The sequence below is a fragment of the Streptomyces sp. NPDC050508 genome (assembly GCF_040655155.1).
In the GTDB taxonomy this organism is placed as follows: Bacteria; Actinomycetota; Actinomycetes; order Streptomycetales; family Streptomycetaceae; genus Streptomyces.
Genome location: NZ_JBFAJJ010000002.1, coordinates 115,344 through 173,014 on the forward strand (window position 1 = coordinate 115,344; position 57,671 = coordinate 173,014).

The window sequence follows — 57,671 nt, forward strand, 5'->3', positions numbered from 1 at the left end:
CATCACCCAGAAGGTGGGCAACGAACAGAAGTCGCTCGCCGTCCCCAAGTCGACCTGCTCGCGGGCGATGAGCAAGAAGACCGCCGACACCGTCAACACCGTGCTGCGCGGCGTGGTCGACTCCGGCACCGGCCAGGAGGCCGGCCTCACCGACCGCGAGAGCGCCGGCAAGACGGGTACGACTGACTCCCGCAAGAACGCCTGGTTCGTCGGCTACACCCCGAACCTCGCCGGCGCGGTCTGGGTCGGCAGCGCCAAGCAGAACGTCGAGATGACCAACATCACCATCGGCGGCGTCTACCACTCCGAGGTCTACGGCGCCGACACCCCGGGCCCGATCTGGAAGGACGCCATGTCCGGCGCCCTGGAGGGCAAGCAGGCCGAGTCGTTCCAGCTCGTCAACATCCCCGACCCCACTAAGGACAAGGGCAAGGGCAACGACGGCGGCAAGAACGGTGACAACGGCGGCACGACCACCACCGGCACCACCACCGGCACGACCGACGGCGGCACCACCCCCACCCCGACGTTCTCCTTCCCGGACGGCTTCATCCAGGGCACGACGAACGGCGGCAACAACGGCAACGGGAACGGCGGCACCAGGGGCTAACTCCCCCGCGGCCAGCCGCCTTTCCGCTCTTTCGGCTACGACGACGGGGGCGCCCCCTTCCACAAGGGGCGCCCCCGTCGTCGTGTCCTCGTGTCGTCGTAGAGAAATGGGTTTCTCCGGACGGCCGGTTCAGCCGGCGAGGAGCTTCTTCACCACGGCGGCGACGCGACCGCCCTCGGCCAGGCCGGCCACCTTCGGGTTCACGATCTTCATGACGGCACCCATGGCACGCGGCCCCTCGGCACCGGCCGCCTTCGCCTCCTCGACGGCCTGGGAGACGATCGCGGTCAGCTCCTCGTCACCGAGCTGCTTGGGCAGGTACTCGGCGAGGATCTCGCCCTCCGCCTTCTCCTGCGCGGCCTGCTCGGGGCGACCACCCTGCGCGAAGGCGTCCGCGGCCTCGCGGCGCTTCTTCGCCTCCTTGGTGATCACCTTGAGGACCTCGTCGTCGGAGAGCTCACGCTTCTCCTTGCCCGCGACCTCCTCCTTGGTGATCGCGGTGAGCGTCAGCCGGAGGGTCGAGGAGCGCAGCTTGTCGTGCGCCTTGATCGCGGTGTTGAGGTCTTCCTGCAGCTTCGACTTGAGCGTGGTGGTCATGGGTTTGATTCTCGCAGGTGCGCAACCGGCTCCGCCCGCCGATTTACCGGGCACCGGCCGACGGGGCGTCAGGCGTGTCAGGCGTGTCAGTGGGGTCTGACACGATGGAGGCATGCGCGCGCGATACGGAGTACCCCTGGGAATTGCGGCGGCGGGCGCCGCCGGTGTGGTCTACGCGGCGGCCTTCGAGGTCCGCTCCTTCCGCCTGCGCCGGGTGACGGTCCCGGTGCTGCCCGCCGGGATGCGCCCGCTCAGAGTCCTCCAGGTCTCCGACATCCACATGGTCGGCGGCCAGCGCAAGAAGCAGCGCTGGCTGCGCTCGCTGGCGGGCCTGCGCCCCGACTTCGTGCTCAACACCGGCGACAACCTCTCCGACCCGGAGGGCATCCCGGAGGTCCTGGACGCGCTCGGCCCGCTGATGGAGTTCCCGGGCGCGTATGTCTTCGGCTCCAACGACTACTACGGCCCCACGCCCCGCAACCCCGCCCGGTACCTGTTCGAAAAGACCGCGGGCCGCCACGGTCTGAACGGCAACCCGCCCGTCGTAGGAGCCGTCCACAACCCGTGGGAGGACCTGCGGGACGGCTTCGACGCGGCGGGCTGGCTCAACCTGACGAACACGCGGGGCACGTTGAAGCTCGACGGCGCGTCGGTGGAACTGACCGGCGTCGACGACCCGCACATCAAACGCGACCGGTACGCGCGCGTGGCCGGCGGCCCGTCGGACGACGCCGACTTCTCGATGGGCGTGGTGCACGCGCCGTATCTACGGGTGCTGGACGCGTTCGCGGCGGACGGCTACCCCCTGATCCTCGGCGGCCACACCCACGGCGGCCAGCTCTGCATCCCCTTCTACGGCGCCCTGGTGACGAACTGCGACCTGGACACGGACCGGGTGAAGGGTCTGTCCACGCACACGGCGGAGGGCCGGACGTCGTACCTGCACGTGTCCGCGGGGTGCGGCACGAACCGGTACACGCCGGTGCGGTTCGCTTGTCCGCCGGAGGCGACGTTGCTGACGTTGGTGGGGCGGGAGTAGGGAGTACGGGGTCGGGGTCGGCCGGCGTACCTCATCCAGCCCACCCGTATCGCCCCATTCGTCCCCGCTGCCTAGCGTGAGGGCATGACCGCCCCGATACCCAGGGACATCCCGGACCTCCCCGCGGTACCCGGCATGCCCGCGCTGCTCGCCTCACCCGTTCCCGCCACCGCGGTGGTGGCCCCGTACCGCCGCCCGCTGACGGCGGCGTACCGACTGCTGGTCGCGCTGGCGGCGACAGCGGCGGTGACCGTCGACCTGTTCCTCGGCAGCCCGATCCGGGTGCTGACCTACTTCACGATCCAGAGCAACATCCTGCTGGCCCTGGTCATGATCGCCACGGCTCGCCGGGCATGGACGGCCCGCCGCCCCCTCTCCCCCCTGGTCACGGGCGCGGCACTGCTCTACATCACGATCACCGGCCTGGTGTACCACCTGATCCTGGCGCACGCGTCGAGTCCGTTCGCGATGACGGGCGGGTCCCTCTCGGGCTGGCAGGCGGTGACGAACCAGGTCCTGCACACGGTGACACCGATCGCGGCGGTGATCGACTGGCTGTTCCTGACCGCCCCCGGCCGACTGCACCTGCGGATGGCCGCGACGTGGCTGCTGTACCCGCTGACGTACCTGGCGGTGTCACTGGGCCGAGGCGAACTGATCCTCCCCGGCACACCGGGCCGCTACCTCTACTCCTTCCTGGACGTCGAACACCACGGCTACAAGAGCGTCCTCGGCAACGCCCTCCTCCTCGGCCTCGCCTTCTACGCCCTCTCCGTCCTCCTCGTGGCCCTCGACCACGCCCGCCCCAACCCGATCCACCACCGCGCCAAAACCGGATTTCGTCTCTAGCCAGCGGTGGGCTAAAGTAAACGACGTCGCCGCGATGAGCAGTAACACCGGCAAGATGAGTGGCGACATCGGGGTGTAGCGCAGCTTGGCAGCGCGCTTCGTTCGGGACGAAGAGGTCGTGGGTTCAAATCCCGCCACCCCGACAGCTAGACACCAGGTCAGGCACGGTGCTGAGAGATCAGCACCGTGCCTGATTTGCGTTGCAGGCCCATTTTGGGAGCCATTTGGGAGCCGACTTCGGGGAGTAGCTCCCCGGTGGCTCCCAGCGAGTGGCATTCCGCCTTCGGGCGTGCCGTGCGCCGCATGTGCCCCGGGAGCGTCATCCCCACGGCTTGTGCCGAGGAGCCCACAGACGGTACGACGATCGCCATGCACCCTTGGTCTCCGTTAAACGACCGGCAGCTCGCGCTCCTCGCCCGCATCGAGGGTGGAAGCGATCCCGTCACGTCGGACAGCCCCGAGCTCGCTCTTACCGCCCGCGCGCTCAAGGAGCGGCGCCTGATCACCATGCCCAAGCAGAGTGGGAAGTGGCAGGCGGAGATCACTGACGCGGGACGTTTCTACCTGGAGCACGGCCATCATCCGGACCGGCCTGAACCAGCTCCGCGTGGGCGGCATCCAAGAGTTTCTGAGCCAGAGGTACGACCGGCCCCTCCAACGCAGGAGCAAGCCACGGCATCGCCCAAGACGAAGCAGGCGCCGCAGCGCGCAGTGACGCCCCCACGGTCGACGCCGGCGGAAATCGGCGCCGCTTTGATCGCGGAAGTGCAGCAGGCTGGGCGTTTCCTCCGGATCCCGAACCCTAGCGACGGGGAACGGGCCCGCTACCGCAGGGCATTCGACGCAGCCCGGCAGTGCGCCCCCGAGGGATACAGCCTGAAGTACAGCGGGCGGGCGAAGGGGGACTTCTTCCTCGGTCTGCTCAGAGTGACCGGCGAGGACGAGACCGAGTGGAACCGGATCCGGCTGGCGCGCAGCCGTGTGATCACCGACGTCGAGGACGTGATCGCCACGGTCAGTGCGGACCACAGCGCCTTCGAGATCTCGGAGGAGGTCCTCCCCCGGGTGCTCTCACTGCTCCGGCTCCTGGCTGAACAAGCTCTCGCCCGCCACGGCGAGATCGCGGTGTCCAAGAAGCGCAGGCAGCCGAGGCCGCTGCTCACCGTCCACGGCAGGACGTACGAGGTCGGCTTCCGCGAACGGCAGAAGCCGGTCCGGTACGTCCCCAAGCAGCCGGGCCGCCGTACGTACGACTGGCAACGTGTCACGCCGGCCCAGAAGTTCGAGCCGTCCGGCGAACTGGAACTGCTGGTCGACCAGCAGTCGGGCTACAGCTACGGCTGGAAGAAGGAATGGGCCGACACGGTCAAGAAGCCGTTGGAGGAGCAGATCGGTTCGGTCTTCCGGGCGTTGAAGGCTCGCGCGGAGGAGCAGGAGCGGGCTCGGCTGGAACGTGAGGCCGAGCAGCAGCGCCTGCGAGAGGAGCGGGAGCAGCAGGAGGCTGAGCGCAGGCGCCTGGAGACGGAGCGGGAGGAACGCGAGCGACATGAGTGGGAGGCCGCAGTAAGTTCGGCTTCGGTCAAGGCAGTTCACGCGGTACGGGCCGAGCACTTCAGCACGGCCCTTGATCAGTGGCGGGCCGCGGATGAGATCCGGGCGTTCTGTGCTGCGCTGGATGAAGTCGCCGCCGCGTCGGAAGACGTCCTCGAAGTCGAGAGGCTGCGTGAGTGGTCGGCTTGGGGGAACACGGAGGCCGATCAGCTCGACCCCACGACGAACGGCAAGGGCCTCGCCGCCCGTGACTTCAACGTGGAGCCGACGAAGAAGCAGCTGCGACCGTTCCTCGACGGCTGGCACCCGGACCGGCCGGAGAAGGAGAAGCCTCCGGCGCAGCCAGCGCCTCCCAAGCCGGAGACAGACCCGTGGCGCGGCGTCATCGACGCACATCAGGATCAAGGCTGGAGATATGGACGCCAAGGTCGCGCTCAATGGTGGAGGCGATGACGCCGTGGCCGCGATCGCGTAGAGCCTTGACCGCCTTCTCGACCAGCTCTCCGAGCCGGATGACCTCGGCGCGTAGGGCAACCAACTCATCGTAGCGGTCGGCCTTGTCCTGGCCGCACCACGCCCGGACGGTTCGCAGAACGGCCGCCTCCGCGTCCAACTTGCGCTCGTCCCGCCGACTGTAGGAGTACCAGGAGGGCTGGGCACGCTCCTGCTCGATGTCCCGCTGCTTGCGGTCCACCTCCGGAAGGATCTCGTCGGCGAGACGGCCGGCCACGTGGCGGGCGATGCGCTCGGTGACCGGCCACCCGGCCAGGCACATGCCGTGGCGGTTCTCAAACACCATGGTGTCGCCGCGGAGTTCAGAGGCGTCCATGCCGATGAGCAATGCCGTCTCGTCGAGGCGGCTGAGCTCCAGAACGCCTGCGTCCGCCACCGTTCGGCGCAGGCGCAGCCTGTTCTTCGGGCGGACGAAACCGAGGATCATGCGCGCGGCCTCGAACTCCGTGCTGCCCCGAACATGGCGGGATGCCTCGACCAGGGCCAACTCCGCCGCGTCGTCCGCGCGGAACGTATCGGCATCCGCCCACGGTGCTACGAGAGAGCCGGAACTGACCCACTCCTGCAAGCCGGCGGCATCGCCTTCGAGAAACCGCACGTGGATCCAGCCGGACCTGCCAGGGCCGCCCACTCGAACGACCTCCACCTGGCGGACCGCGCTCCCCAGATCCTTCGGCCTCGCGCGGTAGGCCCAGTGCTCGCCCATCTCCATGTGCCTATTGAGCCAGGTCTGTTGACCCCGTCACTGGGCATTCGCTCTAACTGCCGGAGCGAGCAGACCACCCTGGGTCGACGCTGTTTCACGAGGCAACGGCGCTCTACAGGCACGCGTGACTCCTGCGTGCGCACAGGAGTTCGCCGAGTACGCGCACTGGTGGAGTCGGGCTCATCGCCAGGCAGACGTCGATGGCCGTCTCCCACTGCAGCGCAGCCTTTGGCGTCGATGCTGATCTCGTCCATCAGGACGCGATCTTGGCCAAGCCCGGACCGGGAAGGGCCCTCGGCGGCTGGCTGACCTTGGTCTTGGCGATGGCCGACGAAGCCGAACTGGCTGGTCGTGCTGGTTGCGTGGCTTGTCTCCGGGCCTGTATGGCGCGCGAGGCACGAGAGCGTGGGTTGCACGGTCGAGGGCCGTAGTAGCGCGGTAGGGCTGATTCAAGCGGTCGCGGAAATCCGAGTTCGTAGCGGCATCGCGCGACGGATTCAAAAGCCGGTACCCGAAAAGTCGCAGGTCAGGTGGCGCAAATAGGGACGGCGAGCGGCAGATCCTTAGAGGGCACCACCGAGGCTGTCGGCAAATTCGCGAGAACTCGAATCGGCTCCCCGCACGGTGCACCCTCCTCTGTGTCCGGGGGCGCCACCGGACACAGCCAGCGGACTTGCGCGGCTAACTCCCCGCCGGTCCAAGGTCCCTTCACCCATTCACCGCGTGCTGTCGCACGCACAAGAAACGAAGGTTTTCCATGTCCACCACAGACGGCCACTCGGATGACCAGCAGCCGCACGGAACACCGCCGACCGAGGCGCACATGCCGGACGAGACCCCCGCGGAACACCCGCGCTCACGGAGCGCCCTCGCCTGGGCCACGGTCGGGCTGTCCGCAGCCTTCTGCACCACCGGTGTGGTCCTCTCTCTGACCGGCCACGAGGGAGCAGGCATCGCCCTCATCGCCGCCGGATCCTTGGAACGAGGCGTCAGCACCCGGAAGTAGGGCAGGGGCGCGGCGCGGACCTCCGCTGCCGGACTCACCCCGTCCGGCAGCGGGGCCCAACCGCGTCTAGGCAACGCCATGGAGAGCGAGCCTGCGCGATTGCAGAAGCTCGTTGAGCACGCGCACCGGCGACGCCGGGCACAGGGCCAGCCGGGCGTCGAGCGCCGTCTCCCATTGCTCGGTCAGTCCGAGCACGAGGCGCTTGCGCATGCCAACGGTGACATGGGCGTAGCGCGCCGACACCGAGCCGTCGATGTGGCCCATGCGCTCGTCCATGAGGACCTTCTCCGTGCCGAGGTCTTCCATCATGGTCCGGTGGGTGTGGCGCAGGCCGTGAGGTGTGAGGCCCTTGGCTATCGGCAGCCAGCAGGCGTCGGCCCGGTCGCTGGCGCCGCGTCCTCGGGTCGGGACGCCGGGCCACGGCTCGCCGAGCAGGGGTACGGGGCGGGCTTCCTGTAGTGCCTTCTTCGGGTACCAGCCGGACACCGCCGGCGTGAACAGCCACGTCGCGAAGCCGTTTCGGCGCCAGTGGGCTACGTGCTGCGGCACCGCGCCGCCCCGCACGAACCCCAGGTCCGCGATGGCCTGTTCCACCCTTACTCGCTTGGCTTCGGTGACACGGTCGGGGTGGTTGAGGACGTTGGACACCGTGCCCATTGAGACTTCGGCACGGCGTGCGACATCGACGAGTTTCGCGCCCTGGCCGCGGAAGACGTAGGTCTTGCCGTGACACGGGCAAGGTTTCGGCTTGGTGCGGGCGACGTGGTTGGCGACCAGGCCCGACAGCCAGTCCGTTGCGTCGATCTTGCGGTAGCTGTCGTCCTTGGGCGGACAGCGCACGAGCTCGCCGGTGTCGAGTTCGTACAGCTGCCACTCGACACGGACGGAGCCTGGGCGGGCGAACTCCGTCTCCAAGCCGACGATTTCGCCCCAGCGCATGCCGGTGTACCCCTTGCTTCGAGTTTGGACAGAGCATGGGAAGAGCCGCGCACACGGTGGCAATCGCCGTGCCCAGGCCCACCAGGCCACCATGTTTGTTGTTCTGGCGGTACTCGATGCGATGCAGGCCCGACGTTGCGATGGCTGCCACTTCGAGCGGCCGGCTGAGCTGCTTGGTGTCGTTGGTGATGACGACGTTGAAGCCCTCGGCTTTGGCCCTGGCGTACAGCTTGATGTCCTTCGTGCCCGTCCAGTCCTTGAGCTCGTGGACATGGATGACGTCATGAGCCTTCAGCAGGATCCGGACGATCTCGGCCATGGGGCGGGGCACGTTCTCGTCGAGCAGCAGTTTCAAGCGACGACCTGCCGGGGCTCGCTGCTGCCGTAGCTGTCGACGTACTCGCTGAAGTCGGCCGCGTCACGGGCGGCTTCAGCCGTCACGCCTGGGTAGAACTCGCCGATCTGGTCTGGAGGGACGCCGTCCTTCAGGAGAGCAGCGACATCCGCTGCAGGGATCCTGGTGCCTTGGATGACCGGTTCTCCGCCTCGGACCGACTCATCGACCGCGACGTGCTCACGGGGCGTGAGCAGAGCGGGAATGCTGCGGCCGTCCTTGTAGAAGGGAGCGAGAACATCCACCATCTGGGCGACGACCACGTTGCCGCCCTTGATCAGGTCCACGGCGTAGTCGGGCTCGGCCAGGTAGATCGTGTCCGGGCCCGCGACGAGTTTGTAAGAGGAGAGGTGCTTCCACTCGCCCAGGTCTTCCCGGAGAGTGTTCAACGCACGGCGGATCTTCTGCAACGAAGCCTCTTCACGCATCTGTACGCAGATGCGGAGCGCCACAACGTCACGGAACGAGTAGAGGATCGGCCGCTCGCTGGAGATCTCAGGCACGAGCACGGCACCCTTGGGTCCGGAGGCTCGGCGCCAGTGGGACAGCTGGCGCAACGTGGCGCCGGAAAGAGCCGCGGCGAGTTTGGGTTCGTACGACACCGCGTGCCTCCTTCCGCCCCCATGGATACGCGCCTGAACGTACCCCGTTCTCCTAGAAGCCACTCGGAACGGAAGTCGAAGGGCCCGTTCAGGGTGGGCAGGGGGAAGGCCGACAGAGAAGCACACCGCCGAGCGCCGCTGTTCATCGCTCCGGTCGGTACTCGGCCCATGTCTTGAGCGTCTCGGAGACCCTGACCGCCCTCAACTCCGGAAATCGCTCGATCCAGAGGTCGAAGATCCATGTGGCCAGATTCTCGGCCGACGGAGAGATACCCCCCCCCATCGCCTCATTGAGGTGACGGTGGTCGAGGGTGTCGTCCATCCATTTCTTGAAGGCGTCGAGCTCGCGGTAGTCGCGGACGAAGCCTGCCTCGGTGAGGTCCTCGCGGCGGGCGGACAGTTCCAGCACGACGATGTAGTTGTGGCCGTGCATGCGGGCGCAGGGGTGCCAGCTCGGCAGCCGGTCGAGGACATGGCTGGCCGAGAAGTGGAACTCCTTGGTGATCGTCAGCATGGCGGCTCCAGTCTGCCACCTGCTGTCAGAACCCCTCCATGGCCGTCCAGGCTGGTCACTCGTCGATCCCTTCGCCTCGGAGGATCGCGCGGTTGAGGGGCACCTGCATGCGGAACCGGTCGCGCAGCGAGTCGTCAGTAACCAACTCCGCCTTGCGCGCGACCTCGCGCCGGGCCCGCTCCAGGAGTGCCTGTGTTTCCTCCCGTACGCCGGCGGCTGCCAGTACCACAGCGGAGTGGTACAGGACCTCCTCCGTACGGAGGGCGGGCATGTCCCCGACCTCGTCCAGGATGCGAACGGCCTGGCGGGCCTGCTCCTGGGCGCCAGCGGTGTCGCCTTGCCTGCACAGGATGCGGCTGCGCAGAGAGTGCGCGGCGATCTCGCTGCGGATCATGCCGCTGCGCCGGGTCTCGACGCAGGTGGCCACGGCCAGACGGCCGGCCTGCTCCAGGAACTCCCCGGACTCGTCAGCGGCGAGAAGCAAGGTCTCGGCGTACAGGTTGCGGACGATGGGGACTAGGTTGGCCAGCCAGGTCCGCTCTGTCTCCGCCCACGCGTCGGCGATCAGTTCCAGGGCCTGGTCACGTGTCGCCGGCTGTTCGACGAAGAGACGGGCGAGGAGTGCCTTGTTGTACGCGTGCCAGCCGCTGTCGCCTCCGCGGTCGGCCTCGAAGGCGAGAGCTTCGCCCAGGATCTGCTCGGCATCGTCGTAGGCACCGAGGCCCGTGTACACCTGCGCGAGGTAGTTGAGCGCTATGGGCAGCTCGGCCTTCAGTGGCTCGTCGCGCAGCCGCTGGACGCACCGGCCCAGCCGGGTCACCGCCTCGCTGAGGTGTCCACTGTCGAAAAGAGTGACGCCGAGCTGCATCTCTCCCAGATTGCGCGCGTGCTGGAGCACGGGATCACCGGTGCCGCCGAGGCGCGGATCGGAAGCGTACATGCGCTCCGCCTCCCGCAGCTGGGCCAGACCGTCGGCCAGCCGCCGCTTCGACACCTGCCGCCCGTACTCAACCCGGGCCACAAAGAGGGGCACCGGATCCCCGTTCTGCTCGGCCAGTTCCACGGCCGCGCGCAGTTTGTCCAGGGACGGCACCAAGCCCCGGGTCGCGAGGAGGGTCTTGCCGCGCAGCAGGGTCGTACGGATCACCAGTTCAGGTGTTCCACCGCGTCTGGCCGCGGCTTCGGCCTCGGCAGCCAGGGCGTCGATGTCCGGTCCGCCGGCCGGCTGGTGCTGGCCCCGCCAGCGCACCTCTGTCAGCGACAACAGCAGCTCCACGGCTTGGATGAGCCACCGGTCGCGGTTCTCCTCCTGCTCCGGCAGGTCCCGGACCGCCTTGATCACTTCTTCGCAGTGCCGCTCCGCCTCGGCGAAGGACAACCCTTCCATCGCGGCGTCCCGGGCGAGCCCGTAGTGCACCTCGGCCGACGCGAGCAGGCATTCGGTTCCGCCACCGCGCAGATGGCGGGCAATCTCCAGCCGTCGTTCCAGCGGCATACCGTCCAGTGGCGCAGAGGTGAGCGCCGCCGCGATACGGGCGTGCCGAGACCGCGTCTGCTGAGGGGTCTGCTGGTCGTACACCACGCCCCACAAGGCGCTGTGCTCGAAGCGATAACAGTCGGACGCATCCAGGCGTGCCCACTCAGGAGGTTGCGTACGCAGGATCAGCCGATGCTGAGCGGCCACGAGCCGCAGCCGCTCCATCACCTCTTCGTGCGGTACCCCCTTGACCGCGGCAACCGTACGCGACAGGAACATCTCACCCTGGGTCGCTCCGATCATGAGCAGTTCACGATCCAGTTCGGTGAGCAGTCGGAGCCGGTCCTCGACCACGCGCGACAAACTGCGCGGCAGTTCGACGGTGGGCCCTGTGTCCGGGCGCCACTCCTCCAGGCAGAGGGCGACGAAGACTGCGTGACCGGCGGTAAGTCGGCTCAGCTGTTCCGACAGAGCCGGCGGGGCATCCGGGTGCCGGGAACGCACCAACTCGGCGACCGCGTCCTGCGGTAGACCGTCCAGAACCCGCCGTCGCAGTAGTCCGTCCTTCGCCCAGTCGTGCAGTAGATCCTCGACCATGGATCCCGGCCCATCGGCGTATGCCCCGTCCGTGGTGTGGCTGAGCACCAGGCCGAGCGGCTCGCCGGGCAGTCGTCGCAGCAGCCGGTCGAGGACCAGCAGGCTGCTGGGATCGGCGTATTGGATGTCGTCGACGAGTACGACCGTGGGCGGACCCTGTCGAAGGAGATCCAGCAGAGCATCCACGATCTGTGTGGCCGCCCCCTGCTGGAAAGGCAACAGGCTGTCGAACGGCATTGATCCCGAGGCGAGGGATGCTTCCGCGACTTCCTTGCCCAGGGTGAACAGCGCGCCCAGCCCAGGCACCATCGCGGACAGCACCTCGGGCGCGGAGCGAACGACGCCCTGACCGGTGAAGTTCAGCAGCCGACGGAAGACGCCGGGCTGCTTGACCTCCTGGTCCCGGGCCAGTTGCAGGAGCAGGTCGACGATCGCTCCATAGTGCAGACCCGACCCGATCAACGGCTGGCACCGCACGGAGACGACTCGACGGGGAGCCGGCCCGCGAGAGACAGTGACCTCTGCTTCGAACGCCCGCAGCAGCGCCGACTTACCCATGCCCGAGACGCTGTCGACCACGATCGCCCGGCCACCGCGCCCTGCGGCCACGTCCTCCATCAGCGAGCGCAGTTCATCCATGTGCTCCACGCGGTCGACAAACCCGGTCCGCACCACAGTCTCCACCTCAGTCATCCGCCACAGAACTTCCGTACCCACAGCGCCACTTGCCGCCCACGGTAGATCATGTGAAGCGCGTCTCCCATGCGGCTCAATCATGGTGGCCGCCGAGATGTTCGGGCACAGAAGAGTGTTTTCGGCCAGCGGTTCGGGGTGTGACCGCGATGGGCGCGGAGGTACCCGTGCGCAACAGCCGTGTGTCGGATGCGATCTGCAGACCCACCTGAATCAGGCCAGGGGCCTGATCCTGTGAGTGGATCAGGCCCCTGCTGCCGCTGTTGCACGGTAGGGGGCGCATCGGCGTCTCGCGGTTGCGCGTTCGCGAATCCGGGGTCTCCGGTGCCGCCGTGTGTCACCTGCAGGCTGCTCGTCCTGTCTCGGCGCCGGGACTGGTCGAGAAGGCTGGGCCGGTCTTCCGTTACTTGGGCCGGTGTTCCGTTACTGAGGTGAGCTGACGCCCGGGGAAGGGGCTACGGCGTCGTCGAGCGCGACCTGGGGGACTCCTGCCCCTGGCCCTGGTGTGGGGCTGATCGTGTCGACCACGGGACTGATCGCGGTGTACATGCGCGTCGCCTCGGGTGTGTTCGGTCCCTTGAACCAGGGGTTGTACGCGTCTCGTTCAAGTTCCCTGAGATACTGGACGAGTTCCGTTCCGGTGAGTTCGAAGGTGTACACCTTGCCCTTGTGCCGCACCACGGTGACGTTGTCCAGACCGTCGTACGGCTTGGTGGCCTCCCAGATGTCCTTGGCACAGATGATCCGGAACCGAGTGACGCCTGCCGCCTTCAGGAGCCGCTTCTCGTGCCCCGACGGTGTCTTCCCGCTTCCGCACCCGACCAGGACCCCGAGTCCGGTGGCCATGACGAGGGCGGTCACGCAGGCCCGGCGTCGTCTCATACGGTCAGGGCCAGTTCGGCTCGCACGCGGTACGTGGCGACGCCGGTGGCGAGGGTCTCGGCGGTGAATCCGGTGCGGAAGGGCCTGCCGGGGGCGGGGCTGACCGACCCGTTCTTGGGGCGGTTCACGCCCACCGCACGGAGCATCTTCGTCAGCTCGGTGCCGAGCTGCTGCGTCCCCATGCCCAGGGCGGCGGCGAGGTCGGAGGTGTACATCGTGCCGCCGGCGCGGACGACCGTCTGGTGTGCCCTGGCCAGCAGAGGCGGGACCGCTGTGTTGGGTTCGGCTTCGCCGGAGGCCGTCGGCGTCGGGATGGCCGCTTCCGGCGCAGGTGTCGGCTCGGTGCTCGGGGCGTCGAGTTCCGGTGTGGGCCCGTCCGCGATCGGCTCCGGCCGACGCTCGGAGGGGACCGCCTCGCGCCGCTGCGACGGAAGCGTCGCCTCGGCGATCAAGGCATAGGTGTGGGCCACGGACGCGAGGGCTGCCGCGCCCTCGTCGTTTCCGCGGGCGAGCGCGGCTCGCGCCCTGCCGGACAGGTCATGGGCAACTTCTGCTGCGCTGAGGCAGGTTGTGTCGTTCACGCCGGAGGAAACGCGGCACCGAGGCGTCGGGAAACTGCCAAGTTGCCGAGCCATGTCGGGAGATGACCACATAGAAAGCCGTTCACATGATCCCACCAGCGAAGATGCGGCACTCTGGACAGAGAGCAGCCAGCACGGCTCGCGCTCGTGTTCACTCCCGTGCGCCTCCTCTGACATCCCCTCGGGTGACAGGTCGCGAGTATCCAATCAGGGTCTGTACCAACACCCCTTCGAATGAGGGTGACTTGGCGGACAGCTGGGTGACGCCGATTCGACGGTAGAAAGTTTCGTATCAAGGGCCTCACGAGCCTGCCCACGCCGTTTCGTATGCGCGGATCATTGTTCGACGAGGTGCCACTACGATCGCCGGTCATGGACTGGTTGGAGCGCACCGCGAAGCTGAGGCAGTGGACCAGAAGCGGGACCCGCGCTCCGCACAAGCCGCTGCTGTTCCTGTACGCGCTCGGCCGGTTCCAGCAGGATGCCGACGGCGAACTGCGGTACAGCACGGTGGAGAACGACCTCAGGCAGCTACTGGCCGAGTACGGCCCGGCCAACAGAACAACACCCGCCTACCCCTTTCACCATCTGGTGAGCGATGGCGTCTGGGAGGTGCGTACCGACCGCGGTCCGGGCAGTCCCGGCAGCGGCGTGCAGGAGCTGCGGGCCGTCGGAGCCGCAGGGCAATTGGCGCCAGAGCTGCAGGCGGCGCTGCGGCGCGAGCCGTCGCTGCTCGGCCGGATGGCACGAGTCCTGCTCGATCTGAACTTCCCGCCCTCACTCCACGGCGAACTGTGCGAAGCCGTCGGCCTGGAACTGGAGGCGGCTGAGACCGAACAGCTCCCGGCCGCGCGGAAACGGCGGGATCCACGGATGCGCGAGCAGGTCCTGACGGCCTACGAGTACCGGTGCGCCTTCTGCGGCTACGACGGCAGGATCGGCGCGGTACCGGTCGGGCTGGAGGCCGCGCACGTGCGCTGGTGGGCGTTCGACGGCCCCGACGACGTCGACAACGGACTGTGCCTGTGCTCGCTGCACCACAAGCTCTTCGACAAGGGAGTCCTCGGCATCGGCGACGAGCACCACATCCTGGTCTCACAGCGCTTCGTCGGCCACAGTCCCGCCGCCCGCGAGCACGTCACAGCGCTCGCCGGCCGCCCACTCATCGGTCCCCAACCGGGTGCCCGCCCCGTCGCGGCGGCCTACCGTTCCTGGCACACGAGCCAGGTCTTCCACGGCAGCCCACGCCCCGCCACAGCCGCCTGATCACCGAATTGCCGGGCACGGGTCGCTGGTAAGCAGCACGACACCAGGAGTATGGTGTCTTATATGGCGACGAAGAAGGTAACCGTGACGATTCCCGAGGATCTCCTTGACGAGATCCGCGCGGACGCGGCAGAGCGGGGCCTTTCGGCGTACGTCGCCGAGGCCCTGCGCTCCAAGCGCGACCGGGACCGGCTCCTGGAACTGGTCGACTGGCTGCAGGAAGAACACGGCCCCGTCACTGAGGACGAGCATGCGGCAGCCCTCAACGAGCTGGAGGAACTCGACACCGAACACCAGCGGCGCCGTGCCACCGGACAGCACAACGCCGGAGAAGCTGCGTGAAGAAACGCGCCGCTGAGCACCAACAGCGGCCTCTCCGTGTCTTCGTACTGGACTGTGAAGCCCTGTCCCTGGCAGTACGCGGCGACCGGAAGATGATCGCCTGGCTCGACCTCGCGGCGCGCGGGGAAGCCGAGGTGGTGACGTCCCCGATGACGCTCGTCGAGGCATACGACGGGAGGACGACCGAACAGCGCTGGGACTGGGTACTCTCCCGGCTCCAGGTCGTCGACATCGGGAAGGACGAGGCCCGCAAGGCACGCCGGCTCCTGGCCGACGCCAAGCTGCACGGCCACAAGTACGCGATCGACGCCGTACTCGCCGTCATCGCGCGACAGCAGAAGGGGCAGGTCACCGTCTTCACCTCGGACGTCGACGACCTGGAGAAGCTGGTGCCGGACACGATCGTCGTCAAGAAAGTGTGACCCGACCCGCCTCAGTAGGCGTGATCGGAACGACGTACCAGCGGGCACGGGCCCCCTCCGTCTGCTCTGCGGCTCCAGGGCCAGTACACGTCTCCGCAACGCTCTTGACGGCCGAGGACGCACCTGCGCCGGTACACGGAGGTTCCGGTTGGCCGACGGACACCAAGCCGCTGTCTGGCACACGTCCGCGGCATTTTCGGCCACTCACCGGCGGCGCCCGTACGCGCCGCGTAACCTCACGGACATGGGGGCATCCGCATCCGGCGCAGCTCACGGCGCCGACGAGGAGGCGCGTCGACGGCTGGACGCGTACACGTACCTCAGCGCGCCCGAGCGGCTGGAGCACGTCGCGATCATGCGGGTCTTCTGCGGAACGCTGCTGGCGGATCTTGCCGTCCCGGACATCATGGCGAAGCTGCGTCAGGGCGGTGGTTCCGCCGCAGGGCTCGACGCCGACACCCTCACGGTCCGGCTGGAACAGCTGGTGACCTGGGGAAACCTGCTTCGCAGCAGCCACACTGTGAAGGCATCCAGCATCAGCGAGTATCAGCGTTCCCGCTCGCGCTACCAGCTGTCGAAACTGGGCGAACGCATCCAGCGGGACGCCGACGGGGTCCTGGCCGAGGCCGACGCCGCCCGCGAGGTGAGCAACGAACTGCTGGCCCTGGTCGAGCGCGGGCTGCGGGAGCTGGCCGGCCTCGTGACCGCGCCGGGCGGCATCGAGCCGCAGGACGGACTGGAGCGGATCAGCACGCTGTTCGTGCAATTCAGCGAGTTCGCGGACTCCATACGCGACTTCTACGCCTACCTCGGCCAGGTGTTGTCCCGCTACGACCTGGACAGCGCCGAGTACCAGGGCTTCAAGGAACTGCTCCTGGACTACGTCGAGGCGATCACGGAGGATGTGGCGTTCCGTGCGCCCCGCATCTCGGCCGCGCTGGACACCCTGTGGCCGCACATCCCGGCTCTGCTGGATCGGCTGGACGCTCACGCCCAGGGACTCACCGGGCTCTCAGCGCAGGGCGAAAGCCGCCTGGAGGTCCGGGTCCAGCGCAGCCGGGGCCGCGAGCTCGCGGACTGGGAGGGACTGCGCGGCTGGTTCAGCGACACCGACGGCCAGGGCAGCCAGGTCGACCAGCTGCGGGATGCCACGCTGCGCGCATTGCAGTCGCTGCTCGCCAACGCCAAGCGGATGCTGCGGTCGGCGACCGGGGAGATGTCCCGGCGCAAGGATCTGCTGCGGCTGGCCCGCTGGTTCGAGGAAGCAGCGCCGCAGGACGCCCACGACATCGCCGTCGCCGCTTTCGGTCTGTACGGCGCCCGCCATCTGGGCATACCTCCAGCCACCGACGAGGTGGTGCCCGCCTACACGAGCTGGTGGGCCGGTCCGGTGGTCGAGGTGCCGGTGGCCCTGCGCGAGAGGGGCAGCCGTGCCCAGCGGGGCCGGGCCTCCGCAGTGGAGGATCACTCCGCTCAGAAGGAGCGGCTGCGGGAGGCCGCCCGGCAGCGGGCGGCGGCCAGGGCAGCGGCGGCGGACGAACTGCGCAGCGCGTCGGGCCGGTTCGCCGACGTACGACTCACCTCGGCGGCGCTCGGGCTGCTCCTGGAGCTGCTGGCCACGGCGCTCGGGAACGCACAGCTCAGGAGGCGCACCGGCACGGACATGGAGGGGCCGGCGGGCTTCGAACTGGACTCGGCGAGCAGCGAGGACGCCGAACTGGGCATCCGGCTCACCGTGCACCGAACCCCGGGCACCCGGACGGTTCTGTACTCAGCCGACGGCGATCTGCTGCTGGACGACTTGGGGCTGGACATCGGTCGTATCTCGGTGGCGGCCGATGGTGAAGCGGAGGCGGAGGTGAGCGTTTCATGACCCTTCCCTCGACTCACGACGTGGCCCTGGCCGCCGAGCGCCGTACCGCCGCCCGGCTGCTGCTCGCCCATCCCCTGGTCGCGTCCGACGGCCCTCACGCTGACGTCTTCCCTCTGATCCGCAGGCACGCCGACTGGCTGGGCAAACGGTTCCAACAGGTACTCGGCTACCGCCTGCTGGTCGACAGTTCCTTCGCCCGGCTGTTCAAGGCGGGGCTGGGGGCCGGATCAGGACACCGGCTGGAGCGCTCCACCGGCACACCCTTCACCCCGCACACGTACGCCTGCCTCGCGCTGGCCCTGTCCGTGCTGGTGACCGCGCCCGAGCAGATGCTCCTATCGCACCTGGTCGCCGACATCAGGGCCGCTGCCGCCGACGCGGGGATCGAGCTGGAGGAGACGGGCCGGGCGGCCGGGAAGCGGACCCTGGTAGCGGCTCTGCGCCAGCTCGTCGAGTGGGGCGTCCTCATCGAGACCGAGGGCCAGGTGGCCGCGATCGCACAGGAGGCGGGCGGAGAAGCCTTGATCACGGTGGACCGGGAGCTGGCACGCGTGGTCGTCGCCGGCCCGCTCGCACAGGCCCGGGACGGCGCCGACCTGGTCCGACGGGCAGCGGACCCGAGATTCAGCGGGCCGCGCACCTACGTGCGCCGGATGCTCGTCGAAACGCCTGTCGTTCACCTCGACGAGCTGACCGACGCCGAGCGCGACTGGCTGCGCACCCGGCAACGCCGGGAAGCCCAGGCTTTCTCCGAACTCCTGGGTCTGGAGATGGAGATCCGCGCCGAGGGCGTGGCGCTGATGGACCCCGAGGAGGAACTGACGGATCTGCACCTGCCGGGCACCGGGACCGTCGCACAGGCCGCGTTGCTGCTGGTGGAACGGCTTGTGGAGCAGCTTCGGCCGCAGGAACCTGGGCATCCGGCGACCGGCGGGACGCTCGTCATCGGGGTGGCTGTCCCGGAGGGCGTGGTGGACGAGGTGCTCGCCGAACTCATCGCCGAGTACGGGCAGCGCAGCAACTGGCAGCGCGGCTACCTGGATGACCTCGCCACCATGAGGGAGGCCGTGCTGGACCTGCTGGTCCGCATGCGGCTGATGGCCCGCGCCGGGCCCCTGCGGGCTGAGGGCGAAGGGCTGCCGGAGGGGTACGTCGAAGAGGCGCCGGAAGGACGCACGGTGACCGATGTCCATGGCACACGGCCCGGCGGCGACGGTGGCTGGGTGCTGCTGGCCGCGGCGGCGCGCTACGCCACCCTGGTGACGGTGCGCGCGGCTGCCAAGGCTCGCCAAGGAACCGATGTGCAAGAGGAGTTGCCGCTATGACCACCGACGCGCGTGGCCTCGTTCCGCTGCCGCGTTCAGGCCCCGCGACAATCGCTGCCCCTGCGACAACGACCGGCACTCGTTTCCGACTGCACCGGGCGGGCATCCAGAACGTCTGGCAGTACGACGACCAGGAGTTCTTCTTCGGCGACGGACGGCTGCTGCTGCGCGGCAAGAACGGCGCGGGCAAGTCCAAGGCCCTGGAGATGCTGCTCCCGTATCTCCTGGACGGCGACTCCCGGGCGCTGGACGCGACCGGCACCGGCCGTACCTCTCTCCCCTGGCTGATGCTGGACGGGTTCGAGCAGACCAACCGTCTCGGCTACCTGTGGGTGGAGTTCCAGGGCACGACCGACGACGGCGGCCACCGTCACCTGACGCTCGGTGCCGCCATCCGTGCCTCGAAGTCGACGCAGAAGGCGGTGCCGACGTTCTTCGTCACCCCGCTGCGGATCGGCGAGGACCTGCACCTGGTCGAAGGCGGGAAACCGCTGCCAGTGGACCGGCTCAAGGAGAGCGTCGGCTCCGACAACACGACCGAGCGTGCGGTCATGCACCGCTCCCGGGTGGCCCGGGAACTCTTCGGCATCACCGACGCGACGCGCTACCGCAACCTCACCCAGCTCCTCCACCGACTGCGGCGCCCCACGGTCGGGGACCGCATCGAACACGGGGGCCTGGCCTCCCTGCTCAGCGAGACCCTGCCGGGGCTCGACGAGGACGTGGTCGAGAAGGTGGCGCGCAACCTCCACGACCTCGACGCCGTACGGGACGAACTCGGCCGCCTGGAACGCACCGACACGGCACTGCGCACGTTCCTCGCCAGTTACCGCGGCTACCTGGCCGGAGTCCTGCACGCCTCCGCACAGCGAGTCAGTCACGAGCTGGGCGTCCTCACGCAGCGGCGCCGGGCGGCCGGAGACGCCGCACAGCGGACGAGCGACCTGTGGACGCAGGAGGAGGAGTCGGAGGGCCGGCTGGAGACCCTGCGCGAGGAGGAACAGGCAGCCAGGACCGATCTCGCCGCCCTGCACGCCAGTCACGCCTACCGCAGTCTGCGTGAACTGTCGGAACGCCGCGGGACGGTGGAGGCACTGCACACCGCAGCCGTGGCCGCCTTCACCACCCTGCGCAACGCACAGAACGCGGGGGAGAGCACGGCGGAGCGGCTTGCCGAAGGGGTCGAACACCTCGGCAGCCGACTGGCCGAACTGGGAACCGAACACCGGGAGCTGCTGACGCAGGCGGAGAAAGCCGGACTCCCCACCGGCCATCTCGGCGAGGCGGTGGCCCTGTCACGCACCGTCCTGTCCCAGGCCGCCGAGACAGAACTGACAACTCCGGACGGTGAGACGCGTATCGTACGGCACCGGTCGGTGGCCCGTGTGGACACGTCGACGATGCAGGAAGGACTACGGTCCTGGCAAGGCCAGTTGGAGGACGCCGAGACGGTCGCGAGAAACCGGGCCCGGATGGTTCAGGAGGTTACCCGCCTCATCTCACGGGCGGACGAGGCCCGCGCCGGGGCGGCTCAGGCCGATGCCGAGCGGGAACGGCTGGAGGGCGAGGCGGAAGAGGCCGCGGGCCATCTCGACATCAGCCGTCAGAAGGTCGCCGAGGAGAGCGGCGTCTATGCGGGTCGTGTCGCCGAGTGGGCGGCGCACACACGGACAGCGTTGGGCTCCGAATGCCCGCCCCTGAACGCCGTGCACGCCACTGTCGGTCACGAGGCCTCCGCAGACGCACCGTTCGCGGACCGCACGCTGCCGCCCGACATCGACAGCCAGGCGTGGCGAACCGCTCAGGCCGCGCTGGAACCGTACGGCGATGAACTCACCGAACGCCGGGACGCGCTGGCGCTCAGCGTCGGGCGACTCGACGAGGAACTAGACCGTCTGACGGAGCAGAAGCGGGGCTGGGAGCAACGTACCGATCCTGAGCCGCTGGCCCCGCGCCACCGCGTCGCCGCGAGGACGACAGGCAGCGGAGCGCCTTTCTACCGGCTTGTGGACTTCGCGGACGGCCTGGCGTCGGCCGACCGGGCCGGTCTGGAAGGGGCCCTGGAAGCGAGCGGAATCCTGGACTCGTGGCTAGGCGCGGACGGCGTCCTTCTCGACCCCCACACCCGGGACACCCTCCTCCAGCCCGGTGCCGCGCTGTCCGCCGGACCGACTCTCGCCTCGGCCCTGCGCCCTGCCCCGGAACCGGGTTGCGGGGTAACGTCCGAGCAGGTAGCACATCTGCTCTCCGCCATCGCACTCGCACCCGCGCAGGACACATCCGCTCACAGTGCGGTTTTCTACGACGGCAGTTGGCGTCTGGGCGTGCTCAACGGCCGTCACGACAAGGGCGACACCGAGTACGTGGGGGCCGCCGTACGCGCCGAGACCCGTCGGCGGATCCTCGCAGAGCTGGAGGAGCGGATCGCGCAGACGGAACAGGGGCTTGCCGGCGTCCGCGGGGAACTCGCCGTAGCCGATGCCATGCGTCGGGCTCTCACGCTCGCGGAACGGGACTTCCCCAGGGCACGGGGTCTCGCGGACGCATGGAGCAGGACCGAATCGGCGGAGAGGGCTCTGCGTGACCTGACCGCCAAGGCCACCCGGGCGACACGCCTGGCCGAGGAGGCCCGCGCTCTTGCGGTATCGGCGCGTGCCGAGGCGGATGCCACCGCGACCGCCCACGATCTGCCCGGCGACCCCGATGCCCTGGACCGCATACGCACCGCACTGGCTGCCCTGCTCAGCGGTGTCGGGCATCTCCGCAGGGCCGTCGGGGGCACGGGCGAGCGGCTCGGCGCGCATCAGACGGATGCCGAACGGTACGAACGTGCCCGAGAGGATCGCCTGGCCGCCGAAGAGAGCTACCGGGTCCACCTCGCCGGACTGCGCACCGCTGAGCAGGATCTGCGGACCCGCGAGGAGGCCATCGGGTCCTCCGAGGAGGAAATCCTCACCCGCGAGCAGGAGACCAAGCAGCGCATCGCGAACGCCGTTCATGCCCTCCCGGCGGCACAGCGCGCCCGCGACGACCTCCACGACCTGCGCGTGCGCGCGGAAGAGGACGAGAAGCGCCTGCGTGGGACTCTGACGGACCAGGAGACGGCGGTCATCGACACCGGCGGAGCTCTTCGCGGTGCTCTCGGCCGACCGGAGGTGGTGCTCGGTGCCGGCCTCAACCGGTCCTCGCTGCCCGAGTACGTGTCGGACGATCCCGGCGCGGACGTCCGCAGCAGACTGCGAGCGCTGCGGGCCCTCGCCGATGCCGTGGAGCAGGCCCTCGGCCGCCCGAAGGACGAGGTGTCGGACAGCACCCTGCTCAACCGGCACACCGACCTGCGCGACCAACTGGCCGGCGGGTTCGACGCGCAGCTGGAGGAACGCGACGGGATCAAGGTGTGCCGTCTGGTCGACGACCACGGCTCCCATGACGTCGCGGCCGTGGGCGAGCGGATCGCGGTGCAGGCCACGGAGGCGAGGGGACGGCTCACCGAGCGCGAGCGTGAAGTGTTCCAGCGATTCCTGACCGGCGAGCTCGGTGACCACCTCTCGGCACAGGTCATCACCGCGGCGAATCTGGTCGCGGCTCTCAACGACACCCTGCGGACCGTGCGCACCTCCCACGGTCTCGGCGTCGAGCTGCTGTGGAAGCTGGACGAGGACGTGGACGCGGACGTGCGCGCGGCCGTCGAGTTGCTGCGCAGTCCATCGAGCCTCAGGACGCGCGAGCAGACCGAGCACCTGCGCGAGGTACTGCAACGTCGGATCGAGGACGCCAGACGCGCCGACCCATCAGCCGGTTACACCGCCCACCTGCGGACCGCGCTGGACTACCGCGACTGGTTCCGTTTCCACACCTTCGTGGTCGAGGACGCGGCTCCAGGCCGCCGGCGGAGGCTGACCGGCCGGACCGGGCTCAGCCAGGGCGAGCAGCGGGTGCTCTCCTACCTCGTGCTCTTTGCCGCAGCTGCCGCCCACTTCACCAGCCTCGCCGAGTCGGCACCGCACGCGCCGCGGCTGATCCTCCTGGACGACGCCTTCGCGAAGGTCGACGAACCCACCCATGGCCGGTTGGGCCGTATCCTCGTCGACCTCGATCTCGACTTCGTACTCACCAGCGAGCGGCTCATGGGCAACTGGCCCGAGGTTCCGTCCCTGCACATCTACGAGTGCCTCCGTGATCCCCATGTCCGCGGGGTGGCCACCCTGCACTACACCTGGAACGGCCGCCATCGGCGTCTGGTGTCCGTGTGAACGCACTGCCCTCCGCGACGCGCGAATGGCTGACGGGCCCCGGGCTCACCCGGCTCTGGGAGAGCGTACGCAAACGACTGGAGAGCAACGGCGTACAGGCCACCGGCTCCCTCCGGCTCACCACGATGAACCCTCAGGAACGCAACGACCTGTCCCTCCTGCTGGGCAAACCCCTCACCGGTGCCGCCGTGACCGTACGGCTCGACGTACTCGACGCACGACTTCGTGCCTCGGCCGCCGGACTCGGGCTGAGGCAGACCCTGGAGGAAATCGGTCCGCCCCTCACCAACCGCCGTGCCGCCCGCGCGGACGCGACGGCGCGGCGGGAGCAGGTGTGGTCGTCTCTCGCTTCATCGCTGGACGCCTCCCCACTCGCCGGCCAGGAATGGCCCCGGCAGTGGTACGACCTGTTGCGCCGGGCCGGCGTTCCGCGAGGAGTGACGTCCGAAGCGGCGGTGTGGACACTCCAGCAGGCGGTCCAGGTCCTCACCACCCTCCTCGGACCCGAGCGGGGCAGTGCACGCGGCCGAGGTGAACTCGCCGCCATGGCGACCGGCTCCGCGCACGGCCTGGACGACGGCACTTGGCTCGCGCGCCTCGTCCAACGGGGTGTCGCCCTCGCCCATGGCACCGAGTTCCCCGACAACGCGGCCGGTCGACGCGCTCTGTGGCGGCTGGTGTCCGTCACGCCTGACGAGGTCTCCAGCACAGTGCTGACCTACGGGCTGCGCCCCGATGGCGAGGGCTGGCAGGAGCGTGCCCTACGGGAGCGGGCCGAGCATCACGCCGAAGCCCACCTCACACCACGCGACCTGCACACCCTGCGGCTGCAACTCCCCGCCGGAACACTCATCCACATCTGCGAGAACCCACGTGTGGTCGAAGCAGCGGCCGACGCAGCCTGCGTCAGGCCTCTCGTGTGCACGTCCGGCAGCGCCGCCACAGTGGTTTTCACGCTTCTCGACGCCCTCGCCGCCACGGGCTGCCGCTTCGCGTACCACGGCGACTTCGACTGGCCAGGGATCGCATTGGCCAACCGGGTCATCCGCCGCTACGGAGCACGCCCCTGGCGCATGAACACCGCGGACTACGAGCGCTTGGCCGCTCGCAGCCAGGCTGAGGGCATCCCTCAACTGGCGCTCGATGGCCAGCCGGTCAGCACGGACTGGGACCCAGATCTCGCCCCTGCCATGATTGCCCTCGGCGTCGCGCTCCACGAGGAAGCAACCCTCGACCTCTTGGTGACCGATCTGTCACGCCAGACGTAGAGACATTGGCGCCGTGCTGAACTCCGGGAGCCAATCTGCTCCGCAAGCCCCCTCCAGACCCGTATGTCCTTAACCGCTCGCACTGTCAGTCCCTTTCGGCATGATTGACGCCCACACCCGGTACATCACCGCACCCGGGTGGGTCCGATCGGCAGCCAGGGATGCGGTGTCGCAGATTGGAGTCCGATGGCCGCGGCGGAATCACGTACGTCTCTCCCTCTCGATTTCCTGCGTACGGTCGTCGCACAGGCGTCCGACAACTCCCCGCCCACGCGCATGGCTGTCGAGGCGATACGCACGGCATCCCAGGGCACGGACCGGGACGGCCTGCTCATGGCTCTGCTCACGGGACCGCTCGCGCAGTCGGCGCCCGAGTGGCTGTTGGCCACGGCGGTGGAGAGCGATCTGAATCGCGAACCACAGCCATACATGACGACCGACGGCATGGAGTTGACCCGCGTCGCCCTGTCGCACCCCGCCTGCCCGGACGCACACAGGGTGCGGTTCCTGCGGGAGTGCGCTGAGGCGCGACTCGGTGTGCTTGGCCGGAGAGAGGGTGGGGCAGCACTCATCCGCGCCGTCGTTGCTGAGCTCCATCGCCGGTCGGCAACGGGCCTGACCATCGCCCCCGAGCTGCTGACGGCTCCGACGCTCGCCCAGCTCGTACTCGGTGAACACGGCCTGCATGAGGACGTGTTCCTCGCAGCCCTCGACTGCCTCCCGTTCGGGCCGGACAAGCACGACGGCGAAGAAGACGTCGAGGCGTGGATGGAGCGCCACCGTGCCGCATCCGACGCATGGGAAAGCATGTGGTCCGGTATCGTCCGGGCGCAGACCGGGCATCACCGCCGCCTGCTGGCCTGGTCCGCGCGGCACCCCGCCGCCGATCGCGTGGTGCGCGAGCACCTGCTGGGCTCCTTGCCGTGGCACGTCGAACCGGCCTTGTTGGAGGAAGTCGCCGCACACGACCTGGAGTACTTCGGTCGAGCGGTCCTCCTCACCCGGATCTCCCGGTCCTGCCGGGACGGGCTGACGCCCGCGCAGGCACGGGAGCGCTACGCCGAGGAGCTGGCGGCTGCGTCCCAGGAGGAGCGGGACTACGTGGAGCGATTCCTCGACGAGGAGATGCAGTCCGGGTACCTCCAGACCATGGCCTGCCGCTCCGCTGTCGCCTGGGTGGAGCGCGCAAGCAGGCAAACCTGGCGGTTCCTCCTCAACTCCAGCGAGGCCCGGCGTCTTGGACGGCCCCGGGAATGGCTGGCGTCCGAAGAACTCGTCGCCGCCCTCGGCACCCGGTTCGCGACCATCTCCCTTACTGCCTTGAGCCTCTGGGAGCCGGACCCCGATTCGCGCTATCCGGTCGTGCGTGATCTCGGCTGGTTGCACGCACTCCTCGTACATCTCCCCGAAGTCCCGGACGAGGCGCGGCAGAAAGCACGTCTCGTGGTGCAGGAAACCCGGCGGGCCCTGTCCGCCCGGTCCAGTGCGCACGGCTACTCCTCCTCCGGCCAATCCGCGTGGGAGGAGAACCGACGGGCCAATGAACTGATCACCACCATCATGCCGCTCATCACCGATCCCGTCCCCGCCTTGCCGGGCCGACGCACGGCCTCCCTCGGCGACCCGCAGGGCATCGGTTTCAAGAAGCTGGCGGACGCCGACGAGAACGTTCTCGTCGCCTACCTCGACCGGCACACGGGCAACGACACGCTCGTCGAGGAGGCCCTGCTCTCCTTCGCCGCCCGCTCCTACCGGAAGTCCCTCACCTTCAACGACGTACTGGCCCGCCACTCCGACCCACAGCAGACACTGCTCGATCTCACGCTGCACCTGCGCAGGCGCCTGGGCGGCGGACCAGACCTTCGCAGGAGCTGGACCGAGATCATGCTGGCCCGGCCCGAGTGCCCAGCGGAGTTGCTCCGGCTGCTGCCTGCCTGGTCAGCGCTGAAGGCCCGCGGCCCGCGCTACGACACCACTCATCCCGCAGTCGCCGCCTACGTCACCGAGGCCCTCGGAGACAGTGACGCGGCGTGGCAGCGGTTCGCGGCGAGTCCCATGTCGCACGCCGGCCCGGGCGCCTGGCATCGGCTAGGCGACCTCCTCGACGCGGCAGTCAACGGGACCGCGTGGCCGACGCCTCCGCCGGGACGGTGACAGCAGCCATGTCGATCGGTCTCAGTCTCGTGGGCGTGATCCCCGAACTGCCTCGCCAAGTACATGGAGAGGCGAAACGCCAGCCGCACTGGCAAGATCACTATCCGACCCTCATGCGGGGCGACGAGGTCGAAGGTTCAAATCCCGCCACCCCGACAGCCAATGCGTGACTATCGCTTCCTGAGTGACTACGGCTTCCGCGGATCGGCCCCGAAGATGCCGTCCATGACGACAGCACCGGTCTGGATCACCGGCCGGATCTGCTTCCGGTAGACCTCTGAAACGCCTCGTCAAACTCGATGTCCTCACCGAAGTCGACGCGGGCAGCTTCGCCAGGAAGTAGTGACTAGCCGCTTCAGTTGAAGGGATTCGCCTGCTCCGCGATCTCCAGGACCACAGCAGGTAGCGCGGCCTCCAGGACTTTCCTGCGTGGCAGGGAAAGGCCGAAGCATCGTTCGATGATCTCCAGTGCGGTGCGGTGCACTTCCCGGCGAGGCATGTTGGCGTCTGGCAGGCCGGCAGCAGCCAGCATCTCCTCGACGCGTACCGCCACCTCGCGGTCACCGTTCACGCCGTCGTATCCCCATGAACGGTCCAGGTGGAGATTGAAGGCGCACATGAGACGATCGTCATGGAGATAGGAAAACTGAGGCGGTACCGGCTTGCCGTTCTCCTCTTCGAATTCCAGCTGGAAGACGTGTGCACCACCCCGAGAAACAGGTGGCTGCGGGCCGAACTCCGCCTGCCAGCCACCGTACTTGACCACAAAGACCCATTCGCCGATCTCTCCATAACGCAGACCTATCGCAGGGTAGGGATCCCAAGGGCCGTCCTCCACGACATCGATCAGGTCCTTGCTGGTGAGATGGGCCAGACTACGCGCCGTGCGCGTCGGCCCGAACACTGTCGCGGTCAGCCGGGACACCAGCTCTTCGGCATCCAACCCTCGAGCGAGCACCACGCTGTAGCCACCGAAGGCGATCGACTGGGGAGCAGCAAGCCATGCAATTCCGTCGGTCATAGCGATCATCGTGACGCACCTTCGCCAGGTCCAGCCAAGCAACGCCCCGCCGGGCCCCACCTCGTCCGCTTCTTCCGGATGATGCCCGGCCGGAGATTCCTTCTCCTTGGGCTGGTACTCCTGGGACGCCCAGGGCTCGTCATCCCGCCCGTGGTCCGGACGTGACGTCTGGTGGTTGTTGACGTCTCCGTACACATTGCCCGCGATGAACACGCCAGGCCCGAGGTTGTACTGCCCGCTCTGGCTCCGAGGGTCAGTTGTGTCTGCCATGCCCCGTGCCGTGGTTGATGGTCAGGCCGCCTTCAACGTTCCCGTTGATGAAGGTGACGCAAGCACGGGTGCCCACGTGACCGCAGCGGCCCGTAGGACAGCCTCACGCTCACCCACCTGGGCTTGGACGACAGCACTCCGATCTCGGTCCAGACGCTCAAGCTGAACCGCTGTCTCGTCCTCTCGACCGCTGCGTCGGAACAGACGGCCGATGGCCCCACGGCCCCTCAGGCAGCCCTCCTCGCTCGCCTGAGTAAGGAAGGCCGCGGCCACCTCGGTATCGGCGACGAGCACCACATCCTGGAACTGGAACTGGGTACGGGCGCCCAGCGGGCACCCCAGAGGGCCGGCACCGATCCCGGCACCGGCCCTCTGAAACCCCCGCGCCCCGCCCTCAGTAAGTCAGCGCGTCCTGCGCGTCCGACAGCCAGTAGGTCACCCGGAGTGAGTCGTCGATGTAGACGCCTTCCGTGGGCAGGGCGGGTGTGGCCGCCGGGCTGATGCTGTTGTTGTTGCGGTCGAAGAAGTAGACGGAGAGGGACTTGGCGGTGCGGCCGTTGGTGCCGGTGCCGTTGTCTCCGCCGGAGAGGGCTACGCCGGCGTAGCCGGACTGGCCCGGGGTGAGGGTGGTCACCGCCTGGGGCTGCGAGTCCTTCATCACCGGCGGCACGGACTGGGCGTCCTCGAAGCTGACGGCCGGGTAGTAGTAGAGGTCGCAGGTCTTCGAGCCGGTGTTGGTGACCGTAAGCAGCATGTGGTTGATGGGGCGCTTGACCGTCTGTGCGGTCACCTTGGTGTTGGCTCCGCTGCACGGGACGCTGCTCGCGGAGGTGTCCGAGCCGGAGCCGGAGCTCGAACCAGAACCCGAACCGGAGCCGCCGCTCGTCTTGTTGCCGCCCGACCCCTTGGTGCCGGACCCGGTCGAGGAGCCGCCGGTCCGGCCTCCCGTCTTGTCCGTCTGTGTCGCGGTCGGCGCCGGAGCCTGTGTCGTGGAGGAGGTCTTGGTGGCGGCGCCCTCGTCCTGTACTCCCAGCTTGTCGTTGCAGGCGGTGAGTGAGAGCGCGGCCAGTGCGACGGTGGCGGCGGCGAAGAGGCGGGTACGAGGACGGGCGGTGAACGCGGACATGGTGAATCCCTTTCGGAAAGGTGGGAAGTTGCGGGCCGCTCAACCGGTCGGCAGGCGGCGTGCTTTGATGACCGCAGCTTGTGTCGCTTTCCGTCCCACCCGCTACGACAGCCGGGATCTACGGGAACCTGGAACGTTCGCACCGGCTCTTACCTGGGGGAACAGTGACTCCCTGGAACGCTGGACTGGGATGGGGGCAGGGTGGCAGGGGCTGATGAGACGGCCGATTTCGCGGCGCTGATACGGGAGCTCAAGGACCGTTCAGGGCTGAGCTACGGCGTGCTCGCGAAGCGGCTGCACATGAGTACGTCGACGTTGCACCGCTACTGCAACGGCGACGCGGTGCCCACCGAGTACGCCCCCGTGGAGCGGTTCGCCCGGCTCTGCAAGGCGACCCCGGAAGAACTCGTCGAGGCCCACCGCCGGTGGATCCTGGCCGACGGCGCACGCCAGCGGGACCGGAAGGCCGCCGGGACGGCCGCCGCCCCGGCCAATGTGACGGTCCAGGCCCCGAGCGTCACATTCCCGGAACCCGACACGGAGACCGAGACGGGGAACGGGACCGGGACCGGGATCGGGACGGGGATCGACGCGACCACCGTCCCTACCCCCGACGTGAGCCGTCCCGGCGCGCCGACGACCGCCCTACGCAACCGCCGCCGTACCGCACTCTTCGCGGCCGCCGCCGTGGCCGTGGTCCTGGCCGCCACCGTGCTCGTGCCCCGGCTGGTGTCGGACGACGGCCGCGGTGACCGGAAGCAGGAGGCCGGCTCCGTGACCTCCAGTGGGCGCGGCACTCCCTCCTCGTCCGTGTCGGCGAAGTCGAGCTCCTCGCCTTCCTCCTCGTCCTCGCCCTCCGGCGGCGCGAGTCCTTCCGAGTCCGCTACGGCGAAGGACGGGGCGTCCGCCTCCGCGAGTGCGAAAGCCGGCGGGGGCGCGGACGTGGCGGCGGCCGTTCCGCTGACCGTGACTTCCCGGCCGTATGCCTGGGAGAGTCCGTGCAGTCAGACGTACCTGGTCGACGAGGACTCGGCCAAGGTGCCGCCGCCGCCCACCGAGCAGGATGCCCCGAGCTGGGTGAGTGCGCTGGGTGCCGTCTCCGCCGACAGTCAGTACCTCGAACTCACCGTCCAGGGCACCGGCAAGGACACCGTGGTGCTCCAGTCCCTGAACGTGCGGGTGGTCGAGAGCGGTGCGCCGCTCGCCTGGAAGGCGTACACGATGGGGTATGTGGGGGTCGGCTGCGGTGGCGGGGTCCCTACGCACTCCTTCGACGTCGGGCTGGACGCGAGCCGTCCGGTGGCCACGCCGAAGAGCGGGCAGACGGGGCTGCCGTACAAGGTGAGTGAGAGCGATCCCGAGGTGCTGTACGTGACGGCCGCCGCGGCGTCGCACGAGGTGCGCTGGTATCTGGAGCTGGCGTGGACCAGCGGGACCCGGCACGGGGTGCTGCGCATCGACGACCAGGGGAAGCCGTTCCGCACCAGCGGCATGAGCGGACGCCCGAAGTACGGCTACTCGCTGGACGACAGCGAGTGGGTACCGCACCAGTCCGACTGACGCAAGCACAAGGGCGAAATCGGCACCGAACAGCTGGAAACAGCTCCCGGCATATCCCTGCCCGGCAGTACGCTGACCGTGCGGCAGCCCGAGCCCCCGGCCCTCTCCGTGCAGTCTTTTTCCGCGCAACAGAGGCCCTGCGCAAGGCGAAAGCCACTCTCTTACAGGGAGATGGGGCACATGCGCCCGCATCCTGATCTGGTCGACGAACTGCGAGTGGTCCGGGCGAGGGGCGAGCTGGATCTGACGACCGTGCCGGCCTTCGCGCACGAGCTGAAGGAGGCCCGGCACGGCGCCGGGCGGCTCTTGCTCGTCGTCGATCTGCTCGACGTGACCTTCATGGACGGCAGTGTTCTGGACCCGCTGGACGCGGCGTGGGAGGAGTGTCGTGAGCGGCTCGGGTGGCTGCGTGTCGTCCACTCCCGCCCCGGTCCGGCGCTGGTGTTCCGGGCCGCCGGTCTGGTGGAGCGGTTCCCGCGGTACGCGAGTGTGCAGGACGCCTGGAAGGGTGTGCTCGCCGACCGCGCTCTGGAGCGCCGGGCCACGTAGGGTACGGCAGACGCCGGTCGGCGCCTCGTCTCGAAGTGTCCCGGCGGCCGCGGAACGGAGCACGGTGATCAGCGACGGCATGGCCGAAGTCCTGCGGTCGCTGCGCCTCGGTGAGGGCGGCGATCCCGCGCAGGCCTGCGCCCGGGCGCTGGATGCCGCGGGCGTCGCCCTGTCGCTGCTGGTCGGTGCCGACCGTACGGCCGAGCCGTTGTGGTGCCATCCCGAGCTGAGCGCCCGCTTCGAGGAGCTCCAGTTCACGCTGGGCGAGGGCCCGGGCCCGGAGGCCGTCCGCACCGGTTCGCCCGTGCTGGAGCCGGACCTGGACCGGGTGCGACCCGAGCGGTGGCCCGTGCTGCTGCCGGCCGCGCGGGACATGGGTGTCCGGGGTGTGTGCGGGTTCCCGCTGGGCATCGGGGCGATCCGGGTCGGCGTACTGACCGTGCTGTGCGGCGAGGACCGGCGGATCAGTGAGCAGCAGTTCGCGGACGCCACCGCCCTGGCCGCCGCGCTGACCGGCGTGTTCCTGAACGGAAACGGGCACGTCAACGGAACCGTGCCGGGGCCGGACAGGATGCCGGGGTGGCCGACCGGTCTGAACCGGCCCGTGGTGCACCAGGCCACCGGCATGATCAGTGTCCAACTGGGTGTGTCCATACAGGAGGCGCTGCTGCGCCTGCGGGCCCACGCCTACGGAAGTGAACGTCCCCTCGGGGAGATCGCCGAGGATGTGGTCGCCCGGAGACTCCGCTTCGGGAACGAATTGGACGACGATATAAGCGGGCCGTATTCGCCCGAAGGTGGAAAGGGATGAGCGCCATGGCCCGCGAACGACGTCTGGCCGAGATCTTCGTGGAGGTCGCGGACTCCCTGGTCGAGGACTTCGACGTCATCGACCTGCTGCACCGGCTGTCCGCGCGCTGCGTCGAACTGCTCGACGTGTCGGCGGCCGGGATCCTGCTGGCGGACGCGCACGGTGAACTGCAGATCATCGCCGCCTCGGACGAGCACACCCGGCTGCTGGAGCTCCTCGCGCTCCAGCACGACCAGGGCCCGTGCGTCGAGTGCTATCGCACCGGTGCCGCCCGCACCAACATCGATCTGACGCGGGGGGAGGTGACCGCGGCCTGGCCGCGCTTCGCGGCGCAGGCCCGCGAGACCGGGTACGTGATCACGCACGCGATCCCGCTGCGGCTGCGCAACCGGGTCGTCGGCGCCCTCAACCTCTTCCAGACCGCTCCGCACCGGCTCGGCGACGACGACATAGCGCTTGCCCAGGCCCTCGCCGACGTGGCCACCATCGCCGTGCTCCAGCAGCGCACGCTGGAGCAGTCGCACGTCGAGAACAGCCAGCTGCAGAATGCGCTGACCAGCCGCATCCTCATCGAGCAGGTCAAGGGTGTGCTGGCGGAGCGCTGGAACACGTCCGTCGACGAGGCGTTCGCCGCGTTCCGGTCGTACGCCCGCGCCCGTCATCTGCGGCTGTCGGATCTCGCGGCGCAGATCATCGAGGGCGACTTCGACACCCGGACGATCCCGGCGCCGCACGTGTCGTAGCGGAGGTCGGGTCAGGCGCGGCGGGCCGCGACCCGGTCCGCCGTCGGCCAGTGCACGTCGTGGACCCAACCGGCGCGCTCCAGAAGGCGGATGACGGCGGCCGACGGGTCGATCTGGCCGCGGTCGACGCCGTGCCGGGCGCTGGTGGGGTCGGCGTGGTGGAGGTTGTGCCAGCTCTCGCCGAAGGAGAGCAGGGCCAGCGGCCACAGGTTGGTGGCGCGGTCGTGGCGCCGGGTGCGGAAGGGGCGCTCACCGATCATGTGGCAGAGGGAGTTGACGCTCCACGTGACGTGGTGGAGCAGCGCGATGCGGACAAGTCCCGCCCACAGCAGGCCTGTTACGCCGTAGAGCCAGCTGCCGCCGATCGCCCAGCCGAGCCCGAACGGCAGCGCGAGGGTGAGGAGGCACAGCCACGGGAAGGCGCGGGAGACGGCCCGGATGTCGGGGTCGGCGAGGAGGTCGGGGGCGTAACGCTCCGGCGGTGTCTGCTCGTTGCGGAACAGCCAGCCGACGTGGGCGTCGAGCAGTCCGTGCAACTGGCCGCGCAGATGGGTGCCGTAGCGGTACGGCGAGTGCGGGTCGCCGGGCCGGTCGGTGAAGGCGTGGTGGCGGCGGTGGGTGGCGACCCAGCCGATGACGTCGCCCTGGAAGCTCATCGACCCGGCGACCGCGAGCGCGATGCGCACGGGGCGGACGGCGCGGTACGAGCCGTGGGTGAGCCCGCGGTGGAAGCCGACGGTGACGCCGAGGCCGGTGATCGTGTAGAGGACGGCCGCGAGCACGATGTCGACGGGGTGGATGAGCCGCCCCCACAGCAGCCAGCCGGCCAGGCCGAGCCCGACGAACGGCAGGACGACGATCGCCGCGGTGACGCTGACGTATATCCGCGCCGCGCCGTCGCGCACGGGCGGCGGGCCGTCGTCGGGCGGGAACGGGGAGGCGCCGTCGTAGGACGGGGGTGGGGGGTAAGTGTCCGGGAAAAGTGTGTCACTTTCCTCTAAAGTGTCACACTTTTTCGGGGCAGGGGGTGGGGTGGAAAGGGTCGTCATGGCGGACTCCTCGGCCTCGCTGCGGATGGCGCGGCCGGGGTCAGGGGCTGCCCCTGTGAAGGGAAACGCGAGGGCGCGACGCCGGACCGGACAGCGGTGCGTCAAGAGCCCTCGGTTGCTCCACCGTACTCCCGCCCGCCCCGGAACGGGCCGGGCCGGAGCGGGCGACCGCCGCGTTGACACGGAACGTCGCCGGACGTTGACTGGCAGCACGGCGCAGGGCAGTGGCCGGTGCACGGACGATCCCAGAAACGCCTTCGGGCGGAACGGAAGCGGCTCCCGATGATGTACGACCAGACACGCGCCCAACAACCCGCAGGCCAGAACCGCACCCCCTCCGAACGCCGCACTCCGGGCCCGGAGCCCCTGCTCCCGTCGAGCGAGCGGGAGAAGGTCCTCCAGCGCCTGCGGCACGCCCTCAACACCTTCGCCGACACCCCGCGCGATGCCCTGGAAGAGGCGGAGAGCGCCTACGACGAGGCCACCGCCCAGCTCGTGACCGCCCTCGCGGCACGGCGGGACCTCCTCCGCGCGGCCTGGGCCGACCAGGACCCCGACTCCCAGTCGGACGAACCCCGGAACGCGCTGCGGCAGTACCGCGAGCTCACGCAGCGGCTGCTCCAGCTCTAGAGCCTGTGCTCCCGGACGTACGCGGCCTTCAACTCGCCCCAGCGCAGCGCCTGTTCGTCGCTCAGCGTGCCCCGCAGCTCCCCCAGTTTCAGCAGGTTCGCCTCGGCGTCCGTGGCCAGGGTCTGTGCCTCGGCCGTGTAGTGGTCGTCCAACACCGCTGCCAGCTCAAGGGAGTTCATGACCGGCTCGACGCGTTGGGCGATCCGGTTCATGGTGCGGTACGACCCCTGGAGCAGGAACGGCGGTTCGGTGCGGGCCGTGTCCGTGGTCGCCGCCGACGCCATGTACGCGGCGTTGACCGCCAGTACGGTGTCCCGGGCGGCGGTCAGATGCCTCAACACGGCCACGATCCGGTCCAGTTCGGCCGGTTCGTAGGTGGAGGACAGGCCGTCCGCGCGGGCCGTCGCGTCGCCCTGCGCCAGCCGGATCAGGAGGTCCAGGTCGCCCCGGGCGCGGCCGGCGAGCGGGGCGAGTACCGGGTTCGAGGTCAGCGCGTTCTCGATGAAACTCAGGGCGAACACCGCCTCCTTGCCGGTCGTGACGTCGCCGAGGTTCCAGACGTCGGCGCGGTTCGCCAGCATGTCGGGGACCCGGAAACGGCCGCCCGAGCCGGTGTACGGGTTGCCGGTCATGCAGACGGCGAACCGCTTGCCCCGTAGGTCGTATGTGCGTGGCTCGCCCTCCCACACGCCCTCCACCCGCCGCGTCGCATCGCACAACGGGATGAATTTCTGCAGGAGTTCGGGTGACGTGTGCTGGATGTCGTCGAGGTGGAGCAGCACGTTGTTGCCCGCCGCGAGTGCGAAGTTGACCTTCTCCACCTCCTGGCGGGCCGTCGCGTTCGGCGCCTCGGCCGGGTCGAGGGAGGTGACGCCGTGACCCAGGGCCGGGCCGCTGACCTTGACCAGGACCAGCCCGAGGCGGTCGGCGACGTACTCCATGAGGGTCGTCTTGCCGTAGCCCGGCGGGGAGATCAGCAGGAGCAGGCCGCCCGTGTCGGTGCGCCCGCCCTCCCCCGCCGTGCCGATCTGCCGGGCCAGACTGTCGCCGATCAGGGGGAGGTACACCTCGTCGACCAGTCGGCCCCGGACGAAGGACGACAGCACGCGCGGCCGGTACTCGTCGAGGCGCAGCCGGGTGCGTTCCGCCGCCACGAGGGTGGTGCGGCGCCGCTGGTAGGCGCGGTGGCCCGGGACGTCCTGGGTGCGGAACTCGTGGGTGCGGGCGAGGAGTTCGTCGATTCTGAGGCGCAGGCTGCCCGCGGTGATGCGGGGATGGTGGCCCAGCAGTCCCCCGACCGTCTCCGTCAGCGGGGCATCCGAGTCGTAACGCGGTGCGTCCGGGCAGAGTTCGGCCGCCACCGCCTCCACCAGGTCGCCCGGGTCGGCCTCGGTGCCGGACGCCGTCGTGTACGCCGTCAGCCAGGCCTCCACCAGCTGTCGGCGTGCGGGCAGTTCGTCGAGTGCCGTCACATCGTCGTCGTAGGCCGAACTGCCCACGGTGTGGCGGAACTTGTCGAGCAGGGTGCGGGCGCCGGCGCTGAACACGAAGCCTTCGGGGGCGGTGGTGAGTTCGTCGAGGAGGTAGGACGCGGCGGGCTCGCTGTCCAACTCCCGCGCCAGTTCGGCCCGGAGGTCGGCGACGGCCGGGGTCGGTCCGAACAGGTCGCGGGCCCGCGCGAGCGACCTCGCCCGCAGCGTCCAGCTCGCGCGCGCCTCCGGGCTCGTGCGGTGCGTCCAGAACAGCAACGCGCCTGCCCGGGCGGCCGGTTCGTGGCGCAGCGGGCCCGCGCCGTCGTACCGGCGGAGCAGGGCCGTGAGGATGGCGGTCGCGTCGTGGTCGTGCACGCCGCGTTCGTAGCCTTCGTCGTACGACTCCTGCGCGGCCCGGCGGACCAGGGCGGCGAGGTCCGGCTCCTGGGCGAGGGCCTGCGCGCCGTGTTCGTCGAGGAGGCGGGCGGCGAGGTGTTCCGCGCGGTAGACCCGCGGCGACTCGGAGGGCAGCGGGCGGTCCCAGAACCGGCGGGTGGCCGCGAACTCCGGGTCGGTGACCGGGGTTCGGTAGTCGGTGCCGGTGAGGGCGAAGGCCAGGCCGTCGCCGGAGGGGACCAGGGTGAGGTCGAGGGGCTCGGTGTTCACGGCGAAGCGGTGGCGGCCCAGGCGCAGGGTCCGGCCGCCGTCCGTGTAGAGGTCGGTGCGGTCGCGCAGGGCGCGGGCCGCCTCCTCGCGGGCCGCCGTGAGCCGGCCCGTCAGCTCCTCCGCCCTTACCTGGTCGCCCAGTTCGCGCAGTCGGTCGGCGGTGCGCCGGATCTTCGTCACCATGGGGTCGGAGGCGAAGTACGTGCTCACCGCGTCGGCGTCGGTGAGCATGGCCGCCCGCCGTCCCACGGTCTCCAGAACCCGGACCGCCGACTCCGTCAACTGCTCGGCTCTGCGGGCGCGTTCGTCGGCCAGGGTCTGCTTGCGGGCCGAGAAGGTCTCGTAGATCTCGGTGCGTTTGCCGGTCAGGTCGGCCAGGAAGTCGTCGAAATCCGTGAAGCGGGCTTCCAGGTTCTCCAACTGGACGAGCAGACGGGCGAGTTGGGTGTCGCAGGCCTCCGGGGTCGCCGCGTCCGCGAGCGCGCCCGACACCGACTGGGCCAGCAGCGCGAACTCGGCCGCGAACTCCGCCCGACCCTCCCGGTCCTGGAGTTCCCTGCGGCGGGCGTCCAGGGTGGCGCGGGCCCGGTTGACGCCGCCCAGCACCTCGGCGACCCGTTCCAGGATCGACGTACGGACCGTGGCGTCGCCGATGTCGAGACCGGCGATCACCTCGGTCACCGTGCGCAGCCCGTCGGTGAGTTCGTCCAGGCGGTCCGCCACCGGTGCCGTCCCGGCGACCGTGGTCAGCGCCCCCGCCTCCGTGACCAGCGCGTCGATCAGCTCGTGGTGCCCGGCGAACGCGTCCTCGCGCGCCAGGAACGACACCGCCCGCTGCCCGAACGTCCCGAGGTCCGCCTCCGCCCCGGCCGCCAGCTCGACGATCCGCGCGGTGTCCGCGTACCGCATCTCCTTCAACGTCAGCAAGTGCCCCTGCGCACGCCGGAGTTCGGTGAGCCCGGCGACCCAGCCCGCCGCGTCCCGGGGCGCCTCGCCCCGCAACCGTCGCACAAGTGAGGCGAGCTGAGCCGTGGCGTCGGCGAGGGCATCGGCGGCCCGGCGGGTGAGTGTCCGGACCGTCTCGAACTCGGTCAGGACCTGTTCCGCCGTGCCCCGGACCTCCTCCAACGGGCCGCGCAGATCGCCGAGTTCGGCCTCTCCGAGCCAGTGGTACGAGTCCGCCGCCCGGACGCACGCGGCGACCAGTGCCTCGTACACCTCCGCCGTGGGCTCCCTCCCCGCGACCGCGCCCGTGAGGGAGAGACAGTCGGAGATCCCGCGTACGAGATCGGCGTTCCCGACCCTGAACAGCGGCCCGGAGCCCGCGAGTTGGGCGGCGGCGTGCGTGTCGGAGACATACGGGGTGCGCCAGATCCGCAACGGGTGGACGCGGGCCGCCTCCCCGTCGTCGCCACCCGCACGCAGCAGCATCAGCGTGCCGTCGTCGAAGAGCGCCCGCCCCTGACCGGACAGCGGGGTCTCGACCTCCTTGCGGATCATGTTGTACGGCAGCAGGAGGCTCCGCCCCGGCACCCGCGCCCGGTAGGCGAACAGCACGTCCTCACCGTTGGGCGAGCGCACCACGCGCTCCAACTCCAGCCCGGCGGTGTCGAGTTCGAAGGTCTTCCACACCCCCGTGGCCAGGCAGTACCCGCCCGGGAACACGATCCCCTGCTCCTCCGGCAGCCGATGACACGACAGCCCTATCCCGTCGAGCCGCACGACACCCTTGGTCAGCGTGTTGAAGACCAGGTACCGGTGGGCCTCCTCCTTGTACGGCCGGACCCGCAGCAGCACCAGCACACCCACCCGCGCGTACGCGATCTCCGCGTCGGCCGGCGACTGCAACGGCTCGTCCACCGGCTCGGAGTAGATCCCCTCCCCCGTCTCGGTGTCGTCCTCCACCTTGACGGTGAGAGTGCCGCCGACCGTGTCGACGTACAGCCCGTCCTGGATCCGGACGTGCGGATGCCGGCCGGGGACATGCTCCTCGCGGCTCGTCTCCGTCCACTCGAAGTCGCACGGCGGCGGGAAGACATGGTCACGTTCGCCGTGCGCGTCCAGGAAGGTCGCCGCCCGGCCGTCGTCGGTGAGCGCCCAGCGCAGCACCCGGATGTCCTCGGCCTTCTCACCGGTCCGGAAGACGGCCAGCAACTTGTCTTCCACACACCGGAGTTGAAGCAGGCGGGCCTGACGGTAGTAGCGATGGAGGGTGGTGAACTCCCGCACGAAGTCCGGGTCGTCGAGGAGTCCCGGTACCGCGTCCTCGGGCAGCCGGCGCAGGTCGTGGCGGTCGTGCAGGGCGAGGACGTCGGCCACCGCAGTCTCCCGGGCGACACCGAGGGAAACCTGACGGCCGAACAACAGGATGTCTCCTACGGCGACGATGTCCCTCGGCGCCGCCGGGTGCTCGGTGTTCAGGAGCTCGGTGCCGGTGAGCTCCAGGCGCGTCGAGCCGAACTCCTCGGTGCGGCGGGCGTTGAGCGCCTCCGCGCGGCGGGCGAGTTCGGCGGCCTGTGCGGCGAGGCGGTCGCGCAGGACCTCGTAGGTGCCGGTGTCCAGGCCGGTGGTCATGGTCCCTCTCAAGATCTCGCAGGAGGTGAGTCCGGAACTGCCGTCCCCTGTGCGGCAGTTCCGGACCGTCTGTGGGGTCAGGCCCGTCAGGCCTTCGCCGGGTGACCGTTGAGCGCGGCCAGCGGAGTGTCCGCCAGGCCCAACTCACCGGCCTTGTCCAGCAGTTGCCGTACCTGACCGGCGTTCGCCGTGTCCGAGGTCATCAGCTTCATCAGCAGCGCGGACACGGTGAGGTTCTGCACGTCGGCCGTGGAGACCGGGCCGAGGATGCGCCCGAGGTCGTCGGCGATGTTCGACGTGCCGTCCAGCCACGGCCGCGCCAACGCCTGTGCCGTCTCGGAGTTCTGGACGAAGCCGTCGACGCTGCGGCCGAAGGAGATCGACGAGATCAGCCGGTCGAAGAAGACCGAGTCGCCGCCGACGATGTCGATGTCGGCGTGCTCAAGCCCGGTCGCGAGGACCGTGGCCTGCGCTTCCGCGACCTGGCGCTGCACATCGAGCCCGGCCAGCCGGATCTCTTTCTCCGCCTGGAGCCGCAACCGGTACTCCTCGTGGCCGCGCGAGGCGTCGTCGAGGGCGGCCATTGCGGCGGCCTTCTCGGTGAGCCCTTCCGCCTCGGCCTTGAGCTTCTCGCCGATACCGGTGGCTTCCGCGAGCGCGTTCGCCCGTACGCCCTCGGCCTGCGCGAGCACCTTCGCCTGCGCACCCTCGGCCTCCGCGAGCGCCAGGGCCCGGGTGCCCTCGGCCTCCGCCCGCAGCCGGGCCTCGGTGCCTTCCGCCTCCGCGCGCAGCCGCGCCCCCGTGGCCTCGGCCTCGGCGCGGCCGGCCTTCACGGTGACCTCGGCCTCCTTGTCGCGGACCTGGACCTCGGCGAGTCCGGCCGCGGCGGCCTCCGCCTGGATGCCCTCGGCGAGCCGGAGCTTGGCGCGGGCGTCGAGGTCGGCGGACTTCAACCGGGCCTCGGCGAGGGTGAGTTGCTCACCGGCGCGGTGCTTGGCGGCGGCCTCCGCGGCCTCGGCCCCCTTGATGTCCTTGACCAGCTTCTCCTGCGCCTCCGCCTCGGCGGCGATGATCACGGCCTGCCGGGTGCGCTCGGCCTCCTCGACGACCCGCAGCTTCTTGATGGCCTCCTCCTGCTCGGCCACCGTACGGTCCACGGCGATCCGCTCCCGGACCACGTCCGCGACCTCGCGGCGTTCGGCCTCGACCTCCTTGTCCTTGGCGATCCCGGACAGCGAGGTCTCCCGCTCCCTGGCGATGACTTCGAGGAGACGGTCCTTCTCGATGCGCTCGTTCTCCACGGCGATGACCCGCTCGCGGTTCTTCTGCGCGACGGCGATCTCACGGGCCTGGTTCTCGCGCTGGACGCCGAGTTGCTCCTCGGTACGGAGGAACGCGGCCTGCGCGCCCAGCCGTTCCTCCTCCTGCACCTTCGCGGTGGCGGCCTCCTCGCGCGCCCGCAGGACCTCCACCTCACGGCGCTGCTTGATCTCCGCCTCGGCCTGCCGGCGTTCCAGCTCCAGGATGGTCTCCCGGGCGTCCACGTTCTGCCGGGTGATCTCCTTCTGCTCGGTGCGCTGGAACTCGTTGGTGCGGACGTGCTCGATGGTCGTCAGCTCGGTGATCTTGCGGATGCCCTGGGCGTCCAGGATGTTCTGGCTGTCGAGCTGGGTCATCGGCGTCTGTTCGAGGAAGTCGATGGCCGCGTCGTCGAGGTGGTAGCCGTTGAGGTCGGTGCCGATGACCTGGATGATCCGGTCCCGGAACTCCTCACGCTTGGTGTAGAGGTCGACGAAGTCCAGCTGCTTGCCGACGGTCTTGAGCGCCTCGGAGAACTTCGCGGCGAAGAAGTCCTGGATCGCGACCGGGTCGCTCGCGGTCTGGGTGCCGATGGCCTGCGCGACCTTGATGACGTCCTCGACGGTCTTGTTGACCCGCACGAAGAAGCTGATGTGGATGTCGGCCCGGATGTTGTCCTGGCAGATCAGGCCCTCGCGCCCGGTGCGGCGGATCTCGATGGTCTTCACCGAGATGTCCATGAACTCGGCCTTGTGCAGCACCGGCAGGACGACCGCCCCGGTGAAGGTGACGTCGACCTTCTTCGTCTTGGAGACGATCAGCGCCCGCCCCTGCTCCACCTTCCGGAACAGCCGGCCGACCACAAGCAGCAGGGCGAGCGCGATGAGCAGGACTACGGCGACGAACACACCGATGCCCACGGTGATGGCGTTCATGACATGGGTCCTCGAAGGATGAGAAGGGTGGTGAAGCAGGTGTGGGCCAACGGGCGTGGGCCGACAGGCGTAGGTCAACGGGCGTAGGTCAACGGGCGTGGGCCCACACGCGTGGGCAGCGGCCGTGGGCCAACAGGTGTTGGCGGCCTACCCCGGGTTGCTGCCCGGGCCGGTCCTCGGGTCCAGCGCGCTGTCGTAGGGCGCGACCCAGAAGAACTCGCCGGTCTCGTCGTAGGCGTAGAGCAGTCCGGTGCTGCCGCCGGCGAGGGCGTCGTTGCCCGTCTGCCGGACCTGGACCACCGCGGCCGAGCCGTCCGCCGCCCTGACCTCGGCCTGGCCGAACCCGGCGTCCACCCGCCCGGTGCGGATGGTGCAGGTCAGCCCGACGAAGTCCAGCCGGGACGGCCCGTGTTCGTCGGGAAACAGCCGGTGCAGGGGTCGTACGAGCAGCTTGGTCGCCTGCCAGGAGACGTACACCGTGCCGATCAGCACGACCGCCCCGACCAGGACGCCGACCGGGCCCGAGGGGACCAGCAGCACGCTCGCGCAGAAGCTGATCAGCCAGCCGACGGCGACGAACAGCGAGAAGGCGAAGGTCACCGGGACCCCGCCGAGTCCCCAACCACCTGAGTGTGCACGGGAGTTGACGTGCAGGTGGGCGTGTCCGTGCGCGTCGGCCGCGCCGAGCGCGACCAGCAGCCAGAACAGGACGACCACGACGAGCGCCGCGGTGAAGACGACGGCGGGAAACCCGATGGCGGCAGCGACGAACGCCCCCATGATCCCGTCCCCCCGTTCCCTCACGCGCTCCGACGACTTGAGGGATCCGCGGATCGAGGTTCCGGTGCCGTACACCTGCCGGTGTCCGGCACCGGAACCGTCCGTGGTGCTCCCCTGGCGCCATGGTGCACGCGGGGTGCACGCCCGCGCATTGCCGGAACCCGGCAGTGTTCATTAGGGTCTTGATGCCGGTGACGCGCTAAGAAAGCGTCACCAGGGCGTCAAGAAGACAGGGGGCGGCGTTGCCGGAGCGCGGAATACCTGAGCAGTATCTGACGGGGTATGCGCAGCTCCTGGCGGAGGTCTCCGTCACCGGACGCCGCCTGACCCGGGCCGAGTTGGAGGCCCGCCGCGCCCTGGGCGAGCAGGCGGCCGAGGCCGGTCACGAGCTGCGGGCCCTGGTCAACGCCCATCTCGCCGCCACCCGCGTCGCCTGGCCCGAGGCCCCGGGTTCCGCCGACTGCACGCTCGCCGCGGTGCAGCAGGTCGTCGACGCCTTCGCCGAGGGCTTCGGACGCGCCCAGCGTCTCGCCGTACGCCAAGAAGAGGCGGCGCGGCGGGAGTTCATCGACGACCTGCTCTACGGCCGCAGCGACCTGGGCCGGCTCGCCGAACGCGCCGAGCGCTTCGGCCTGCGCCTGTCCCACACGCACGCCGTCGCCGTCGTCCAGGGGCCGACGCCCTACGACGAGAGCGCGCCCGTGCCGCGTCAGGTGGAGCGGGCGATGATCAGCCGTTTCGGTGACCGCAACATCCTGCTCACCACGAAGGCCGGCCGGATGCTGTGCGTCGCGCCCGGCGACCAGGACGACATCCTCGCCCACTTCGCGAAGCAGTCGTACGCGGCGGCGGAAGGCACCCGCACGGCGATCGGCCGGCCGCAGCCGGGCGCGGGCGGCATCGTCCAGTCGTACGAGGAAGCCCTGAACACGCTCGAACTGGCCGAGCGGCTCACCCTGGAGGGCCCGCTCCTGCGCGCCGCCGACCTGCTGGTCTACCCGGTGCTCACCCGTGACCGGCAGGCCATGGCCGATCTGGTGCTGGACGCGCTGGGTCCGCTCACCAGGGCGCGCGGCGGTCCGGGCCCGCTGCTGGACACGCTCTCGACGTACTTCGACTGCGGCTGCGTGGCCGCGGAGGCCGCCCGCCGGCTCTCCCTGAGCGTGCGCGCGCTGACCTACCGGCTGGAACGCATCCATCAGCTGACCGGCGCGAACCCGGCGGACCCCGGCCAGCGGTACACGCTGCAGACGGCGGTGATCGGGGCACGCCTGCTGGACTGGCCCGACAAGGAGCTGTGACGCGGAGCGGCACAGAAAACAGGGCGGCACGGAGACAGGGCGGAACAGAAGAAAGCGACCTCGCGCCCGGATGGTTCGTCGGCGGCGTGGTCGCTTGGGTGTACGGAGGTGCGGGGCGGGGGCGTCAGCCCAGGGTGGTACCGATGTACGAGGTGGGTTCGGGGCCGGGGTCCGTGGCAGCGGGGGCCGGCGTCGTCGGCGCGGGCGGCGTCTCGTGGCAGGTGAAGCCGAGACGGGTCAGGGCCCGGGTCACCTCGAAGGCGGTGAAGTCACGGCGGTCCTGCTTGGTGATCACCTCACCGACCTGCTTGACCGGGTACAGCTTGCGGCTGATGACGGCGCAGGGGCCGCTGACGGGCTGCTCCGGGCGGATGCCCTTGAGCATCTCCTCCACCTCGCTCTTCGTCAGATCGAAGGGGTAACGGGCGATCACGCAGCGCATGGTGCCTCACCAAGGGGTTTCGAGCGGGAGGAGAGGGGAGGATTTCTCCTCGGGGAAAGCCGGGAAGCCGGGAAGCCGGAGAAGCCGTAGAACGGCTGAAGAACTGCAGGTAAATGAGCAGATACGAAAAGGGACCCGCACCCAAGGTGCGGGCCCCTGTTTCGCAGTCTCGCGTGCTTAGGCGGGAACGATGTTCTCCGCCTGCGGGCCCTTCTGGCCCTGCGTGATGTCGAAGGTCACCTTCTGACCTTCCTGCAGCTCGCGGAAGCCCTGGGTGGCGATGTTCGAGTAGTGGGCGAAGACGTCAGCGCCGCCGCCGTCCTGCTCGATGAAGCCGAAGCCCTTTTCCGCGTTGAACCACTTCACGGTACCGGTGGCCATGTCTTAACTCCTAGGCAGTGCACGAGATCCGCACTTTACGAATCTCCTCCATCGCCGTGATGATCACCTGCACCGGAGGTCCGGTTCAAAATTGGCAACCACAACTGCAACTGATGTCAGCCTAGCACGGAACCCCTTTAGGGGGCGGTGCAATTGGGCGGGAAAAGCCTCGCCCAAAACAGTGAATTTCTGTTTCGCCGACATCAGATTTTCTACCCATGGGGTGAACGGCGCAGCTCCTCGTTGACGCGCAGCGCCTCGTCCAGCCGGTCCTCCAGGGTGATGATGCGGCAGGCGGCCTCGATGGGCGTTCCCTGGTCGACCAGCTCGCGGGCGCGGGAGGCCGTGCGCAGCTGGTGGCGCGAGTAGCGACGGTGACCGCCGTCCGACCGCTTCGGGGTGATCAGCCCGGCCTCACCCAGTGACCGGAGGAATCCGGGGGTGGTGGCGATCAGCTCGGCGGCCCGGCCCATGGTGTAGGCCGGGTAGTCGTCGTCGTCGAGCCGGTCGGCCGCGGGCTGCTGGCTTTCTGAGGGCATGTACACCTTTCCTGCGGACCGCTGGGGGGACGGCCCGCCGCGGGGGACCTGGGATCCCCTTACGGGAACTCTAGTCGCACCCGGGGAATCTCTGTCGCGGCGAGCACAGATGTCCTGCCGCCGGTCGACGCGGTCAGTGGCCCAGAACCAGCACCCGGCAGGCGTCGGACGGCTGCGGAGCAGGTCCTTCCGGTCCCGGTGCGGAGCCCGGCACGGAGCCCCGCAGCGAGGTCGACACGAAGCCGGGTACGACGTCCTGCCAGCCCCAGGCCCGGTAGGCGGCCAGTGTCTCGGTGTCGGTGCGGGGCACCAGGGCGACGCCGAGGGCGGGCGCGTGATCGGCGAGCAGCCGGCGCTGCAGGCGCCGGGCGAGGTTCCAGTCCCGGTCCTGGTAGTGGGTGCGGACGCGGGGCGGGACGACGATCCCGGAGACCGCGAAGAGCCCGCCGGTGACCGCGAGGCCGTGCAGGCTCCGGGGCAGGCGGGTGTCGCAGCCCTGCCACCACGGATCGGCGCCGCGCACGGGGAAGCCGTAGGCGCAGGCCGTCAGGGTCGTGTTCTCGGCGATCAGCAGGGTGAACCCGGGCCGCCGGACGTCGCCCGCGAGCCGTCGCAGGAAGGCGGCGCGGGAGCGGTTCCCGGGGCGGGACCCGCCGCCGGAGGTCTCCTCGTACAGGTCGCCCAGGTCCTCGAACCGGTCCTCTATCTGGCGCCGGCTGAGCGGGCGGAGGCGGTCGCCCTCCCAGGGTGACGGACCGCGCTCCCGGCCCGACGACCACGGCTTCTCCCAGTGGGCGCCGTCGGCACCGCCGTGCCTGACGACGTCCGCGGTCATCGGCCGACCGGGCACATTCACGGTCATGGGGCGAGCCCTGCCCCGGGCGCGGACACGTCCGCCCCGGCGTCGTCGTTCGCCGAGGGCGGCACCGGTGCGATCCGGCACACGAGAAACCCTCGGTCTCTTCACGGTACGCCCGGGGGTCGGGGAGGGGGCGGGCACCGATGTGCGGTGCGGGTGAGAGGCGTGGATGAGAGGTGCAGGTGAGGCGGCCCGGCGCGGCGACGGCCGCCGCCGGGCGTCCGGCGTCGGCGGCGGCCGTCCGCGGCTCCGGGCCGCCGCCGTTCCCCCCTCTCGGCGGCGATCCGGAGCCTGGGTGCCCCACGTCGGGTCACGGCGGCGCGCGGGAGTGCGCCACACGGGGTTCGACGGGGGAAGTCGTTGAAGGCGGAACCGAGCACGGGCAGACGGCGACAACTGGCCTGCGGTGTCTCGTGGATCGGTCTTTGCCCAGGGTCAGGGGGCACAGGCAGCCGACGGCTGCCGAACGGTGAGCGTTCCTGCGGAATCCTGGCAAGACCGGACACCACGAGCCTAGGACAGCGGGCGTGATGTGGAAACCCCGCGTACAGCCCCGCGCACCCCTGTATGCCGACGTCACGCGGGCCGGTGCCGCCGTTACGGGAGTACGGTGAGCGCTACCGGGAGTTCTCCGCACCTCGGCTCTCCGCCGACGTCGTTCCCGGTGCACCACGGCACCGGACCGCAGCAAGACGGCCGGGGACAGGGATCGCGCATGAACGCGCCCACCGACAGCCGTAGTTCGTCCGGTGCAGTGCGGTCCCGCTGAGCTCCGGAGCACGCGCAGTCCGTCCGAGCCCCGATCCCCGGCTCCCCCAACGCCATTCCGCATCCCGCGTTCCGCGTTCCTCAGGAGACACCATGACCGTCGCACCGCAGTCGACGTCGCCCCCGTCCCCCGCCCATCTCCTGCTACGCCTGCGCCTCGCACCCCACAGTCCGGTGCCGCGCCGACTCGACGGGGCGTGGTGGCCGCGCTCCTACGACGTGCTGACCGAGGTGCCGCACCTGCTCGCCGGGCTGCCCCGGACCTGGGGCCACATCGTCAGCGTGATGGTGAACGGGCGGGTCTGGTCCGCCGCCCCGGGCCGGATGCTCGTCGCCAACCAGGTCGTACGGCTGCACCGGACCACCGCCGTGCACGCCCCGAACACCGTCGTCCTGCTCGCCCCGGGCCGTGGCCGCTGGGACCTCCTGGTCGTACCGCCGGACCTGACCGAGGAGGCGGCCGAGCCGATGATGGCCGCCGCGGTCGCCAACCTCGCCTGAGACAGGGCCAGTTGCTGGTCCCCTTACTGGTTCCAGCTCTCGTCGTACGGGTCCTTCGGCGTCGGCACCGGCGTGGCCTTCGTGACCTGGAAGTAGGGGATGGGGCGGTTGTTGACGGGGTCCTTGGTCTGCCGGGCGGAGTAGGTGCCGGTGACCTCCAGCCAGGCGTCGGGCTGCAGGACCGGCGGGATCTTGCCGGCCAGTGCGATCTTGACCGGCTGGGCGTCGGCGGCACAGCAGTTGAGGGCCATGCGGACGAGGTAGGGGGCACCGGACTTGTCCAGGGCCACGAAGCCGGTGACCTTGAGCTGACGGGTTCCGAGGGAACGCCCGTGGTCGTAGACCGCGCGGCTCGCGTAGTCGACCAGGCCGAGGGTGAGCGGGTTGCTGTCGGGGAGCTTGGCGAGGCCGTAGGGCTGCTGGAGGGCTGTGCCCGTGCGGACCGCGCTGTAGGAGCCGAGGGCCGGCGGGGCGACCAGGATGAGGGCGAAGAGAGGGAGCAACAGGAGCCAGGAGATGCGGGGTTCGCGGTGTACGTGGCCGACGTGACCCTCGCCCTCCGTCTCCGCGTGGGCCTCCGGGTGGGCCTCTGCGTGCGTCTCGGCGTGTGCCTTCTCCGCCCGTGCCCGGCGCCACTCGTACCAGGCCGTCGCCAGCGCCGTCACGATGAGCACCGCGCCGGAGAGCAGCAGCAGCGGCTGAAGCCCGGCCTTGACGTAGCGCAGGTAGAGGTTGGTGAGGCCGGCGTGCAGCAGGGCCGTCCCGACCAGGAACATGACCGCGGCCTGTGCCTGCCGGTTCACAGGAGCACCGCCGAGGTGACGACCGCGCCCGCGATGGCGAGGACGAAGGTGGCGGGCGCGAAGCGCAGGGCGAAGCCGCGCCCGAACGTGCCCGCCTGCATGGCGAACAGTTTCAGGTCGATCATCGGGCCGACCAGCAGGAACGCGAGCTTGGCCGTGAGCGAGAACTGGGTGAGCGACGCGGCCACGAACGCGTCCGCCTCCGAGCAGATCGACAGCAGGACGGCCAGGATCGAGAGGGCCAGGATCGCCACCACCGGGTTGTCGGCCGCCGTACGCAGCCAGCTCGCCGGTGCCACCGCCTTGAGCGTGGCCGCGGACATCGCGCCCAGGACCAGGAACCCGCCCGCCTGCATCACGTCGTGCCGGACCGAGCCCCAGAACGCGGCCCCCTTGGTCTCCCCCTCGTGCGGTGCGTGGGCGGGAAGGCGCAGCCAGTCGGTGCGGCCGAGCCGCTGCCACAGCCAGCCCATCACGCAGGCCACGAGCAGGCTGCCGGCGAACCGGGCGAGGACCATCTCCGGGTTGCGCGGGAACGCCACGGCCGTCGCCGTGAGCACGATCGGGTTGATCGCCGGGGCGGAGAGCAGGAACGCTATCGCCGCCGCCGGGGTGACGCCCCGCCGCACCAGCGCCCCGGCCACGGGTACGGACGCGCACTCGCAGCCCGGCAGGATCGCGCCCGCCATCCCGGCCACCGGCACGGCCAGCACGGGGTTGTTGGGCAGCGCGCGGGTGAACCACGTGGCCGGTACGAACACCGCGATGGCCGCCGACAGCAGCACGCCCAGCACCAGGAAGGGCAGCGCCTGCACGACCACGGCCACGAACACCGTCATCCAGCTCTGCATCACGGGCGCGGACAGAGCGGTACGGATCGGGCCCTGCGCCAGCACCACCAGGAGCAGCACCATCGTCAGCACGAGCGGCGAGTTGAGCTGCCAGCCCTCCTTCGACGGCGACGGCGAGGGCGCAGGCGCGGGCGCATCGGGCTGGGAGGCCACGGGTGGCTGCTGGGGCGTTTCCGCGATCGGCGGAGTCTCCGTGGTCGGCGCGGCTGGTTCGGTGGTGATGGCCACGGGTGAAGTACCTCCGGCAGGCGCATGGTTTCGCGAGTTTTGCTCCCTCTCTCTGCATACGGCAGTCGGAGCGCGGGTGTTCAGCGGAATACTGGAACCACCCGCCTCCTTGGGGCAGTCTTTTCCCTCGTGGCGAGCAGCGTTCCGAACCAGAGTCCTCCGGGCAGTGCCCGTGCACACATGGTGGTGTGCGGCGACGACGCGCTCGCCCACCGTCTCGCCGCCGAACTGCGCGGTGTCTACGGCGAACAGATCACCCTCGTCGTACCGCCCTCCGAGGCCACCGCCCGCCAACCCGTCGTCGGCCGTGCGCGTGCCGCCTCGGTGGCCCTGCGCGACCGGGTCAACGCGGCGGTGGCCAGGGCGAACGGAAACGGCAACGGAGGACCGGCCGCCCCCGAACCCCCGCGCGGGGAGCGGGTGTTGGAGTTCGCCGAGCTGACCGAGGCCGTGTTCGTCGAGGCGGGCGTGGAGCGGGCGACCGCGCTGGCCCTCGTCCATGACGACGACGAGACCAACATCCGCGCCGCCCTCACCGCCCGCCGCCTCAACCCCCGTATCCGGCTCGTGCTCCGCCTCTACAACCGGCGCCTCGGCCAGCACATCGAGGAACTCCTCGACCAGGCAGCCGCGTTGGCGACCGGCGAGGGGGCCGGGACCGGTACCGGGCTCGACGCCTCCACCACCGTTCTCTCCGACGCCGACACGGCCGCGCCCGCGCTGGCCGCCACCGCCCTCGCCGGCACCAGCAAGGTCGTCCAGACCGACGGGCTGCTGCTGCGCGCGGTGGAACGGCCGCCGCCGGGGCCCGGGCAGGTCGCCGATCCGGGGCTGGCCACGCTCGCCCTGCTGTCGGCGACCAGCAGCGACCCGGCCGGCGCGGACGGCTCCGAGGGCATGGGCGAACAGGGGCCGCGCCTGCTGCCCGACGCGGCGGCCGTCGCCTCGGCCACCGGGCGCGGAACCATCGTCCTGGAACAGGTGTCGTACGCCGGGCCGCAGTTGCCGGGTGGGCGCGGGGGCGGTGTCGTACCGGCCTTCTCCTCGCTCTTCTCCCGGCGGCTGCGCTGGTCGCTGGCGGGCATGGTGGTGTGTGTGATCGCGCTCGCCATCGCGCTGTGGCTGGTGACCAAGATCCATCCACTGACCGCCTTCTACCTGACACTGCTCGATCTCTTCGCGATCGACAACCCCGCGATCGGGGAGCCCCTGGGCCGGCAGATTCTTCAACTCCTCTCCGGTCTCGTCGGGTTGCTGATGCTGCCGGTGCTGCTGGCCGCGGTGCTCGAAGCCCTCGGCACGTTCCGTACGGCGTCCGCGCTGCGCAAGCCGCCTCGCGGGCTCGGCGGGCATGTCGTGCTGCTCGGGCTCGGCAAGATCGGCACCCGGGTGCTGACCCGGCTGCGCGAACTCAACATCCCCGTGGTGTGCGTCGAGGCCGACCCCGAGGCCCGCGGCCTCGCGGTCGCGCGCCGGCTGCGGGTGCCGGTGATCCTGGGTGACGTCACCCAGGAGGGCGTCCTGGAATCCTCCAAGATCCACCGCGCCCACGCCCTCCTCGCGGTCACCAGCTCCGACACGACCAACCTCGAAGCGGTGCTGTACGCCCGCTCCGTGCGGCCCGATCTGCGGGTCGTACTCCGGCTGTACGACGACGACTTCGCGACCGCCGTGTACCGCACCCTGCGGGCCGCGCACCCCGGAGCCCTGACCCGGAGCCGGAGCGTGTCCCATCTGGCCGCGCCCGCGTTCGCCGGGGCGATGATGGGGCGGCAGATCCTGGGGGCGATCCCCGTCGAGCGGCGGGTGCTGCTGTTCGCGGCGATGACCGTGGGCGGGCATACCCAGCTGGAGGGGAAGACGATCGCCGAGGCGTTCCGGGCCGGGTATTGGCGGGTCCTTGCGCTGGATACCGCGACCCGGGACGCCTCCGAGGACGTACGGCGGTCGGGGTTGGTGTGGGACCTCCCCGACACGTATGTCCTGCGGAGCTCGGACCGGGTCGTGCTGGCCGCTACTCGACGCGGGCTGGCGGAGTTGCTGGGGCGGCGACCCCGGGATCGTGCCGGGGCTTGAACAGGTGCCCGGCGCCGGGGTCGGCCGGGGGTGGGACCGCAACCCGGCGCTGCGGGGTGCCGTCCGCGCCCACCCGTGCCGCCCCAGCGGCACGACTGCCCGCGGCTAAGCGGACAGGGGATCCGCTCCCCCCAAGTGCCGCTCCGCGAAGTCCAGTTCGAGCTTCACCTGCTTGATCCGCTCGTCCACCACCAGTGACCCGTGTCCCGCGTCGTACCGGTACACCTCGTGCACGGCGCCTCTCTTCTCCAGCCGCTCCACGTAGTTGTCGATCTGGCGGATCGGGCAGCGGGGGTCGTTCACGCCGGCCGAGATGTAGACCGGGGACGTGACCCGGTCGACGTAGGTCAGCGGGGAGGACGCCTCGAAGCGGGCCGGGACCTCCTCCGGGGTGCCGCCGAGGAGCGTGCGGTCCATGGCCTTCAGGGCTTCCATCTCGTCGTGGTACGCCGTGACGTAGTCGGCGACCGGGACCGCCGCGATGCCGAGCGTCCACGCGTCGGGCTGGGTGCCGATGCCGAGGAGGGTGAGGTAGCCGCCCCAGGAGCCGCCGGTGAGGATCAGGCGGGCGGGGTCGGCGAGGCCCGAGGTGATCGCCCACTCCCTCACCGCCGCGATGTCCTCCAGCTCGATCAGGCCGACCCGGTACTTCAGGGCGTCGGTCCAGGCGCGGCCGTAGCCGGTGGAGCCGCGGTAGTTGACCCGTACGACCGCGTACCCGTGGTCGACCCAGGCCGCCGGGCCCGCCGAGAACGAGTCGCTGTCGTGCCAGGTCGGGCCGCCGTGGATGTCGAAGACCGTGGGGAGGGGGCCGGTCGCGCCCGCCGGCTTCTGGACCAGGGCGTGGATACGGCCTCCCGGTCCTTCCACCCATACGTCCTCCACCGCGACCGAACCCGGTGACTTCATGCCGGGCGGGTCCAGGACGACCTCGCCCGTCGTGGAGCGCACCGCGGACGGCTCGGCGGCCGACGACCAGAGGTACTCCACGCTGCCGTCGGGGCGGGCGGTCGCGCCCGAGACCGAACCGGGCGGTGTCGGCACCTTCTCCAGTTCGCCCGAGGCGAGGTCGTAGCGGAAGACCTCGCTGCGGGCCTCGAAGCTGTGCGCGATGAGGAGGGCCGAGCCGTCCGGGTACCACTCGGCGCTCACGTCACCGGGCAGGTCCAGGGACAGGTCCGTCTCGCCGCCCTTGACCACGTCCCACACCAGGGGTTCCCAACGGCCGCGCCGCTGATGGCCGATGAGGAGGCGGGTGTCGCCGTCCACCGGTGCGAAGCCGAGGACCTCCAGGCCCAGTTCCTCGGTGCCGCCCTTGGTGTCGTCCAGGTCGGCCACCGTCGTGCCGTCCGGGCGCAGGACGCGCAGCGCCGAGTGCATCGCGTCGCCGTGCTCCGTGTGCTCGATGGCGATCAGCGCACCGTCGTGGGAGAGATCGCCGACGCCCGCGGACTCGCGGTGCCGGTAGATCAGCGTGGTCTCGTCACCGGTGCGGGCGAGGTGGATCGTCGTACCGTCCTCGTCCGTGGAGCGGCCGACCACGGCGGTCCTGCCGTCGCGGGCGAGGGCCACGCCCGCCGGATAGGACGGTTCGAGGCCGGGCACCGCCGGTTCGTCGGGGCCGCCCTTGAAGGGCTGGCGGCGCCAGACACCGAACTCGTCGCCGTCCTTGTCGTCGAACCACCAGATCCACTCCCCGTCCGGGGAGAGCACACCGTCCGTCGTGCCGTTCGGCCGGTCCGTGACCTGGCGTTGCTCGCCCGTCGCCCGGTCCCAGGCGTACAGCTCATACGTCCCCGTCGCGTTCGACACGAACAGGGAACGGTCGGGGGCGTCCTCCGCCCAGTCGGGCAGGGACACTCGCGGCGCCCGGAAGCGCTTCTCCCAGTCCGGTGTGTTCTCGGATCCGTTGCTCTCAGTCATGGCCCCATACTGCCCGCCCACACAGACATTGCACTGATCGGATCCTCAGCCTGTGGATAACCTCGACCAAGACCCGGTGCGAGCGTTACCGACCCCAGGGCCGAGCCCCCCTCGACAGCCCCGTACCGTGGAAGGCGTGTACCGGTTTCTGCTGACATCGCGCTGGTGGGGCATCAACGTCTTCGTACTGCTCGCCATCCCCTTCTGCATCTTCATGGGGTCGTGGCAGCTGAGCCGGTTCCAAGCGCGCGTGGACAGCAGCCACGAGGCCACACGCCAGGTCGAGGCGGACCGCACCGAGGCGGCCCGTCCCCTGGCCCAACTGCTGCCGGTCGACCAGCGCACCTCGGGCCGGCAGACCACGGCGACCGGCCGGTACGGCAAGCAACTCCTCGTCCCCGACCGCCAGTTGGACGGAAAGAACGGCTTCTACGTCCTGACCCTGCTGCACACCGACGACGGCAAGGCCCTTCCCGTCGTCCGCGGCTGGATCCCCGGCAGGCCCGACGCCGCGAAGGCACCGGCCGCACCGACCGGCGAGGTCACCGTCACCGGCTCGCTCCAGGCATCCGAGACCCCGGGCGACAACGGAGTCAGCGCACAGGGCGGGCTGCCGTCCGGCCAGACCGCGGCGATCAGCGCGGCCTCGCTGGTGAACCTCGTGCCGTACCACCTGTACGACGCGTGGATCACGCTCGACAAGGGCGACTCCGGGATGAAGGCCGTACCGGCGACCGCGCCCGCGAACACCGGCCTCGACCTGAAGGCGTTCCAGAACCTCGGCTACACCGGCGAGTGGTTCGTCTTCGCGGGCTTCGTCGTCTTCATGTGGTTCCGGCTGCTGCGCCGCGAGGTGGAGTTCGCGCGCGACGCGGAGCTGGGGCTGGTGCCCGAGGAGGACACCGAGGAAGCGGTACGCGTCACCGCGGTCTGACGCCGGTCCCCCGTGACCGACAACAAACGACCGAGCGACGACGAACGACCGGCCTACGATCCCGCCAGCACACCCGTCCGGTAGACCGTCCCCGCGCACGCGTTGGGCACCGTCGCCGAGACCGTCGGCGAGCCCGCCTGAGCCGTGTGGGAGACCACGACGCTGCCGTCGAGCGTGCCGTCCTCCAGCAGTTGGGTGGACGTGCCGGTGTCTCCCGTCGTGGACCCGCTGCTGGTACTGGCGTCCTCGGTGGGTGTCGGGCTGGGCGACGACTCGCCGGTGGGCGTGCTGGTGGGGCAGGTCTCGGAGGGCACCCAGGCGAACTTGACCTGGTAGGTGGAGCCCGGCAGCAGCACCAGCTGGGAGGCCTCCGTCGACGGGTCGGGCAGCCCGACCGCCACGTCCCCGGAGCTGTGCTGCGCCACGTTGATCTTGGTGCCGTCCGCGGCACCCACCGCCGTGAAGCCCACGGTTCCGGGGCCGCCGACGGTACAACTCGTGCTGGACGTGTTGGTGACCGTGAACGTGCCGTAGACGATGCCGGCCGAGTCGGCCGCGTTCACCGTCGAGTTGGACGCGCCGAACTGCCCGGCCGTGCAGACCGGTGCGGCCGTCCCGATGCTGGCGGTGGGGTTGGCGGTCACGGTGCCCTGGCCGGGGGCCTTGCCCGTGCCGTCGTTCTTGTGGCCGCCGGGGTTCTGCCCCGAGGCCTGCCCCGAGGAGCCGCCGGAGGTGCTCGAACCTCCGTCCGGGTTCTTGCCCTGGCTGGTGCCGCCCTGGGCCTGTGAGCTGTTGCCCGCGATGGACGGGTCGACGCCCGAGCCGCTGGAGTTGGAGACGTGCACGAGGGCCGGGATGGCGGTGCCGAAGAAGAGGGCGGCTGCCGCCATGCCGACGACGGCCTGGCGCTTGCGGGCCCGGCGGGCAGGGACCGCCTTGCGCAGGTGGTCCAGAGTGCCGTCGCGCGGCTCGACCTCCTGGACCGCCTGGTGGAGCAGCCGGCGCAGCGCCAGCTCGTCGGGGTCGAACCCTTCGGGGTTACCCGCAGAGTTCCCGGAATTCCCGGGGGTCTCAGGGCTGTCAGGGTTGTCGGGGTGTTGCCCGTCGAGGCTCGGCCCGGCGGGGCTCTGTTCGTCGGGGCCGTGGTTCACAGTTCCGTTCCCAGCGTGCGATGCGTTCGGCTGTTCCTTGCGCGCCCATGTCGGCTCGTGCCAGACGTCCGGCTCGTGACGTTCACGCGAGCCGTGTCCCTCGGTGTGGTCGCTCATGCCGACGCCTCCATCGCGATCCGGAGGGCGGCGATCCCGCGCGAGCCGTACGCCTTCACCGAGCCCAGCGATATGCCGAGCGACTCGGCGACCTGCGCCTCGGTCATGTCCGCGAAGTAGCGCAGGACCAGGACCTCGCGCTGGCGGCGCTGGAGGCCCTTCATGGCCTTGATGAGGGAGTCGCGCTCCAGGAGGTCGTAGGCGCCCTCTTCCGCGCTGGCCATGTCCGGCATCGGCTTCGAGAGGAGCTTGAGGCCGAGGATGCGGCGGCGCAGGGCCGAGCGGGAGAGGTTGACGACCGTCTGGCGCAGATACGCCAGGGTCTTCTCGGGGTCACGGACGCGTTTGCGCGCCGAGTGGACCCGGATGAACGCCTCCTGGACGACGTCCTCGCAGGAGGCGGTGTCGTCGAGGAGGAGTGCGGCCAGGCCGAGCAGTGAGCGGTAGTGCGCCCGGTAGGTCTCGGTGAGGTGGTCGACCGTCGTGCCGGCCGCGACGGCGTCGTCGACACCGTCGCGCTGGTTCGGGATGCGGGCGGGCCGCGCTGCGGGCATCGGCGCGATCACCGGCATGCCGCCGGGCGCACGGGACCCACGCGGAGGCCGTAGGGCCGTGCCGCGCGCCACAGAGAAGTCGAGTACCTGAGCCACGCCAGTTGGACACGCTTCCCCCCTTGGGGGTTGTACGCGTCGGCCGTCACATTTACGTCAGACGAAACAGACAGTCCGCCCACCTGTCTGCTGTCACCACCCGTCCGTCCGGTGACACCACCCACCCGTCTGGTGTCAGGCAGCACAACCGGCAGTGCGTCGAACACCCTCATGCCTACCCGCTCTTCCCCTATGTCACGAATATCCAGGGCGTCCCCACGCCCCTCACCGCATCACCGCGCGCCCACCTGAAGGGCGTTCGCAAAGACGCTCCCCGCTCGCCGCGCGGTTGCGGGAAGCGGGGAGTGAAATCTTCGGATGCGGAGGTGGCTTGATTCAAGTGGTCCGAACCATTAATCCGGCCACATCGCGCACAGTGATCCTACAAACCCGTGCGCCACTGGCCAGGGAATTTACGGCCGGGCAGGGTAGGTGGGGCCTGCACTCATGCCAGCTCGCGGGCCACCAGCTCGGCGATCTGCGCGGTATTGAGGGCGGCTCCCTTGCGCAGATTGTCGCCGCAGACGAACAGTTCGAGCGCCGTCGGATCGTCCAGCGCCCGCCGCAGCCGCCCCACCCACGTCGGGTCGGTGCCGACCACGTCGGCCGGTGTCGGGAACTCCCCGGCGGCCGGATTGTCGAAGAGGACGACTCCTGGGGCCGTAGCGAGGATCTCGCGCGCCCCGTCGACGGTGACCTCGCCCTGGAAGCGGGCGTGGACGGTGAGGGAGTGCGTGGTGATCACCGGGACGCGCACGCAGGTCACGGCGACCGGCAGCGCGGGCAGCCCGAGGATCTTGCGGGACTCGTCCCGCACCTTCATCTCCTCCGAGGACCAGCCGTCCTCGCGCAAGGACCCGGCCCACGGTACGACGTTCAGCGCGACCGGCTCCGGGAACGGCCCGGTGTTGTCCCCGACGGCCCGCCGCACGTCACCGGGCTTGGTACCCAGATCCGTACCGGCCACGAGGGACAGCTGCTGGCGCAGGGTGTCGACCCCGGCGCGGCCCGCCCCGCTCACCGCCTGGTACGACGACACCACCAGCTCGCGCAGCCCGAACTCGGCGTGCAGCGCGCCCACGGCGACGATCATCGACAGGGTCGTGCAGTTCGGGTTGGCGATGATCCCGCGCGGACGGTGCCGCACCTTGTGCGGGTTGACCTCGGGGACCACCAGGGGCACCTCGGGGTCCATCCGGAAGGCGCCCGAGTTGTCGACGACGACCACGCCCTTGGCGGCGGCGATCGGCGCCCACTGGGCGGAGATCTCGTCGGGGACGTCGAACATGGCGACGTCGACCCCGTCGAAGGCCTCCTCCGTCAGGGCGATCACCTCGACCTGCTCCCCGCGCACGGTCAGTTTGCGGCCGGCCGAGCGCGGAGAGGCGATCAGGCGGATCTCGCCCCAGATGTCCGCGTGCTGGGACAGGATCTGGAGCATGACCGTGCCGACGGCCCCGGTCGCGCCGACCACGGCGAGCGTCGGACGCACGGTCGCTCCGGTGCTGGCCATCAGCGGCCGGTGCCTCCGTAGACGACGGCTTCGTCGCTGTCGGAGTCGAGGCCGAACGCCGTGTGCACGGCGCGGACGGCCTCGTTGACGTCGTCGGCGCGGGTGACGACCGAGATACGGATCTCGGAGGTCGAGATCAGCTCGATGTTGACGCCCGCGTCGGACAGGGCGGTGAAGAAGTCGGCGGTGACGCCGGGGTTCGTCTTCATGCCCGCGCCGACCAGCGAGATCTTCCCGATCTGGTCGTCGTAGCGCAGCGACTCGAAGCCGATGCCGCCCTTGTTCTTCTCCAGGGCGTCGATGGCCTTGCGGCCCTCCGCCTTGGGGAGGGTGAAGGAGATGTCCGTGAGACCCGTCGAGGCGGCCGACACGTTCTGCACGATCATGTCGATGTTGACCTGGGCGTCGGAGATCGTCCGGAAGATCACCGCGGCCTCGCCCGGCTTGTCGGGCACGCCGACGACCGTGATCTTGGCCTCGGAGGTGTCGTGCGCGACACCGGAGATGATGGCCTGCTCCACCTTCTGGACTCCTTGCTTCGGCTCACTGCTGACCCAGGTGCCCTGAAGCCCGCTGAAACTGGACCGCACATGGATCGGGATGTTGTATCGGCGGGCGTACTCCACACAGCGGTGGAGCAGCACCTTGGAGCCGGAGGCGGCGAGCTCCAGCATGTCCTCGAAGGCGATCCAGTCG

46 protein-coding genes, 1 tRNA gene and 2 pseudogenes (2 of these 49 cut by a window edge) are annotated in these 57,671 nt (G+C 69.9%); 23 read left to right on the forward strand and 26 right to left on the reverse strand.

All coding sequences use genetic code 11. From position 1 onward, the window contains the following. A protein-coding gene (locus tag AB0I69_RS05580) for a transglycosylase domain-containing protein (protein ID WP_363094267.1) crosses the window boundary here: on the forward strand, window positions 1-610 show its 3' portion. 1,655 nt of this gene lie to the left of the window's left edge; the window shows 610 of its 2,265 coding nt (coding positions 1,656-2,265); the start codon falls outside the window, past its left edge; it ends in the stop codon at window positions 608-610. Between the two features lie 129 nt (window positions 611-739). Here AB0I69_RS05580 and AB0I69_RS05585 read toward each other — a convergent pair whose 3' ends face one another. Continuing rightward, window positions 740-1,207 (reverse strand): GatB/YqeY domain-containing protein, encoded by a 468-nt coding sequence (locus tag AB0I69_RS05585; protein WP_363094269.1) that lies wholly within the window; start codon window positions 1,205-1,207, stop codon window positions 740-742. A 112-nt stretch (window positions 1,208-1,319) separates the two neighbouring features. On the opposite strand from AB0I69_RS05585, the gene AB0I69_RS05590 reads away from it, so the two are divergent. From AB0I69_RS05590 to AB0I69_RS05605, 4 genes are all read left to right on the forward strand, one after another. Continuing rightward, a complete protein-coding gene (locus tag AB0I69_RS05590; RefSeq protein WP_363094270.1) occupies window positions 1,320-2,246 on the forward strand; it encodes a metallophosphoesterase in 927 nt (308 codons plus the stop codon). Window positions 2,247-2,330: 84 nt separating this feature from the next. Beyond that, on the forward strand, window positions 2,331-3,095 hold the full coding sequence (locus AB0I69_RS05595) for a Pr6Pr family membrane protein (protein WP_363094271.1): 765 nt from the start codon (window positions 2,331-2,333) through the stop codon (window positions 3,093-3,095). Between the two features lie 69 nt (window positions 3,096-3,164). Next, window positions 3,165-3,238 (forward strand) — tRNA-Pro (locus tag AB0I69_RS05600). A gap of 622 nt (window positions 3,239-3,860) precedes the next feature. Continuing rightward, the gene (locus AB0I69_RS05605) at window positions 3,861-5,099 is read left to right on the forward strand and encodes a hypothetical protein (RefSeq protein ID WP_363094272.1); all 1,239 of its coding nucleotides are present in this window, start codon (window positions 3,861-3,863) and stop codon (window positions 5,097-5,099) included. On the opposite strand, the gene AB0I69_RS05610 is transcribed toward AB0I69_RS05605, so the two are convergent. Further along, window positions 5,029-5,871: a PE-PGRS family protein gene (locus tag AB0I69_RS05610; RefSeq protein WP_363094273.1), complete on the reverse strand. Its 843-nt coding sequence runs from the start codon at window positions 5,869-5,871 to the stop codon at window positions 5,029-5,031. The two genes, AB0I69_RS05605 and AB0I69_RS05610, sit on opposite strands and share 71 nt — an antisense overlap. A 751-nt stretch (window positions 5,872-6,622) precedes the next feature. On the opposite strand from AB0I69_RS05610, the gene AB0I69_RS05615 reads away from it, so the two are divergent. After that, window positions 6,623-6,871 (forward strand): hypothetical protein, encoded by a 249-nt coding sequence (locus tag AB0I69_RS05615; RefSeq protein WP_363094274.1) that lies wholly within the window; start codon window positions 6,623-6,625, stop codon window positions 6,869-6,871. A gap of 66 nt (window positions 6,872-6,937) precedes the next feature. On the opposite strand, the pseudogene AB0I69_RS05620 reads toward AB0I69_RS05615, so the two are convergent. The 7 genes and pseudogenes from AB0I69_RS05620 to AB0I69_RS05650 form a co-directional block, all read right to left on the reverse strand. Further along, window positions 6,938-7,825 (reverse strand): annotated as a pseudogene (locus AB0I69_RS05620) (LacI family DNA-binding transcriptional regulator); the annotation flags it as partial. A gap of 154 nt (window positions 7,826-7,979) precedes the next feature. After that, window positions 7,980-8,129 (reverse strand): annotated as a pseudogene (locus tag AB0I69_RS05625) (hypothetical protein); the annotation flags it as partial. Window positions 8,130-8,161: 32 nt separating this feature from the next. Continuing rightward, entirely contained in the window at window positions 8,162-8,806 is a 645-nt protein-coding gene (locus AB0I69_RS05630; RefSeq protein ID WP_363094275.1) for a DUF433 domain-containing protein, read from the reverse strand. A 142-nt stretch (window positions 8,807-8,948) separates the two neighbouring features. Beyond that, complete coding sequence (locus tag AB0I69_RS05635; RefSeq protein ID WP_363094276.1) at window positions 8,949-9,320, reverse strand: 6-carboxytetrahydropterin synthase; 372 nt, start codon at window positions 9,318-9,320, stop codon at window positions 8,949-8,951. Between the two features lie 55 nt (window positions 9,321-9,375). Then, window positions 9,376-12,087: an AAA family ATPase gene (locus tag AB0I69_RS05640; protein ID WP_363094278.1), complete on the reverse strand. Its 2,712-nt coding sequence runs from the start codon at window positions 12,085-12,087 to the stop codon at window positions 9,376-9,378. A 423-nt stretch (window positions 12,088-12,510) separates the two neighbouring features. Beyond that, window positions 12,511-12,969, reverse strand: a complete 459-nt coding sequence (locus AB0I69_RS05645) for a hypothetical protein (RefSeq protein ID WP_363094279.1) — start codon at window positions 12,967-12,969, stop codon at window positions 12,511-12,513. Continuing rightward, the gene (locus AB0I69_RS05650) at window positions 12,966-13,550 is read right to left on the reverse strand and encodes a hypothetical protein (RefSeq protein ID WP_363094280.1); all 585 of its coding nucleotides are present in this window, start codon (window positions 13,548-13,550) and stop codon (window positions 12,966-12,968) included. Before AB0I69_RS05650 ends, AB0I69_RS05645 begins: the two co-directional genes overlap by 4 nt. A 372-nt stretch (window positions 13,551-13,922) precedes the next feature. On the opposite strand from AB0I69_RS05650, the gene AB0I69_RS05655 reads away from it, so the two are divergent. From AB0I69_RS05655 to AB0I69_RS05690, 8 genes are all read left to right on the forward strand, one after another. Then, window positions 13,923-14,816, forward strand: a complete 894-nt coding sequence (locus AB0I69_RS05655) for a phosphorothioated DNA-binding restriction endonuclease (protein WP_363094281.1) — start codon at window positions 13,923-13,925, stop codon at window positions 14,814-14,816. Window positions 14,817-14,879: 63 nt separating this feature from the next. After that, a complete protein-coding gene (locus tag AB0I69_RS05660) occupies window positions 14,880-15,158 on the forward strand; it encodes a CopG family transcriptional regulator (protein ID WP_363094282.1) in 279 nt (92 codons plus the stop codon). Beyond that, window positions 15,155-15,580 (forward strand): PIN domain-containing protein, encoded by a 426-nt coding sequence (locus AB0I69_RS05665; RefSeq protein WP_363094283.1) that lies wholly within the window; start codon window positions 15,155-15,157, stop codon window positions 15,578-15,580. Before AB0I69_RS05660 ends, AB0I69_RS05665 begins: the two co-directional genes overlap by 4 nt. Window positions 15,581-15,824: 244 nt before the next feature. After that, window positions 15,825-17,453, forward strand: a complete 1,629-nt coding sequence (locus AB0I69_RS05670; protein ID WP_363094284.1) for a TIGR02677 family protein — start codon at window positions 15,825-15,827, stop codon at window positions 17,451-17,453. Continuing rightward, a complete protein-coding gene (locus AB0I69_RS05675) occupies window positions 17,450-18,778 on the forward strand; it encodes a TIGR02678 family protein (RefSeq protein ID WP_363094285.1) in 1,329 nt (442 codons plus the stop codon). The genes AB0I69_RS05670 and AB0I69_RS05675 overlap by 4 nt, the downstream gene beginning before the upstream one ends. After that, on the forward strand, window positions 18,775-23,031 hold the full coding sequence (locus tag AB0I69_RS05680) for a TIGR02680 family protein (RefSeq protein WP_363094286.1): 4,257 nt from the start codon (window positions 18,775-18,777) through the stop codon (window positions 23,029-23,031). The genes AB0I69_RS05675 and AB0I69_RS05680 overlap by 4 nt, the downstream gene beginning before the upstream one ends. Further along, window positions 23,028-24,299, forward strand: a complete 1,272-nt coding sequence (locus tag AB0I69_RS05685; protein ID WP_363094287.1) for a TIGR02679 family protein — start codon at window positions 23,028-23,030, stop codon at window positions 24,297-24,299. Before AB0I69_RS05680 ends, AB0I69_RS05685 begins: the two co-directional genes overlap by 4 nt. A 186-nt stretch (window positions 24,300-24,485) precedes the next feature. Then, on the forward strand, window positions 24,486-26,453 hold the full coding sequence (locus AB0I69_RS05690) for a hypothetical protein (protein WP_363094288.1): 1,968 nt from the start codon (window positions 24,486-24,488) through the stop codon (window positions 26,451-26,453). 355 nt (window positions 26,454-26,808) lie between these two features. Here AB0I69_RS05690 and AB0I69_RS05695 read toward each other — a convergent pair whose 3' ends face one another. Further along, a complete protein-coding gene (locus tag AB0I69_RS05695; RefSeq protein ID WP_363094289.1) occupies window positions 26,809-27,744 on the reverse strand; it encodes a hypothetical protein in 936 nt (311 codons plus the stop codon). A gap of 394 nt (window positions 27,745-28,138) precedes the next feature. Next, entirely contained in the window at window positions 28,139-28,870 is a 732-nt protein-coding gene (locus AB0I69_RS05700; RefSeq protein ID WP_363094290.1) for a DUF4232 domain-containing protein, read from the reverse strand. 201 nt (window positions 28,871-29,071) lie between these two features. On the opposite strand from AB0I69_RS05700, the gene AB0I69_RS05705 reads away from it, so the two are divergent. The 4 genes from AB0I69_RS05705 to AB0I69_RS05720 all read left to right on the forward strand — a co-directional run bounded on the left by AB0I69_RS05705 (window position 29,072) and on the right by AB0I69_RS05720 (window position 32,533). Continuing rightward, on the forward strand, window positions 29,072-30,430 hold the full coding sequence (locus tag AB0I69_RS05705; RefSeq protein ID WP_363094291.1) for a helix-turn-helix transcriptional regulator: 1,359 nt from the start codon (window positions 29,072-29,074) through the stop codon (window positions 30,428-30,430). Between the two features lie 180 nt (window positions 30,431-30,610). Continuing rightward, on the forward strand, window positions 30,611-30,979 hold the full coding sequence (locus AB0I69_RS05710; RefSeq protein WP_363094292.1) for an STAS domain-containing protein: 369 nt from the start codon (window positions 30,611-30,613) through the stop codon (window positions 30,977-30,979). Between the two features lie 64 nt (window positions 30,980-31,043). Next, window positions 31,044-31,790, forward strand: a complete 747-nt coding sequence (locus AB0I69_RS05715) for an ANTAR domain-containing protein (RefSeq protein WP_363094293.1) — start codon at window positions 31,044-31,046, stop codon at window positions 31,788-31,790. After that, on the forward strand, window positions 31,787-32,533 hold the full coding sequence (locus AB0I69_RS05720; protein ID WP_363094294.1) for a GAF and ANTAR domain-containing protein: 747 nt from the start codon (window positions 31,787-31,789) through the stop codon (window positions 32,531-32,533). The genes AB0I69_RS05715 and AB0I69_RS05720 overlap by 4 nt, the downstream gene beginning before the upstream one ends. 11 nt (window positions 32,534-32,544) lie before the next feature. On the opposite strand, the gene AB0I69_RS05725 is transcribed toward AB0I69_RS05720, so the two are convergent. Further along, complete coding sequence (locus AB0I69_RS05725; RefSeq protein WP_363094295.1) at window positions 32,545-33,582, reverse strand: acyl-CoA desaturase; 1,038 nt, start codon at window positions 33,580-33,582, stop codon at window positions 32,545-32,547. 282 nt (window positions 33,583-33,864) lie between these two features. Here AB0I69_RS05725 and AB0I69_RS05730 point away from each other — a divergent pair, with 282 nt between their 5' ends. Next, on the forward strand, window positions 33,865-34,212 hold the full coding sequence (locus tag AB0I69_RS05730; RefSeq protein WP_363094296.1) for a hypothetical protein: 348 nt from the start codon (window positions 33,865-33,867) through the stop codon (window positions 34,210-34,212). Here the strand turns inward: AB0I69_RS05730 and AB0I69_RS05735 are convergent. The 3 genes from AB0I69_RS05735 to AB0I69_RS05745 all read right to left on the reverse strand — a co-directional run bounded on the left by AB0I69_RS05735 (window position 34,209) and on the right by AB0I69_RS05745 (window position 41,938). After that, complete coding sequence (locus AB0I69_RS05735) at window positions 34,209-38,924, reverse strand: DNA repair ATPase (protein WP_363094297.1); 4,716 nt, start codon at window positions 38,922-38,924, stop codon at window positions 34,209-34,211. The two genes, AB0I69_RS05730 and AB0I69_RS05735, sit on opposite strands and share 4 nt — an antisense overlap. 86 nt (window positions 38,925-39,010) lie before the next feature. Continuing rightward, the gene (locus tag AB0I69_RS05740; RefSeq protein ID WP_363094298.1) at window positions 39,011-41,158 is read right to left on the reverse strand and encodes a flotillin family protein; all 2,148 of its coding nucleotides are present in this window, start codon (window positions 41,156-41,158) and stop codon (window positions 39,011-39,013) included. 147 nt (window positions 41,159-41,305) lie between these two features. Then, window positions 41,306-41,938, reverse strand: a complete 633-nt coding sequence (locus tag AB0I69_RS05745; protein WP_363094299.1) for a hypothetical protein — start codon at window positions 41,936-41,938, stop codon at window positions 41,306-41,308. 242 nt (window positions 41,939-42,180) lie between these two features. Between AB0I69_RS05745 and AB0I69_RS05750 the strand changes: the two genes are divergently transcribed. Next, window positions 42,181-43,239, forward strand: a complete 1,059-nt coding sequence (locus tag AB0I69_RS05750; protein WP_363094300.1) for a helix-turn-helix domain-containing protein — start codon at window positions 42,181-42,183, stop codon at window positions 43,237-43,239. 124 nt (window positions 43,240-43,363) lie between these two features. On the opposite strand, the gene AB0I69_RS05755 is transcribed toward AB0I69_RS05750, so the two are convergent. From AB0I69_RS05755 to AB0I69_RS05770, 4 genes are all read right to left on the reverse strand, one after another. Beyond that, a complete protein-coding gene (locus AB0I69_RS05755; protein ID WP_363094301.1) occupies window positions 43,364-43,681 on the reverse strand; it encodes an SCO5918 family protein in 318 nt (105 codons plus the stop codon). A 177-nt stretch (window positions 43,682-43,858) separates the two neighbouring features. Next, a complete protein-coding gene (locus AB0I69_RS05760; protein ID WP_019063123.1) occupies window positions 43,859-44,062 on the reverse strand; it encodes a cold-shock protein in 204 nt (67 codons plus the stop codon). A gap of 212 nt (window positions 44,063-44,274) precedes the next feature. After that, window positions 44,275-44,601, reverse strand: coding sequence for a MerR family transcriptional regulator (locus AB0I69_RS05765; protein ID WP_363094302.1), 327 nt, complete (start codon window positions 44,599-44,601; stop codon window positions 44,275-44,277). Between the two features lie 133 nt (window positions 44,602-44,734). Beyond that, on the reverse strand, window positions 44,735-45,463 hold the full coding sequence (locus AB0I69_RS05770; protein ID WP_363094303.1) for a hypothetical protein: 729 nt from the start codon (window positions 45,461-45,463) through the stop codon (window positions 44,735-44,737). Between the two features lie 858 nt (window positions 45,464-46,321). On the opposite strand from AB0I69_RS05770, the gene AB0I69_RS05775 reads away from it, so the two are divergent. Continuing rightward, window positions 46,322-46,729, forward strand: coding sequence for a DUF5994 family protein (locus tag AB0I69_RS05775; RefSeq protein WP_363094304.1), 408 nt, complete (start codon window positions 46,322-46,324; stop codon window positions 46,727-46,729). Window positions 46,730-46,752: 23 nt separating this feature from the next. Here the strand turns inward: AB0I69_RS05775 and AB0I69_RS05780 are convergent, their stop codons facing one another. Continuing rightward, window positions 46,753-47,532, reverse strand: coding sequence for a TIGR03943 family protein (locus AB0I69_RS05780; protein WP_363094305.1), 780 nt, complete (start codon window positions 47,530-47,532; stop codon window positions 46,753-46,755). After that, window positions 47,529-48,611, reverse strand: coding sequence for a permease (locus tag AB0I69_RS05785; protein WP_363094306.1), 1,083 nt, complete (start codon window positions 48,609-48,611; stop codon window positions 47,529-47,531). Before AB0I69_RS05785 ends, AB0I69_RS05780 begins: the two co-directional genes overlap by 4 nt. A gap of 180 nt (window positions 48,612-48,791) precedes the next feature. Between AB0I69_RS05785 and AB0I69_RS05790 the strand changes: the two genes are divergently transcribed. Next, window positions 48,792-50,687: an NAD-binding protein gene (locus AB0I69_RS05790; protein WP_363094998.1), complete on the forward strand. Its 1,896-nt coding sequence runs from the start codon at window positions 48,792-48,794 to the stop codon at window positions 50,685-50,687. A gap of 105 nt (window positions 50,688-50,792) precedes the next feature. On the opposite strand, the gene AB0I69_RS05795 is transcribed toward AB0I69_RS05790, so the two are convergent. Then, the gene (locus tag AB0I69_RS05795) at window positions 50,793-52,610 is read right to left on the reverse strand and encodes a prolyl oligopeptidase family serine peptidase (protein ID WP_363094307.1); all 1,818 of its coding nucleotides are present in this window, start codon (window positions 52,608-52,610) and stop codon (window positions 50,793-50,795) included. A gap of 136 nt (window positions 52,611-52,746) precedes the next feature. Here AB0I69_RS05795 and AB0I69_RS05800 point away from each other — a divergent pair, with 136 nt between their 5' ends. After that, the gene (locus AB0I69_RS05800; protein ID WP_363094308.1) at window positions 52,747-53,544 is read left to right on the forward strand and encodes an SURF1 family protein; all 798 of its coding nucleotides are present in this window, start codon (window positions 52,747-52,749) and stop codon (window positions 53,542-53,544) included. 53 nt (window positions 53,545-53,597) lie between these two features. Here the strand turns inward: AB0I69_RS05800 and AB0I69_RS05805 are convergent, their stop codons facing one another. The 4 genes from AB0I69_RS05805 to AB0I69_RS05820 all read right to left on the reverse strand — a co-directional run. Then, window positions 53,598-54,812, reverse strand: a complete 1,215-nt coding sequence (locus AB0I69_RS05805; RefSeq protein ID WP_363094309.1) for a hypothetical protein — start codon at window positions 54,810-54,812, stop codon at window positions 53,598-53,600. Continuing rightward, on the reverse strand, window positions 54,809-55,384 hold the full coding sequence (locus AB0I69_RS05810) for a SigE family RNA polymerase sigma factor (protein ID WP_043667413.1): 576 nt from the start codon (window positions 55,382-55,384) through the stop codon (window positions 54,809-54,811). The genes AB0I69_RS05805 and AB0I69_RS05810 overlap by 4 nt, the downstream gene beginning before the upstream one ends. Window positions 55,385-55,907: 523 nt before the next feature. Continuing rightward, window positions 55,908-56,975 carry an aspartate-semialdehyde dehydrogenase gene (locus AB0I69_RS05815; RefSeq protein WP_363094310.1) on the reverse strand — a complete coding sequence of 356 codons (1,068 nt, stop codon included), beginning with the start codon at window positions 56,973-56,975 and terminating at the stop codon, window positions 55,908-55,910. Further along, a protein-coding gene (locus tag AB0I69_RS05820; protein WP_363094311.1) for an aspartate kinase crosses the window boundary here: on the reverse strand, window positions 56,975-57,671 show its 3' portion. 578 nt of this gene lie beyond the right edge of the window; the window shows 697 of its 1,275 coding nt (coding positions 579-1,275); its start codon lies off the right edge, out of view; the stop codon is at window positions 56,975-56,977. Before AB0I69_RS05820 ends, AB0I69_RS05815 begins: the two co-directional genes overlap by 1 nt.

Bases quoted from the DNA above. Each gene is read 5' to 3' on its own strand.
- AB0I69_RS05585 (WP_363094269.1), bottom strand. From the start codon at position 1,207: ATGACCACCACGCTCAAGTCGAAGCTGCAGGAAGACCTCAACACCGCG.
- AB0I69_RS05590 (WP_363094270.1), top strand. From the start codon at position 1,320: ATGCGCGCGCGATACGGAGTACCCCTGGGAATTGCGGCGGCGGGCGCC.
- AB0I69_RS05595 (WP_363094271.1), top strand. From the start codon at position 2,331: ATGACCGCCCCGATACCCAGGGACATCCCGGACCTCCCCGCGGTACCC.
- AB0I69_RS05610 (WP_363094273.1), bottom strand. From the start codon at position 5,871: ATGGAGATGGGCGAGCACTGGGCCTACCGCGCGAGGCCGAAGGATCTG.
- AB0I69_RS05615 (WP_363094274.1), top strand. From the start codon at position 6,623: ATGTCCACCACAGACGGCCACTCGGATGACCAGCAGCCGCACGGAACA.
- AB0I69_RS05635 (WP_363094276.1), bottom strand. From the start codon at position 9,320: ATGCTGACGATCACCAAGGAGTTCCACTTCTCGGCCAGCCATGTCCTC.
- AB0I69_RS05640 (WP_363094278.1), bottom strand. From the start codon at position 12,087: ATGACTGAGGTGGAGACTGTGGTGCGGACCGGGTTTGTCGACCGCGTG.
- AB0I69_RS05645 (WP_363094279.1), bottom strand. From the start codon at position 12,969: ATGAGACGACGCCGGGCCTGCGTGACCGCCCTCGTCATGGCCACCGGA.
- AB0I69_RS05655 (WP_363094281.1), top strand. From the start codon at position 13,923: ATGGACTGGTTGGAGCGCACCGCGAAGCTGAGGCAGTGGACCAGAAGC.
- AB0I69_RS05660 (WP_363094282.1), top strand. From the start codon at position 14,880: ATGGCGACGAAGAAGGTAACCGTGACGATTCCCGAGGATCTCCTTGAC.
- AB0I69_RS05670 (WP_363094284.1), top strand. From the start codon at position 15,825: ATGGGGGCATCCGCATCCGGCGCAGCTCACGGCGCCGACGAGGAGGCG.
- AB0I69_RS05675 (WP_363094285.1), top strand. From the start codon at position 17,450: ATGACCCTTCCCTCGACTCACGACGTGGCCCTGGCCGCCGAGCGCCGT.
- AB0I69_RS05680 (WP_363094286.1), top strand. From the start codon at position 18,775: ATGACCACCGACGCGCGTGGCCTCGTTCCGCTGCCGCGTTCAGGCCCC.
- AB0I69_RS05690 (WP_363094288.1), top strand. From the start codon at position 24,486: ATGGCCGCGGCGGAATCACGTACGTCTCTCCCTCTCGATTTCCTGCGT.
- AB0I69_RS05695 (WP_363094289.1), bottom strand. From the start codon at position 27,744: ATGGCAGACACAACTGACCCTCGGAGCCAGAGCGGGCAGTACAACCTC.
- AB0I69_RS05700 (WP_363094290.1), bottom strand. From the start codon at position 28,870: ATGTCCGCGTTCACCGCCCGTCCTCGTACCCGCCTCTTCGCCGCCGCC.
- AB0I69_RS05710 (WP_363094292.1), top strand. From the start codon at position 30,611: ATGCGCCCGCATCCTGATCTGGTCGACGAACTGCGAGTGGTCCGGGCG.
- AB0I69_RS05720 (WP_363094294.1), top strand. From the start codon at position 31,787: ATGAGCGCCATGGCCCGCGAACGACGTCTGGCCGAGATCTTCGTGGAG.
- AB0I69_RS05725 (WP_363094295.1), bottom strand. From the start codon at position 33,582: ATGACGACCCTTTCCACCCCACCCCCTGCCCCGAAAAAGTGTGACACT.
- AB0I69_RS05730 (WP_363094296.1), top strand. From the start codon at position 33,865: ATGATGTACGACCAGACACGCGCCCAACAACCCGCAGGCCAGAACCGC.
- AB0I69_RS05735 (WP_363094297.1), bottom strand. From the start codon at position 38,924: ATGACCACCGGCCTGGACACCGGCACCTACGAGGTCCTGCGCGACCGC.
- AB0I69_RS05740 (WP_363094298.1), bottom strand. From the start codon at position 41,158: ATGAACGCCATCACCGTGGGCATCGGTGTGTTCGTCGCCGTAGTCCTG.
- AB0I69_RS05745 (WP_363094299.1), bottom strand. From the start codon at position 41,938: ATGGGGGCGTTCGTCGCTGCCGCCATCGGGTTTCCCGCCGTCGTCTTC.
- AB0I69_RS05755 (WP_363094301.1), bottom strand. From the start codon at position 43,681: ATGCGCTGCGTGATCGCCCGTTACCCCTTCGATCTGACGAAGAGCGAG.
- AB0I69_RS05760 (WP_019063123.1), bottom strand. From the start codon at position 44,062: ATGGCCACCGGTACCGTGAAGTGGTTCAACGCGGAAAAGGGCTTCGGC.
- AB0I69_RS05765 (WP_363094302.1), bottom strand. From the start codon at position 44,601: ATGCCCTCAGAAAGCCAGCAGCCCGCGGCCGACCGGCTCGACGACGAC.
- AB0I69_RS05770 (WP_363094303.1), bottom strand. From the start codon at position 45,463: ATGACCGTGAATGTGCCCGGTCGGCCGATGACCGCGGACGTCGTCAGG.
- AB0I69_RS05775 (WP_363094304.1), top strand. From the start codon at position 46,322: ATGACCGTCGCACCGCAGTCGACGTCGCCCCCGTCCCCCGCCCATCTC.
- AB0I69_RS05790 (WP_363094998.1), top strand. From the start codon at position 48,792: ATGGTGGTGTGCGGCGACGACGCGCTCGCCCACCGTCTCGCCGCCGAA.
- AB0I69_RS05795 (WP_363094307.1), bottom strand. From the start codon at position 52,610: ATGACTGAGAGCAACGGATCCGAGAACACACCGGACTGGGAGAAGCGC.
- AB0I69_RS05805 (WP_363094309.1), bottom strand. From the start codon at position 54,812: ATGAGCGACCACACCGAGGGACACGGCTCGCGTGAACGTCACGAGCCG.
- AB0I69_RS05810 (WP_043667413.1), bottom strand. From the start codon at position 55,384: ATGCCGGTGATCGCGCCGATGCCCGCAGCGCGGCCCGCCCGCATCCCG.
- AB0I69_RS05815 (WP_363094310.1), bottom strand. From the start codon at position 56,975: ATGGCCAGCACCGGAGCGACCGTGCGTCCGACGCTCGCCGTGGTCGGC.